Below are 56,120 nucleotides of genomic sequence, written 5' to 3' on the forward strand. Positions count from 1 at the left end.
CGGGGAGCCGACCGTGCCGGGGACCATGGAACGACCGCCCCGGCCGCCCGGCCAGAGCATCATGGGCGCGGGCCTGTGGCAGCGGGTGCTGCGCATCGCCGTCGTGCTCACCGCCGTCACGCTCGGCGTCGCCGTGTGGGCCTCGCTGACCGGGCGGCCGTGGCAGAGCATGGCGTTCTTCGCGCTCGGCGCGACCCAGCTCGGGGTGGCGCTGGGGACGCGCACCCGGCCGCGTTCCCTGGCCAATCCGATGCTGCTGGTCGCCGTGGCGGGCGCGCTCGTCCTGCAACTGGCCGGGATCTATCTCCCGCTACTGCGGGAACTGCTCGGCACGCGTCCGCTGGCGCCCGGCGATCTGCTGATCGTCCTGGCGCTGTCCGTCACGGGGTACGCCGCCGCCCGCCTCGACCGCATCCTGCACCCCTCACGTCTGTCATGACGTCGGTACGGGGAACGACGCGGCCAGGCTCTCGCCCCACTGCCTGGCCCGCTCCAGCTCCCCCGCCACCAGCGGCCCGGCGGCCTGCTGGGCGGTGTTGCCGTCCATCGACTCGTACACGACTGATGCCCTCATGACACGACTCCTTCCGTCTCGCCCCTACTGTCCTGCGGGCGGCGGCCCGGCGCCCGAGGAGGAAGTCCCACGGACCGGCGCCGTTGGTCCACAGCGCAACGCCCGCCCCGTGCTGCTGGGGGCGGGCGTGTCCCGTGCGCACTACTTCAGCCAGGCGTGGCGCCGCACGATCGGCAGGCCGCCGAGTCCGAGGGTGGTGCCGGCGCCGGCCATCGCCAGGCCGATCAGGACGATGGAGTAGACGATGTGGTCGTCCATGAAGGGGTTGTTGGCCAGGGGCAGCTCGGCCGCCCACATCAGGGCCAGCATGAACGTGCCGGCGAGGGCGGCGAGCCTGGTGGCGATGCCGAGGATCAGCGCCAGGCCGATGCCGAGCAGGCCGGCCATGAACAGCCAGTCCACCCACGCCTGTCCCGCTAACGCGGAGAAGAACCCGCCGAGCGCGTTCTCGCCGGTGCCCTTGAGGAACCCGGTCGTCGGGCTGCCGCCCGCGATCCAGGCCCGGTCCGACGGGGTGGCGAAGCCCCATCCGAACGTCTTGTCCAGGAACGCCCACAGGAAGATCCAGCCGATCGCGATCCGGGCGGCTGCCCAGACGTAGTCGACCGGACGGCGTCCCTCAGCGATGGTCGCGCCCGCCTGCCCGGCGGACCTGTCGATCGTGGCGGCCATGACGGCCCCTTTCCTCGGTGGTGTGTCTCGCGCTCTCATCACACCGGGAAGGGGCCCGTCCGAGGCAGTGCCGTACGGCCGTCGTACGAAGGACCTTGGTCCTGGGCCGGTCACGCAGGAAGCGTGCCGGCCTTCGGCCGCAGGAGGCCGGGGCGGTGGGCAGGCGGGCGCGGTGGGCCGGCGGCCGGCGCCGTCGCGTCAACGCTGACCGGCGATGGTGTCCAGCTCGGCCAGGTCCTCGGATGAGAGGGAGAGGGCGGCGCCGGTGATGTTCTCGCGCAGGTGGGTCACCGATGAGGTGCCGGGGATCAGGAGGATGTTCGGGGAGCGCTGGAGGAGCCAGGCCAGGGCCACGGACATCGGGGTCGATCCCAACCGCGAGGCGACGGCCGAGAGGGCTGAGGACTGGAGCGGGGTGAAGCCGCCCAAGGGGAAGAAGGGGACGTACGCGATGCCTTCTGCGGCGAGGCGGTCGATGAGCTTGTCGTCGTGGCGGTGGGCGAGGTTGTACAGATTCTGCACGCACACGATCGGCGCGATGCTCTGCGCCTCGGCGACCTGCTCCTCGGTGGCGTTGCTGACCCCGAGGTGGCGGATCAGGCCCTCCTGCTGGAGTTCGACCAGCGTTCCGTACGCCTCCGCGAGCGAGCCGGGCTGGGGGCCTTCGGCGTCGCCGAGACGGAGGTTGACCAGGTCGAGGACGTCGAGCCCCAGGGACGTGAGGTTGTCGTGGACCTGGCGGCGCAGGTCCTCGGGGCGCCGGGCGGGCGGCCAGCCGCCCTGCTCGTCGCGGGTCGCGCCCACCTTGGTCGCGAGGTGCAGCGACTCGGGGTAGGGGTGCAGGGCCTCGCGGATCAGTTCGTTGGTGATGCGCGGGCCGTAGGCGTCGCTGGTGTCGATGTGGGTGATGCCGTTGTCGGCCGCTTCCCGCAGGACGGCCAGGGCGCCCTCGCGGTCGGCGGGCGGGCCCATGACCCACGGGCCGGCCAGTTGCATGGCGCCGTACCCGAATCGGGTGACGGTCAGGTCTCCCAGGGTCCAGGTGCCGCCGGGAAGGGATGTGCTCATTGGGGTTCCTTTCGTTGTCGCTCTGCATCAGTATTGGGAAGCAACTTCCTTCCGGGAAGTAGGCACTCCGAAGTGCGTAACTCACCCACGGGCGAGAGGTGTGAGCGGTGGCGACGATGAAGGCGGCCCAGCAGCGGGCTCAGGCCAAGGTGGAGTACAACGCGTTCCTGGCGGGGTGTCCCAGCCGGCAACTGCTCGACCGCATCTCAGACAAGTGGGTCGTCCTGATCCTGTGCGCGCTGGGCGGCGGCGAGGAGGGGCCGAGAGCGATGCGGTACTCGGAGATCTCCCGGATGCTGGCCGGGGTCAGCCAGAAGATGCTGACCCAGACGCTGCGGTCGCTGGAGCGTGACGGGTTGCTGACCCGTACCGTGACGCCGACCGTCCCCGTCACCGTCTCCTACGAGCTGACCGGCCTCGGCCTTTCCCTCCACGACCTGACGCGCGGGCTCAGGAGCTGGGCGCAGACGCACATGAGCGAGGTCCTCGCGAACCGCGAGGACTACGACTCCAGGTGAGGGCCGCGAGCGCCGCCAGGGTGGCGGCCAGGATGAGGGCGGCCGTGAGCGACCGAGTGGCGAGCGGGCCCGCGATGGCCGCGCCCAGGGCGAAGCCGGTGATCTTCAGGCTGGCTCCGGTGGTGAAGATCTGGCTGCGCAGCCGCTCAGGGGCTTCGCGGTGGCGGATCGCGAACAGGGCGGTGAGCTGGGGGCCCTGGCCGATGCCGACCAGCAGCATGGCGGCGACGAGCACGGCCGCGTGATCGACGGCGGCCAGGGCGAAGGCGGCGGCCTGCAGCAGGGCGCTCGCCCAGACGACGGTGCCGGGGGAACGCGGCCGCCGGGCGAGTACGGCGTTGGCGGCCAGGGCTCCGGCGGCCGCGCACGACAGCAGCAGCGCCCCACGGTCGGCGTCGCCCAGCACCCGTAGGCCGAGCAGGGGAAGGCAACCCACCAGCATGCCTTCGGCCGTGCAGCAGATGACCGAGACCAGGGTCGCCCGGAACAACGGCCGGTTCGCGATCATGACCCGCGCTCCGGCGAGCAGGGAGCCCGCTTCCCGTGACGGTGGACGGGCGGGCAGTGTCCACGCGCTGGGCACCGCGAAGCCGATGAGCGCCACGGCGACCACCACGGCCGTCGGCGCTCCGAGCAGCTCGGCCACTCCCCCGGCCAGCGCGGGACCGGCCAGGCTCGCCACGCTGAAGGTCATCGCGTCGAACGCGTTGGCCCTGGGCAGCTTTGCGGGCGGCACCACGCGGGGCAGCTGGGCCGTCCAGCCGCCCGACAGCGCAGGACCCAGCAGCCCGGTGCACAGCGCGATCACCACGCTGATCGCGATCGGCAGATGCCCGAGTCCCATGAGGATCGCGCCGAGGCCCGCCGCGTACAGCGCAAGGGCGCAGGCCAGCAGCCGGCCCGGCCGCGCCGCCCGGTCGAGCAGCACCCCGAGCAGCGGGCCGCCGACCGCCGCCGCGGCGGTGATCCCCGCGAGCAGCGACGCGGCGTCGGTGGCCGAGCCGGTGACGGCGAATCCGGCCAGCATCAGGGCGGGCCCGGACATCTCGTCGCCTGCGCGGGCGGCCACCGCCCCGGCCAGGTAGGACCTGATGGAATACACCCGCGCGACCCTAGCGAGGTAACGCAAAACATAGCAATATGCGTTACATTGCCAGGATGTCGCACACCGACGACTGGTCCACCCGGCATTCCGTGCTGACCGTGGCCCGGCGCACCGCCGCCCTCCTCAACGCCCTCACCGACGACGCCTCCCCGGAGGCCATCGGCGAGGTGCTGCGCGCGTACGGCGAGCTGGACCCCATCGAGGTGACCGAGCAGGACGTCGCCGCCATGCGGACGGCCGCCGCCCTGCTACGCGACGTCTTCGCCGCCACCGACGCCGACGCCGCCGCCACGGCGCTCAACCGCCTCCTGCGCGAGCACACCGGCCCGCTGCGCCTGACCTCGCACGGCGGCGCCACACCCTGGCATCCGCACCTCGACCGCGACGACGACGGCCCCCTGGGCGAATGGTTCCTCACCTCGTCCTGCATGGCGCTGACCGTGCTCGTCTGGGACCGCCAGCGACCGCCCGGCAAGGTCTGCGCCGCGACCGGCTGCCGGAACGTGTTCATCGCCCAGGGCAGCGGCCAGGAACGCCACTACTGCTCCCGCCGCTGCGCCACCCGCGAACGGGTCAGGGCCCATCGGGCCGGACGCTAGGAGCGCCGCAGGTCGCAGGCGGCCCTGGCGTGCTCAGCCGCGACCTCGCCGTCCTCCAGGATCTCGACGCAGAACGCGGTGACGAGCGAGTTGCAGGCGTCGATCCTGGCCTGGGTCGTCGGGTAGCCGTGACTGTTGAGGTAGGCGAGGCAGTCCTGCGGCGACTGCGCCGAGGCGACGGCCGGCAGGGCGAAGATGGTCATGGCGAACAGCCCCACGACGAAGGCGGCTTTCTGCAGAGCACGCATCACGGATCGGGCCCCTTTCTGCGAACGGAGACTCGTCCGATTCTCAAACGGCGGCAGCGGCCGGACCAGGGCGCCGGCCGGACATTCACCGGGCACGCTCAGGCGGGCAGGGCGTCTCCGGGGAAGCCGTGGCAGGCGTGGACCTCGTACCGCATCATCCCGGCCCGCACGTAGGCCACCCGCCACATGCCCTCGTACTGGACTTCGACCCTAGCAGCTCAAGTTTCCTTAGGGAACTCCGAAAGCTAGACTGCCGCCATGCAGCGAACCCGCTTCAGCGAGATGGCGTGCTCCATCGCCCGCACCATGGACGTGATCGGCGAGCCCTGGTCGCCCCTGATCCTGCGCGACGTGTGGGCAGGGGTGCGCCGCTTCGACCACATCCAGGCCGACCTCGGCATCTCCCGCAAAGTCCTCACCGAACGCCTCCACCACCTGGTCGAGCAGGGCGTCCTCGAACGCCGCCCCTACGACGCCCGCCCCCGCTACGAGTACCACCTCACCGACAAGGGCGCCGACCTCGTCGAGATGCTCATGGTGATGGCGCGCTGGGGCGACCGCTGGCTCGCCGGTGAGGCAGGACCACCTGTGCTGTACCGCCACCACGCCTGCGGGCAGATCGCCCACGTCGAGCCGGCGTGCAGCCACTGCGGCCAGCCGATGCACGCCGGCGACGTCGACCTCCTGCCGGGCCCCGGCTCGGCAGCCGGGTGAGCGCCGTGGACGTGTACGAGGCCGTGGACAGCCGCCGTGCCGTGCGGGCGTTCAGCGATGAGCCCGTACCCGCAGACGTGCTCGAACGCGTGCTGACCGCCGCGACGCGGGCCCCGTCGAGCGGGAACCTCCAGCCGTGGCTCCTGTACGTCGTGACCGGCGAGCCCCTGGCCGAGCTGAAGAAGCGGGCGACGGCCAGGGCACTGGCGGGAGACCCGGGCGACGACCGGGACTATCCGATGTACCCGGCGGAGCTGACCTCGCCGTACCATGACCGCTTCGCCGCCGCTGCCGCCCAGCGGTATCAGTCGCTGGGCATCGAGCGTGACGACCCCGACCGGCCCATGAAGATCGCCGCCTTGAACTCCGAGGCGTTCGGAGCGCCGGTCGTGCTGTTCTGCTACCTCGACCGGGCGATGGGGCCGGGGCAGTGGGCGGACGCGGGGATGTACCTCCAGACGATCATGCTGTTACTGCGGGCGGAAGGGCTGCACAGCTGCCCTCAGGTGATGTGGACGATGTACCGCGAAACGGTCGGCCGCATCGTCGGAGCGGATGACACGCTCGCGCTCCTGTGCGGCGTGTCGGTGGGGTTCGAGCGGGAAGGCGTGCCGCCGCTGCGCACCGATCGTGCGGACATGTCGGAGACGGTGACCTTCGTCGGAGCGTGACTCAGGGTTCGCGCAGTGCCGCGTCGAGGAGGGAGTCCAAGGCGTTCTGCGAGGTCTGGAGCTGTTCGATGGTCGTGGCGATGCGGGTGCGTTCGCGGCGCAGGTCGTCGATGAAGGTCGGGCAGTGGGACGGCGTGATGAGCCCTTCGGATCCCTGGATGCAGTCCAGGACGCGGGCGATGACGGCGGTGGGAAGTCCGGCGGCGAGCAGGGCGCGAATGTGGCGGACGGCGGCGACGTCCGAGTCGCGGTACTCGCGGTAGCCGTTGCCCAGCCTGACCGGCCTGAGCAGGCCCTGCTCCTCGTAGTAGCGCAGCAGCCGCCTGTTGACCCCGGTCCTGGCGGCCAGGTCCCCGATCCGCATGCCTTGACCTTCACATCGATGTGAGCCCTTACCGTCCCGAGTATCGCCGAAGCAAGGAGGAGATCAGATGGCGGGGGTTGTGATCATCGGGGCGGGTCCCGGGATCGGGCAGGCGGTGGCGCGCAGGTTCGCCAGGGAGGGGATGCCGGTCGGGCTGATCGCCCGCAGCGACCACACGTTGCGGAGCGCGGCCGACGCGGTCGCCGGCGAGGTGGTGACGTGCCGGGCCGACAGCACCGACCAGGCCGGGCTGAGCGCCGCGCTCGACGAGGTGGCGCGGGCGCACGGCGTCCCCGATGCGCTGGTCTACAACGCCGCGATCATCCAGGCGGACGCGCCGGGTGAGCTGTCCGTACGCGGCCACATGGACGCCTGGGCGGTGAACGTCGTCGGCGCCCTCAACGCCGCCGCCCACGTGGCGCCCGCCATGGCGGCACGCGGCCACGGCACGATCCTCATCACCGGCGGCATGCCCGAGCCCAAACCGCAGTACGTGAGCCTCTCCCTGGGCAAGGCCGGCGTCCGCACCCTGGTCACGCTGCTCGACCAGGAGTACGGCCCGGCCGGCGTCCACGTCGCGAGCGTCACCGTGGCGGGCCCGGTCGCCCCTGGCACCGACTTCGACCCCGACGACATCGCCGAGCACTACTGGCGCCTGCACACGCAACCTCGCGGCCAGTGGACCCACGAGGCCCTGCACGCGGCGCCGTAAAACCGGAAACCGCTCCTGCGCGCCACGGACGCTTCCCAGGCCGTGCGCGACAGGTCCCTGATCTGCGTACGTAAGCGACTTTTCCCGAGATGTCATCAAATTTCGTGATCTTTGTGATATTCACGACGCGAGATCCAGCACTCCCAGAAGGGAAGCACTACGTGCGACTGATCACTCACGCGATCGCGCTGGCCATGGCCCTGACGGCGTTATGCGCGGCCCCCTCCACGGCAGCCACCACGGCCGTCACCACGGCCGTCACCACGGCCGCCGCCCCCGAGCTCATCGTCAACGGCACCTTCACCAGCGGCACCGCACCCTGGTGGAGCTCGGCCAACACCACGATGGGCACCGACGACGGCAGGCTACGGGTCGGCGTGACCGGCGGCACCGCCAACCCGTGGGACGCGATGGTGGCCCAGAACGACATCCCGCTGGCCCAGGGCAAGGCGTACACGCTGTTCTTCACCGCCTCCGCCGGCAGCGCCGTGAGCGCCGTCGCCACCGTGCAGCTCGGCGACGCCCCGTACACCAACACCCTCACCGCGCCGATCTCCCTCACCACCAGCGGCAAGCGCTTCAGCCTTCCCTTCACCTCGTCCCTGAGCACGACCGCCGGCCAGGTCACCTTCCAGCTCGGTGGCGGCGCCGCCCACACCTTCTTCCTCGACGACGTCTCCCTGACCGAGAGCGGCCAGTCCTCCGGCGGGCCGCTCGACCTGACGAACGGCTTCTACGTCGATCCCGAGTCCAACCCGGCCAAGTGGGTACGCGACAACCCCGGCGACTCCCGCGCCTCGCGCATCCAGTCGGCGATCGCGTCCAAGCCGATGGCCTTCTGGGTCGGCGGCTGGTTCGGCGACGTCAGCGCCACCGTGTCTTCCTACGTCGCCGCGGCCGACGCCGCCGACAGGCTGCCGGTCCTGGTGGCGTACAACATCCCCGGCCGCGACGCCTGCGGCGGCCACTCGGGTGGTGGCGCCGGGAGCGAGAGCGCGTACCGGGCGTGGATCTCCGCCTTCGCCTCCGCCGTCGGCGACCGTCCCGCCGTCGTCGTCATCGAGCCCGACTCCCTGGGCGACTTCGCCTGCATGGACGACGAGGACATCGCGGCGCGCAACCGCATGCTGACGTACGCGACCGGGCAGTTCCGCGACCACGCGCCCAACACGTGGGCCTACCTCGACGCGGGCAACGCAGGCTGGGTCGCCGCCGGCACCATGGCCCAGCGGCTGCAGAACGCGGGCGTGGGCAACATCCGCGGCTTCGCCGTCAACGTCTCGAACTACTACACGACCGCGCAGTCGGCGGCGTACGCGTCGGACGTCAACGCCGCCCTGGGCGGCGGCGCGAAGTGGGTGATCGACACCAGCCGCAACGGCAAGGGCTCCAACGGCGAGTGGTGCAACCCCGCCGGCCGCCGGCTCGGCACGCCCGCGCAGGTCGGCGGCGACGCCGGCACGGAACTGCTGCTGTGGGTGAAGGTCCCCGGCGACTCGGACGGCAACTGCGGCATCGCGCCCGGCACGCCGGCCGGGACGTTCAGCCCTGAGCTGGCCATCCGCCTCATCGACGGCTCATAGCCGGAAGGGGTCCGCCTGCCAGGCGTAGTGGCGGGGCAGGCGGACCCCGCTCAGGGGGACCACGCGATCCGGCGCGCCCAGCCACTTCCGGCATTCACCGGACGGCGGCCGATCCAGGACGAGCGTGCTGTAACCCTCTCTCCGCAGCTCGAAGCAGAGCGCCTCGCCCAGCCGGGCGAGCTGCCGGGGGCGACGGGGCCTGGCCATGCGGAGATAGCGCAGCTCACAGGCGTCAGGAGCGGGATGCCCGAGCACGGTGCCGACGACACCGATCAGCTCACTGTGATGATCCAGCCCGAGGACCACCAGGAGGCGCCGCTCCCCCGCCCCTGCGTCCTGGAAGATCTCCCTCCGCAGCTCGTCCACGCTGCGCGCGCCGGTCAGCGCGGTCACCAGCGGTTCGTCGTACGGCTCGTAGTCGCGGACGCGGTCCGCCTCTCCCAGCCGCAGGTCCAGGTACGCGTCGTGCGTGCAGGGCATCATGAACCCGTGCCGGCGCGTGCAGCCTGGGTCCCAGTGGTAGGCGTAGTGGATGAGCGAGGCGGCCAGGTCGGGGTGCGCACTCGCCCAGACGTCGTCGAAGGCATACGTGTGCTCGTAGACGGTGCCCTTCCGCAGGACGATCTGCACCAGGTGCTCTCCGAGGTGAATGACAGGCTCCCCCTCCGCGCGGCTGAGCCGTTCGAGTGCGGGCGCGATCCCATCCTCATCCGGCCCCACCAGCGCTCGGAGCTCAAGGAGATGCTGGGGCCAGGCATCGGGATCGTGCGGGGGCCGCCGCAGCGCCGCGGCTGCTCGGGGCAACCGCACGCCGGGGAGCACGTACGTCTCGTCCCAGCCCAGAGTGTCGTGCCGCGCGTTCAGGCTCGTGAAGAGCAGGTAGGTGGCACCTGCGTCCCCGGCAGGCGCGAGCTCCACGCAGGGAAAGGGCGGGACGAACGGCGCCGGCCCGGGAGCGGCGGCATCGGGCAGCGGCCACGATGGGTGGAGCGGGTAGGCCCACCGCTGCGGCTGCTCGGCGACGCGCGCGTCATCGACGAAGGAGAACGCCTCCTCCAGGTGGATGCCCATGCTCCTGATCCGGACGCTGTGGTCGTCGATGTGCAGCTCGTTGTCGGCGTATAACCGCATCCGGATCCGCCGACGCAGCTCGACCATGTCCTCGGGAGGCCCGTCGCCGCATTCCCGCAGCAGTTCCAGCTCGTAGGGCGCGGCCATCAGGTCGGCGTGCGCCCGCTCGAGTCCGTCCGGCTCCCACAACCCCTGAAACCATTCGAGCACCGTACGGCCGGGAACATGCCGGACGCGCTTGCCCAGCGGTCCGGCTTCCCAGTTGCGATGGATGAAGTACATCAGGGCTCCCGAGGAGATGGCGTCGTGGCGGCTGCCGCCGTGGATGGTGCGTTGTCCTAAGCCTGCCGTCCGAGGTGGGCCAGCAGGCGGGTGAGCAGCGGGGCCGTCGGGGGGACAGGGATCGCCGGGGCGAACTGGCCGGTGCGGCGCCGGGTGTCGCCGATGCCGGTTTCGGCGTGCTGCCAGACCATCCGCACCACGGTGTCGTCGGCGTGGTACGGCAGGTGGGCGCCCGTGGCGATGTCCCAGCCGTGGATCAGCGACTCCTGGAGGCTGATCGAGGCCAAGACGGCGCCGGGCACGGTGGTGCCCATGAAGGCGATGGGGCGCTCCAGGATGCCGGGGGTGGTGAAGGCCGCCACCGACCGGTCAGCAATCGCGCGGAAGGCGGCGGCGGGGTCGGCGCCGAGGTGGTCGGTGTCGGCCTGGCGCTGTTCGTCGAGTTCGGCCGGATCCGGTTGCTCTCCCTCGGCGAAGCGGGCGAGCAGGAGGAGGGCGCCGGCCAGGTGGTCGGCGGTCTGGCGCACGGTCCACTTCTCGCACCCGCCGGCGGCCTCCCACTGCTGCGGGCTGATCTGCTCCAGCACCCGGGCGACCTCAGAGTGGCTGCGCCTGAGCAGGCCGACGTGATCGGACGGGGCGGTGGTACGCGGTTCCATGGTGTCTTCTTCCGGTGCGGGTCGCGGAAGCGCGACCGTTCGCCCTGACAGATCCGGCGCGAGGCGCCGACTCATCGGTCGCGACGGATTCTCCGCTCCATGGGCAGCCCGAACCTACGGAACAGCTCCTGATCAGGGAACCCGACGATCTCCGCCACCCCTTGGGCGGTCAGGGACAGGACCATGATCCCGAAGCCGCGGCAGGCTCCGGCGTCGTCGGGAAGATAGGCCGCCAGCGCGGGCTGGCCGTTCGCGGCGACCTCGACCAGCTCGATGAGGTCCAGCCGCCCACCGGCCGGTCGCGTGGCGAAGAACTCCACCACCGCCGCCCGGCCGGCGAACTCGGCCGCTTCCGGCGGCATGCGCAGGATCACGTCATCGCGCAGGAGCGCGGCCAGGCCGTCGATGTCGCGCAGCTCCCAGGCGCGGACGAATCGCCGCAGCAGTCGCCGCTCGTAGTCGATCAGCGGCCGCGGCGGCCGGGTGTCATGAGCGCGCAGGGCCGCGCGGCCACGTTGCAGCGAGCTGTTGACCGCCGGGACGCTGAGGCCGAGCAGCTCGGCGACCTCGGCGGCGCTCCAGCTCAGCACCTCACGCAGGATGACCACGGCCCGCTGGGCGGGCGGCAGCAGTTGCAGCGCCGCGATGAACGCCAGCGCCACCGCCTCGCGCCGCTCGGCGATCAGGGCCGGGTCGAGCAGGGAGTCAGGACAGGGCTGCAGGTAGGTGATGTCGGCATGGACGGCCGGCAGCCGCTCGCGCCGCTCGGCGGCCCGCAGGCAGGCCATGGTGGCGATCCTGTGCAGCCAGTGGTGCAGCGGTGCCCGGCCCTCGTAGCCGGCCAGCCCGCGCCAGGCCCGCAGCAGCGTCTCCTGCGTCGCGTCGTCGGCCTGGTCGATCGAGCCGAGCATGCGGTAACAGTGCAGGTGCAGGGCACGCCGGTGCGGCGCGACCAAGGCGTCGAAGGCCGCGCGATCGCCGCCGCGGGCGGCGGCCAGCAGGTGCGCCTGGCCGGCGCCGGTGTCCTCGATCGTGCTCACGGTCGCGAGCCTAGCGACCGGGTCCGACACGAAGCGATGAGTACGCTGCCGCCCAGGTCCTGTTAGACCGTCTCCTCGGAGAGGCCGAGGCTCCCGGTCTCCGTGGTGGGGGCAGGAGACAGGCGGACGCGGACGATGGCGAGGCCCTCGACGGCGAGGACCTGCAGGCGCCAGCCGCCGGTGACGACGCTCTCCCCCGGAGCCGTGGGCACGTGGCCGAGCAGGGTCAGGACGAGGCCGGCGACGGTGGTGTAGTCGCCCTCCGGGCGTTCCTCCAGGTGCACGTCGATGTCGGGCAGGTCGTGCACGGGGAAGGCGCCGGGCACCACCACGCTGCCGTCGCTCTCGCGGACGGCTTCGAGGACGTCCCTGTCGGTCTCGTCGTAGATCTCGCCGACCACCTCCTCCAGGAGGTCTTCGAGCGTGACGATGCCGTCGATCGAGCCGCGCTCGTCCACGACGAGGGCGAACTGCTGGCGTTCGGTCTTGAAGCGGCGCAGTGCCTCGGCCACCGGCAGGCTGTCGGGCAGCAGGAGCGGCGGCTTGGCCGCGTCGGCGGCGGTGACGGCGTTCTCGTCGGTGAGCAGGTCGCGCAGGTTCACGATGCCGGTGACGTCATCGAAGCCGCGGGCGCCCACGACGGGAGCGCGGGAGTGGCCGGAGCCGGCCAGCAGGCGGCGGGCCTGCTCGACGGGGGTGCCGGCGTCGAGGGTGAAGACCTGGCGGCGGGAGACGAGCACCTCGCGCAGCACGCGTTCGCTGATCTCGACGGCGCCGGAGATGATCAGGCGCTGTTCGGGGGTGAAGCCGCGGTGGGTGGCGACCAGGTCGCGGATCTCTTCTGGGCTGATCTCCTCGCGGTGCCGGCGCGGGTCGGCGCCCATCAGCCGTACGGCGAGGTCGGTGGACTTGCCCAGCGCCCACACCACCGGCCTGGACACGGTGGAGATCGCGCTGAGCGGCCGGGCCGCCAGCATGGCCCAGCTCTCGGCGCGCTGCATGGCCACCCGCTTGGGCGCCAGCTCGCCGAAGACCAGGGTGAGGAACGTCAGCACGATCGTCACCAGCACGATGGCCACCGGGCCCGCGGCGTCGCCGAGGAAGCCCAGCAGCGGCACCAGCGGCTCCGACAGCGTGACCGCCGCCGTGGCGGAGGCGAGGAAGCCGGACAGGGTGATGACGAGCTGGATCGTGGCCATGAACCGGTTGGGGTCCCGAGCCAGCCGGACGAGGATCCGCCCGCCCTGGCCGCGCTGCTCCAGCCGGCGCAGCTGGCCATCGCGCAGCGAGATCAGCGCCAGCTCGCTACCGGCGAAGATCGCATTGACGATGATCAGTACCACGACCAGGCCCAGTTGAACCCAATAGCCGTCCACGGCAGACATACTCCTCGACATGAGAACCCGGCGGCGCGCCGGTGATGGGGGAAGCCGGCGAGCCGACGCTGCGGGGCCGGCGTGTGAGGCTGCGGGACGTCTCGTTCACGGCGATCGGGACGACGGCGTCTGGGCACGGCCCGCCTGCCGGATGGGCGCATGGGTGACGGGACGCCGGGCGGCGACCCGGCCTGCTCCTGCACTCTTCCACTGAAGAGCCGTCACTCCATTCGTTCATGATCCGTTCACACAGCTATGTGCATGAACGCGACATAGGTCACCAAAGTTCCCATAGCCACAGTGCTCGTTTGCGCGCGTGCACCATCGGGAAGCAACGCAATGCCGACGTGTCTCTGCGACCTGCCGCATCAATGTCAAGCAACCACCAGAAGGGCGGCGCAGCATGGAAGTCACCGGTATCATTTCGGCGCTCATCATCGGCCTGGTCATCGGCGTCATCGGGCGCCTGGTGGTGCCTGGGCGGCAGAACATCCCGATCTGGCTCACCATCGTGATCGGCATCGTCGCCGCCCTCATCGGCACGGCCATCGCCGCCGCGGTCGGCGTCGCCGACACCCGGGGGATCGACTGGATCGAGCTGGTCATCCAGGTCGTGCTGGCCGGGGTGGGCGTGGCGCTCGCCGCCGCCCTCTACGGCAAGCGCGGCACCACGTAGAAGACGAGCCGGGCCAGGCTCAAGGGCAAGGGCCTGGCCCGACGATCGTCATCTCGCCACGGGCGCGGCCTGGAGGACGGTCACGGAGAACGGCCGGTGGGTCTCGATCTCGACGTGGTGCAGAATCGGCGTCATGCCGCTGATGTAGGTGTAGAGGCGTTCGGCCTCGGGCCAGGGGTGGACGAGGGTCAGCAGGCCGCCGGGGGCGACGAGCTCGGTCAGCCGGGCCGAGGCGAGGCGCAGGCGTTCGCCGCGGCCCAGGTAGTAGAGGGTCTCCGCGCAGAAGACGAGGTCGAAGGCGCCGGGCGGGGTGTAGGAGATCAGGTCGGCGCAGGTGAACGTCAGGCGTTCGCGGGCGGGACGTGCGCGGGCCCGGTCGAGTGCGCGCTCGGAGACGTCCACGCCGGTGACCTCGGCGTCGGGATACCTCGTGGCCAGCATGTGCGTGAAGACGCCCTCGCTGCAGCCGACGTCGATGATGCGGTGATAGGGGCGGGCGGGCAGGAGACGTAACGTCGTGGCGTATTTGTGCTGCTCGTAGTCGTCGGTACGGAGCCGCCAGGGGTCGGGTGAGCGGTGCCACCAGTTGAAGTAGCGCCGCAGCAGCACCGCCTGTGATCGGGGCGGCAGCAGGGACACCGCCTTGAAGAGGGCTCGGTGGAGGAGGTCGGGAAGGGGCTGCCGGTCAGCCTCGGGCGGGCGCGGAAGCATGCTTCGAATCTAGGTGCGTGCCCGCTGATCGTCATGAGCCTCAGGTCGGAGTTGCGGTCTCGTACTCAGGAGGGAGGACCCCTGAGTATCAGGTTACAAGATTTGAAATCTGTCACCCATGGGCGTAGGTTGTGCCGCGTGGAGCAGAAGCGCACCCCGCTGGACGCGGACACGATCCTGGCGGCCACCGAGGAGATCCTGCGCCGCCACGGGCCGGACAAGGCGACGGTCGTGGACGTCGCCAGGGCGCTCGGGGTCAGCCACGCCGCCGTCTACAAGCACTTCGCCTCGAAGCAGGCACTGCGCGAGGCCGTGACCCGGCGCTGGCTCGACCGCAACCGCGACACCCTCGCCGCCATCGCCGCCGACCAGGGGATGCCGCCGGCGCGCCGGCTGCGTACGTGGCTGCACGCCGTCCTGGCACTGAAGCAGACCAAGATCCGCGAGGACCCCGAGTTGTTCGCCGCGTACGGGAACCTCGCCGCCGCCCACAGCACCGTCGCCACCGACCACGTCGCCGACCTCCTGGGCCAGCTGACGGCCATCATCACCGACGGCGCCCGCGACGGCGGCTTCCGCACGAGCGACGCGGAGTCCACCGCCCGCGCGGTCCTCCACGCCACCGCCAAGTTCCACCACCTCGCCCATGCCGCCGAATGGCGGGAGCCCGGCATCGACACCGAGCTCGACGAGGTGTGCACCCTGCTACTCGAAGGCCTCCAGCCGTAAGGAGTGACGCATCGCCATGGTGTACGCAATCGGAGCAACCCAGCTGGGCGGACCTGACACGCTCGTCGAGTTCGACCTGCCGCCGCAGCCCCTCGGCCCCGGCCAGGTCAGGATCCAGGTCACCAGCGCGGCGGTGAACCCGGCCGACGTCATGGCCCGGTCACTTCCGCGGCAGCACGGGGACGACTCGGTACGGGTGCCGGGCATGGACGTCGCCGGCACGATCACCGAGGTCGGCCCCGGCGTGGACCGGCCGCTGACGGCCGGGGACGCCGTCATGGGCATCGTGGTGCCCTCGGGCGAGCACGGCGGCTACCGGGCGGACCTGGTCCTGTCGGCACGGTCGGTGACGAAGATCCCGGCAGGGCTCTCGGACGCCGAGGCCGCCACCCTCCCCATGAACAGCCTCACCGCGCAGCACGCACTCGACACGCTGGCGCTCCCCGCCGGCGCGACGGTCGCCGTCACGGGCGCCGCCGGCATCCTCGGCGGGTACTTCGTCCAGCTCGCCAAGGAGGCCGGGCTGGTCGTCGTGGCCGACGCCGCCCCGCAGGACGAGGACTTCGTCCGCTCGTGCGGCGCCGACGAGGTGGTGCCGCGCGGGGACGCGTTCGTGACGGAGGTCCGCCGCCTCCACCCCGACGGCGTGGACGGGCTGCTCGACACCGCCGTCCTGGACGCCGCCGTGCTCCCGGCCGTCAAGGACGGCGGCACGCTGGTCACCGTACGCGGCTGGCCGGGCGACGGGACCGACCGCGTCCGCGTCGCCCCAGTCTTCGTCCTCAACTACGCCGAGGAGGCGGAGAAGCTGGACCGGCTCGCCGAAGTCGCCGGCCGGGGACGCCTCACCCTCCGCGTCGCCGCCCACCTGCCCGCCGCCCAGGCCGCCGAGGCCCACCGCGCGCTCGAACGGCCCGGCGTCCGCGGCCGCTACGTCCTGACGTTCGCCTGACCCGCGGCCACGTCTACCGGGGGTGTGCCGCGCGTATACCGCCGTTCAACCCGTCGATCTACCGGCACCGCAGCGTCAAGGTGAGCTACACCTGCTATGCCGGCCGGTGCAGGGTCACCAGCACCCTGTACGGCAAGTGGATCAACGGAGTCGGCAAGCCGATGTGACCCGCCCTCCGCCCTCTCCCGCCCTCTCCCGCCGGTTCGAGCGGGAGAGGGCGGACGGTCGCTCAGGCGGTCGCCGGGGCGGGGGCCGGTTCTTCGTCGGGGGTGTGCCACAGGCGGGTCGCCATCCACGCGACCCCCACCGCCGCCACCACCAGGCCGGTCAGGTAGACCGGGAGCGGCACCGCGTTCCGTAACGAGCCGGGGATCATTCCCGCCGCGTACAGCACGACGCCGATCACCGGCAGCGTCCCCGAACGCAGGGCGGCCACGCTGAAGGTCAGGACGCCTGCGAGCAGGACGATCGCTGTGATCATGAAGGCTTGTCCCGTGCTTCCCGCCAGCAGGCCGGCCACCGCGCCGCCGCTGAGGTAGGGGAAGACGAAGTGCAGGATGTACTCGATGGCGAAGGCGCCGGCCAGGCCGGCGCTGTTGAGCACGTACCCGATCAGGCCCAGCGTGCCCGACGCCGGACGGATGAGCAGGTAGAGGCCGGTGATCGCGAGCAGCCCCGCCAGCGCCGCGAACGGTGCGACGGCGTGCGTGAACGCTGTCTCCGGCACGATCCCGCCCCGCCGGGCGGAGTTGACCACGAGCAACACGGCGCAGAGGAACCCCGCCACCGCGGTGACCCGGTAGATGCGCATTTCGTCGGCCTTTCTCTCGACGGCTGTGATGCTCGTCATGATGCGCGCCGCACCGGGCCGTGCGGAGAGGGCGGCGGAAGCCGTAAGCAGCCCGAAAGAGGTTGCCCGAAAGAGGTTGTCTGTCGTCCGGGGCCTACGTCATTCGGTGTAGCGGGAGCGTCATCCACGGGCGGACGCCGTACGGGGGCGGAGTCGCGACGATGGGCGGTGAGTGCTGAAACCCTGAGGTGAGGCGAGATCATGGCACCGCGCATGCGTAAGACCCTGTTGGTCGTCCACATCGTCGCTTCCGTGGCGCTGGTCGGTGAGGTGTGGGGGCTGGTGGCCCTGAACACGGCCGCCACCTTGACCGATGACCTCGCGCTGGCGCACATGGCGTACCGGTTGATGCCGGTCATGGTGTTCGCGGGCGGCATCCCGCTGAGCCTCATCGCGTTGGCCAGCGGCATCGTGCTCGGCCTCGGCACCCATTGGGGGCTGATCCGGTACTACTGGGTGGCGATCAAGCTGGGCCTGCTCGTGGCCGTCGTGTGCGTGGGGATGTTCCTGTTCGACCCTGAGGGCATGGCGGCCGCCACGGAGGGGGCCAGGCAGGCGGTGACGTCGAGCCAGTGGGCCCAGGTCTGGGTGCTGGGGGCGCAGGTCGTCATGCTGCTGGTCTCGACGGCGCTGTCGGTGTTCAAGCCTCGCTGGAGGCTCCGGGCGCGATAGGTCGGACGGGCGCGACGGCTGCCTCCCTGGTCGCGATTTTTCGGATATGTCGGGTGGCGAGGAGGGGGACCGAGACGCCGATCAGGTTGCAGTACGCCACCGCGGTGTAGAAGCCGTCCGCGGTGCTCGTGGTCGTCGCGCCCACCGCGACGATCAGGGCGAAGTAGATCGCGTTGAGGATGATCGCGCGGAAGCCGCCGCCGGTCTCCTCCATGACGGTGAGCGAGGCGAGCACGGGGCCCTGGACGGCGTACGTGAGGGCCACGGCGCCCAGGTAGGCGCCCGCCTCCGCGGCCACCCCCGGGTCGCCGCCCAGCAGGTCGGCCAAGACGTCGTGGAGCGACGACACCAGCACGGCGATCACCACGTAGACCATGACGGTGACCTCGATGCCGCCGCGCATCGACGTACGGATGCGCCGCCATTCCCCGGCGCCGCGTCGCTGGTTGATGGTGATCGCCGTGGCGGTGCCCAGGGCCATGGCGGGCAGCAGCACGGCGTTCTGCAGGGCCGAGACGACGGTGAAGGCGGCGACGGCGTTCTGTCCGTAGGCGCCCAGGACGGCGATGACGGCGACGTTGTACGCGGAGATCACGAGGAAGGACAGGGCGATGGGCACGCCGATGCGGCGCAGGTCGGTGAGCACCTGGCCGCGCCAGATCCGTACGGCCCGCGGATGCCACAGCTCGGTGCGGCGCAGCAGGGCCAGGCCCATGGCCAGGCCGGTCACGGCTGCGATGGCTTCGGCGACGGGCACCGCCGCGATGCCGAGGCCGGGTCCGAGGGCGGCGACGAGGGCCACCCGCACGCTCGCCGTGCAGACGACCAGGGCGGTGGCTCGGCGTACGTACCCGTAGCCGCGCAGGCTGGAGGCGCACAGTTCCTGGCCGAGGATCAGCAGACCGGCGGCGCTGGTCCAGCGGAGGAACGAGGTGAACGTGTCCCGCAGCCCGGCGTCCACGTGGAGGAGGCCGGGCAGGGAGGGCACCGCGATCGTGAGGGCCAGGTAGAGGGCCGCGCCGAGCCCGAGCCATACCCGGGCCAGGCCGGCGGCGTTCGCCATGACGTCCTGAGGACGCCCGGCTCCCTTGGCGATCGCGGCGGCGACCTGGTTGCAGACGGCGAAGCCCACGCTCAGGGCGAGGACGATGAGGCTGACGGGCTGGTACAGAGAACGCACATAAATGGCCTCGCCGCCCATTCGCCCGAGAATGGCGACGATGCCGAGCTGGGACGCGAGATTGAGCGATCCGGCCACGAAGAGCGGAATGGCGAGGCCGGAAATTTCTCGCCATACCTCCTTTCTTGCCAACATTCGAACCCCCAGACGTTCATCGGCCTGTGGGACGGTAGCGACATTTATTGAGGAATGTCCAGCACGGCGAGGGCATCAATCTCGACGAGCAAGCCCGGAGGGAGCCGCACGCTGACGGTGGTGCGGGCGGGGAACGGGGCTTCGACGATCGACTCGTACGCCTCGTTCATCTCGGCCATGTGGGCGGGGTCGGTGAGGTGGACGCGGAGCATGACGACGTCCGCCCAGGTCGCGCCGCCCGCCTCCAGCACGGCGGCCACGTTGCGCAGGGCCTGGGCGGTCTGCTCGGCGACCGTGGCGCCGACGACCTCGCCCGTCTCCGGGTCGAGGGGAAGCTGGCCGGAGACCTGCAGGACGGGGCCCTTGCGGACGCCCTGCGACAGGGGTGCGGGCAGGGCGGGGGCGTTCTCGGTGGTGATGATCATGTCCAGATCTCGCGTTCTTCGGGGCGGGGGTCGTCGTGCTGGGTCCACTCGGTGTCGATGCGCATGGTCGCGCGGCGGCCGGTGTCGTACGGGGTCCAGCCGGGGTCGCCGGTCCTGGCGAAGCGGATCCAGGTCTCGTGGACGCGGGTCGCGAGGTCGGCGGGGGCCTGGCCGGGGCCGAGGAGGGCGTTGGGGCCGTTCAGCTCGGGCCGGTGCGCGAGGTCGAAGACGAAGGGCACCTCGACCGCGTGGGCGGCGCCGAGCTCCCCGTCCAGCGCCTTGGAGCGCCAGGCGAACTCGTACGCGTACGTACCGGAGCCCGGATGGGCCGCGTGCGCGGCGGCCAGCGCGCGGCTGCCCGCCCCGAACAGGGCGTCGCCCATGATGGCGGAGCGCAGCTCGGCATGCGACGCCCCGGGGCGGGACCTGCGGTAGGTCTCGACGAGGCGCTCGGGCGACGGGTGCGAGCGCGCCGCCGTCGCGTGGACGTCGGCGGCGGTCGAGGTCGCGTACGTGTCCACCGGCACCAGGTAGAGGTTGCCCTCCTCGGCGTTGGTGCCGACGAGCAGATCGACACCGGCGCCCGGCCCGGCGGCGACGGCCTCGGCGGGCTGCGTGTCCAGGACGAGGCTGAACGGGCTGAGCCCGATGAGCGGGTCGGTGCGGGTCTCGGTGCGCAGGTCGATGCCGGCGAGCTGGGAGGCGGCCTCGACCAGGCGTTCGTCGGGGATGCCGGCGAAGACGTCCACGTGGGGTTCGATGCCCAGGACGTCGGCCGCGGCCTTGGCGACGCGGGCGGCCTGCTCGGTGCTGAACGCGCCCAGGCCGCTGCCGCTCTGCACGATCGCCCGGCGGAACAGCCCGGCGGCCGAAGGGGCGGCGAGGACACCGCCGACGATGGTGGCGCCGGCCGACTGGCCGAAGAGGGTGACGTTGCCGGGGTCACCGCCGAAGGCGGCGATGTTCTGCCGGACCCAGCGCAGGGCGGCGACCACGTCGAGCAGGCCGCGGTTCGGGGGCGCGCCGGGGAGGTCGAGGAAGCCGGCGATGCCGAGCCGGTAGTTGAGCGTGACGAGGACGACGCCGTCGCGGGCGAACGCGGAGCCGTCGTACATCGGGGCTCGTGTGGACCCGGCGACGAACCCGCCGCCGTGCACGAACACCATCACCGGCAGCGCCTCTCCCCCGGCGGCGGGCGTGTTGACGGTGACGGTCAGATAGTCGTCCCCGCGGCTCCAACCGGCGCCGAAATAAGGGGACATGTCAACGTTTCCGAGTCGGCGTTCGGACTGCGGCGCGTTGGGGCCGGGCGTGGTGGCGTCGCGTACGCCGTCCCACGGCTCGTGCGGCCGCGGCGGCGCGAAGCGGCCGGCGCCTCGGGGCGGGGCGGCGTACGGGATGTTCATGAACGTGCGGGCGGCGCCCCGGAGCAGGCCGCGGACGGCTCCCTGCGCGGTGGTGACGACGAGGTTGCTCATGATGGTGCCTTTCAGACCTGCTCGGCGTACGGGGCCTCGGTGTACGGGGCCTCGGTGTACGGGGCGAAGGGCGCCCAGCCCTTGACGGCGAACTTGTCCCCCTCGCGGACCACCTCGGCGGCGCCATGGCCGCCCAGGTGGGCCGGGATGATCAGGGCGTTGGTGTCGGCCGCCCGGCCCAGCAACTCGCGGCGGGTGGCGACGGCCGCCGCGGGGTCCTCGCAGAAGCAGCTGTTGACGTCGGGCTCGTGGATCTGGAACGGGTTGTGCAGCAGGTCGCCGACGAACAGGGCCCGGTCGGAGCCGGACTCCAGGGTCAGCACCGACGAGCCGGGCGTGTGGCCGGGGGCGAGGTCGAGGCGCAGGTTGCGGTCGATGCGGTGGCTGCCGTCCCACAGCCGGGTCTGGCCCGCCTCGTGCACGGGGGCGACGCTGTCCTCGAACACGTTCTGGTTGCCCCGGCCGAGCCGCGCCTTGTGGTCGTTGGCCGGGTTCCAGAAGTCGAAGTCCGCCTTGGGCATCAGGTAGGTGGCGTTGGGGAACGTGGGCACCCAGGTCCGGCCGTCGAGGTAGGTGTTCCAGCCGACGTGGTCGATGTGCAGGTGGGTGTTGACGACGATGTCGACGTCCTCGGGACGGACTCCGGCGCGGGCGAGATTGTCGAGGAAGCTCGTGTTGAGGCGGTTCCAGACGGGCGCGTACGGGCGGTCCTTGTGGTTGCCGACGCCGGTGTCGACCAGGATGATCTTGCCCTCGCTGCGCAGCACCCAGGTCTGGATGGCCGAGTTGACGATGCGGGTCCGCGCGTCGAGGAAGTCCGGCGCCAGCCAGTCGCTGTGGGTCTGCCACGCCTCCTCTGAGCTTTCCGGGAAGAAGACCTCGGGTGTCATGTCGACGGGGCCGAAGTACTCCTGGACGCGGGTCAGGGTGACGTCGCCCAGGGTGATGGTGTCCATTGATGCGTCTCCAGTCCGGTGAATGTCGGGGGGCTCAGCCATCGTGCGGCGGCCGATCGTGGTCGCGGTATCCGTCACGTGACTGCAGTCGCGCGGCGAGGACGCCGCAGCAGGCGCCGAGCGCGGTCTCGTGGACGCGCAGGACGAGCACGTCCGCCGAGAACGTGTCGAGCAGCGCGAGCAGCATGCAGAGCATGCCGGTGATGAAGAACGTGACCGCCCAGTAGGCGTCCGGCGAGGTGAAGAACATGCCGAACATGCAGGCCAGCAGCAGGACGAGGAGCAGCGGGCCGTACGGCGCCGCGAGCGTGGCCAGGCCGTAACCGGCCGCCGCCCCGAGGACGGTGCCCACCAGCCGGCGCACGCTCTGCCGCAGGACCTCGCCGGTGCTCTCGGTGTTGATGAACACGACCCAGGTGGTCACGACGGCCCAGTACCAGTGGTCAGGGGACACCAGGTGGCCGCCGGCGATGGCCAGTGCGGAGGCGGCCGTCACCTGGAGGGCTTGCCGGCTCGCGGCGCGGGACGGCTCCGCCGGGTTCGGGACGCGTACGCCCGTGCACAGGACGGCGCAGAAGGCGACCACCACCGCCACGCTCAACTGCGGCACGTCGGCCGCGCGCGCCTCGGTGAACTGCGCGAGGAAGTAACCCATGAAGGCGAAGACGCCCGCGCCGTGCCCGATGGGGCCGTGAAGGCGGGCGTGCACGGCGGCGTAGATCAGTGGCAGGAACACCAGCGCGGCAGCGACCGGGTACGGCCCCGCCACGGCTCCGGCCGCCAGGGCGGCGAGGTAGAGCGGCGCTCCGAGCGCCAGGGTGCCGAGCCGGTCGACGGCCAGCGCGCTCGTCATCACGGTGAAGCCGCCGGCCAGCAGCGACGTGTCCGGCTGCCCCAGAGCGGTTAGGACGGTCAGTGTCGCGGCGGTGCCGAGGACGGCGCGCGTCGCGGCGCTCAGCCGAATTCGCGAATTGTTCGTCGTGCCCATTCCGGTGCTCCGATGGTTGCTTTTCAGCTCACCATCGTGGTTATTTCGAGCGCCGGCCGGTATCCGTCATCCGACTGCACACCGGAATAATCCCGGCGGCTTTTGTGTTGTAGCGCACAGTTTTCGAGATCGGCGTCCCCATTTCCTGGAGCATCAGTGCATCACCGCGGAGACCATTCGGCAGTGGGCCGGGAAAACGAAATCGCGGAAATTCTCCGGCGTTTGGAGTCCGGCCGGGTGCTGGTGCTCGCGGGCGATCCCGGCGCAGGGAAGAGCGCGCTGCTCGACGTCGCGGCCGGCCGAGCGGGCCGGGTGTTGCGCGCGGCCGGCAGCGAGTCCGAGGCGTTCCTGGGGTTCGCAGGGCTCCATCAGCTGCTCCGCCCGGTGCTGGGCGAGCTGGACGGCCTGCCGCCACGGCAGCGTTCCGCGCTCAGGGCCGTCCTCGGGCTGGACGACGGAGCCTACGATGGCATGCTCGTCGGCTCGGCGGTCCTCACCCTGGTCTCGAATCTGGCGCCGCTGCTCATCGTGGTCGACGACGCCCAGTGGATCGACCGCGCATCGCTGGACGTGCTGTCCTTCGTGGCCCGCCGCCTGGACGCCGAACCCGTCTCGCTGCTGCTGGGCGTCCGCTCCGCGGCGCCGCTGCCCGGCTTCGGCGGCGAACGCCTGGAGCTCGGCCCGCTGAGCGACGAGGCGGCGAACCGGCTGCTCGACCGCCAGCCGGCCCCGCCCACCGGCCGGCGTCGGGTGCGCATCCTCCAGGAGGCGGCCGGCAATCCCCTGGCCCTGATCGAGCTCGCCCGCGCGACCCCGCAACAAGGTGTCGAGGGCCCGCTGCCGGTCACCGAACGGCTGGAGCGGATCTACGCCGACCAGATCGAGTTTCTGCCTGAGGCGACCCGCCGCTCCCTGCTGCTGCTCGCCGCCGCCGACGCGACGGACGTACGGACGGCCTCGAAAGGGCTCCCCGAGGCCGACGACAAGGCGTGGACGCCCGCCGAGCAGGCCGGCCTCGTCCGCCAGGACGGCGCCCGCATCACCTTCCGCCACCCGCTCGTCCGCTCGGCCGTCTACCACGCGGCCTCCTTCGACGAGCGCAGGCAGGCGCACCTCGCGCTGGCGGAGCTGAGCGAGGAGCCCGACCGCCGGGCCTGGCACCTCGCCGCCGCGACCATCCGTCCCGACGCGGAGGTGTCGGACGCCCTGCGGCGGACGGCCGGCCGGGCGCGCCGGCGGGGCGGCTACGCGGCCGCTGCCGCCGCCCTCGAACGCGCCGCCGAGCTGAGCCCGCACCCGGCGGACCGGGCCGGGCTGCTGGCCGAGGCCGCCGCCACAGCGGTGTTCACCGGCCAGCTCGGCTGGGTGGAACGCCTGACCGCCGAGGTGGCCAGGCACAGCGACGACCCTGCGCTGATCGGCGACGCCTGGCTGGCCACCGGGCGGCTCATGGCCCTGCGCAGCAACCACGCGGCCGCGTTCGCGGTGCTGACCCGCGTCGCGGACGAGCACCCGTCCAGGGCCATGGACGCGCTGGCCGCGGCGGCGGTGGTCCGCTACTACTCGGGCGAGGAGTCGCAGCGGCAGCGGATCGAGCGCCTGCTCGCCGCCTCCCCCGACGCCGCCTCCCCCGACGCCGCCTCCCCCCACAGCGCCCTGCCCGCCAGCGGCCTGCCCGACAGCGGCCTGCGCGTCTGGGTGGAGGCCGTCTCCGACCCCCATGGCGCGGGTGCCCGGTTCGTCCCGGCGCTGTCAGGGCTCATCGCCGACGCCGCGGGCGACCCCGGCCGGCTGACCGCGCTCGCCATCGTGGCCTGGATCCTCGACCAGACCGCGCTGGCCGCCAGGACCTTCGACGAGGCGTACGACCGGTGGCAGGCCGACGGCGCGCTGCCGGCCGGGCTGGGCAGCGCCGTCGGCTGGGCGTACCTGGAGCAGGGCCGGTGGGCCGAGGCCCGTACGGTGGCCGCCGAGATCGCGGCGACGGCCACGACGGCCGGGCTCGACCATGCCGAGGCGTGCGTCCACGCGCTCGACGCGACGGTGCTCGCGCTGCGCGGCGACGCGGACGGCGCGCGGCGCGGCGCCGAGCGGGCGCTTGCCCTGGTCGATCCGCTGGAGAGCCGGTCGATCGCCGTGTCCGCGCGCCGGGCCCTGGGGTTCGCGGCGGTGGCCGAGGGCGACTACGAGACCGCGTACGCCCAGTTCCGCTCCGCCTTCACCGACGACGGCGAGCCCGTGCACTACCACGTCTCCTTCACGGTCCTGGCCGAACTCGCCGCGGCCGCCGTTCGCAGGGGGCGGCGGGAGGAGGCCGCCGGCCTGCTGGAACGCGCGGCTTCCCGTCCCGGCCTGTCGGTACGCGTCCGCGCGCTGCTCGACCGCGGCCGGGCCCTGCTCGCCGAGCCGGACCACGCGGAGCCGTACTTCCTGGCCGCGCTGGCGGACGACGCGGGCGAGCAGTGGCCGTTCGAGCGGGCGCAGACCCGGCTCGACTACGGCGAGTGGCTCAGGAGGCGGCGGCGCATCGCCGAGGCTCGTCCCCTGTTGACGGCAGCGCTGGAGACGTTCCGGCGGCTCGGCGCGCGGCCCTGGGCCGAGCGGGCGGAGGCGGAGCTGCGCGCCGCCGGCATCGAGGCCACCGGCGCCGTGGCGCCCACCGCTCTCACCGAGCTGAGCCCGCAGCAACAGCAGATCGTCCGGCTCGCCGCCCGCGGGCTGACGAACCGGGAGATCGGCGACAAGCTCTACCTCTCACCGCGCACGGTCGGCTCCCACCTCTACCGCGTGTTCCCCAAGCTGGGCATCACGGCCCGCGCCCAGCTCCGCGACGTCCTCGAGAGCACCTAGACGGTGATCACGATCTTGCCGCGCACGTGGCCGCGCTCGGCGTAGGTGTGCGCGTCCGCGATCTCGTCGATCGGGTACGTCCGCTCGATGCGCGGGGTGTAGCGGCCCTGCCGGCCGAGGTCGCTCGCTTCGGCGAGGAGCGCGGGGTCGTTGGCCGCGTTGGCCATGTGCACGCCGAGGCGCTGGGCGTTGGCGTGGTCGGCGACCGTCGAGACGCGCTCGGGGTCGCCCGCGATCGCGATGAGGTCGGGCAGCGAGCCGGAGGCGGCGGTGTCGAGCACGATGTCGATCCCGTTCGGGGCCAGGGTGGCGAGGCGGTCCGCGAGGCCGGCGCCGTACGTGGTGGGGACGGCTCCGAGCGAGGTGAGGAACGCGTGGTTGCGCTCGCCGGCGGTCCCGATGACGGTGGCGCCCCACGCCACGGCGATCTCGACGGCGGCGCTGCCCACGCCTCCTGCCGCGCCCTCGATGAGGAGGGTGCGGCCCTTCACGGGGCCGAGCGCGTTCAGGCCGTTCATCGCGGTCACGGCCGCCAGCCCGGCGCCGGCGGCCTGCTCGTCGGTCCACGTCTCGGGCGCGTGGGCCCAGGCCGACAGCACGGCCAGCTCCGCCGTCGCGCCGGTCACGCCGCCCAGCCCGAAGACCCGGTCGCCGATGCTCACCCCCTCCACGCCCTCGCCGATCTCGTCCACCACGCCGGCGGCGTCACGCCCGGGAACGGCGGGCAGGTCCACGGGGAGCACCTCGCGCACCGCCCCGGAACGCACCTTCCAGTCCACGGGGTTGACGCCGGCCGCCGCGACCCGGATGCGGACCTCGCCAGGCCCGGGGTGCGGGTCCGGCGCCTGCTCGACCACCAGGGTCTCCACACCGCCGTACTGGTGATAACGAACTGCGCGCATGACGTACTGCCTTTCACTGTGATCAGTGGGTCGATGTCCGCTTACGCTAAAACTTGACGTCAACGTCAGCTGCAAATCGAGCCAGGAAGGCCCCCCATGCGCACCCTGTACGTCGTCACCCATCCGGAGGCGACACACCACGTCGAGAAGGTCGTCGGCGGCTGGCACGACTCGCGGCTGACACCGGCCGGGCTCGACGCGGCGGCCTCGATCGCCGAGGCGTTACGCGCCCGCATCCCGGACGACGCCGAGGTGGAGCTGTTCTCCTCGGATCTGCTGCGCACCCGGCAGACGGCCGACGAGATCGCCGGCTTGTTCGGTGTGCGGGCCGTTCTGGATCCCAGGCTCAGGGAGAAGTCTTACGGGGAGGCGGGCGGCAGGCCGCAGGAGTGGCTGGACCAGCGCTTCATCCCGCCGCCCGCGGCCGGTGAACGGCTGCGTCACGACGAGGGCGTGGCCGGCGCCGAGACGAAGGCGATGCTGGCGCAGCGCGTGTACGCGGCCATGGACGAGATCGTGCAGCGTTCCTGCGAGCACCAGGTCGTCGTCACGCACGGCGGCTCGCTGACGTTCGTCGTGACGTCATGGATCAGGATGCCGATCGAGGCGGCCGGTTACGCGGCCTTCCCGGTGGCGTCCGGCAGCATCACCACGCTGCGCGAGGACGACCGCTATCATAACCGCGCGGTGGTCAGCCTGGGTGACATCCGGCATCTCGCACGGAAGAGGCGGTTCCTCGTTCTGCACGACTACGGCATGGGCGCGATGTGGTGGTGGATGCGGGCCCGGTCGGCCAGGGAGATCGTGGAGACGTTCGCGGAGGTCGAGGTGGCCCATGATGCCCAGGCTCCGGACGGAAACGTGCCGGAGGTCGACATCGACTCCCCCGCGCTGCCCGGCCGGCTCGACGAGTTGCGGGCGAAGCGGGACGCCCAGCGTGCCCGGCCCGGCTTCGGGGCGTTCGCGGGCCGGGACGTGGTCTATCTGCGGCGCCGCTGGGACGGCGAGGACGGCGTGCCAGCGGCGAACTATCTGATGGAGGTCGGCTCCGACGGCCGGCGGCTCCGCCAGGTGGAGCAGCGCGACGACGGAGCCGCCTTCCGAAGCGATCAGGACGACTGGGCGTTCAACCCGCCGGTCGTCGATCTCTTCGATCCCGAGCTGGTGGAGATGGAGATCCGCCGGGAGGACTTCGAGGCGGCGTGGGCGCGGGCGAAGAGCTGCGACGACTCGTCCCTCAGTTGAGCACGTGCTGGGGCAGCCGCCGGATGACCAGGGCGGCGGCGATGAGCCCGATGACCGAGAGGCCGGCGGCGGTCACGAACGGGTTCGCCGAGTGCAGGGCGGGGGCGAAGCCGATCCCCACGTAGACCGTCACTCCGGCGGCGCCGCCGAGCTGGTCCACGCCGCGCTGGATCCCTGAGGCGATCCCGGCGTCCTCGTCGGTCGCGCCGCTGACCGCAAGGTACTGCAGCCCGATGAGCCCGAAGCCCATCCCGGCGGCGATCAGCACCATCGCCGCGATCAGCCACGGCGCCCCGGCGCCGAGGACGGCGACCAGGGCGATCACGGCCATCGCGCCCGCGGTGCAGCCGAGGCCCGCCAGGACGCACACGCGCGCTCCCCACCTGCCGAGCAGTCGCGGGACGAGCAGGGAGGCCACGACCATGGCGACGCCCATGGACAGCATCGTGAGCCCGGCCTCCAGCGGGCCGACGCCGCGGACGTCCTGCAGGTAGAAGGTGAACAGCAGGAACGACGTGGACAGCGCGCCGCTGAGCAGCGTCGTGGCGATGTTCGCGGTGACCCTGGCGCGGTGGGCGAAGAAGCTCAGCGGCACGAGCGGATGCGGGGAGCGGGCCTCGACCCGTACGAACGCGGCACCGGCCAGGGCCGCGCCGGCCAGCGCCACCACGCTCACCCATGGGCTCGCGCCCGGCTCACCGGCCTGCACCACGCCATAGACGAACAGCAGCGGGCACGCCGTCAGCAGCAGCGCCCCCGGCAGGTCCAGGGGGCCGGGGCGGGTCACCGGCCGGTCGGATTCGACGAGGAGCAGTGCCGCCACGATCACGACCAGGATGACCGGCACCGAGATCAGGAACGTCCACCGCCACCCCAGGTGCGCGGTGATGACCCCCGACAGCACGAACCCGAGCACCAGCCCGCAGCTCGCGACGGCCGCCCACACGCTGAGCGCCCGTGACCTGCGCGGCCCCTCGGGGAACAGCAGGACGACGGTCGCCATCGCGGCCGGCAGCGCGACGGCCTCACCGGCGCCCTGCAGCAGCCGCGCCAGCACGAGGACGGGGAACGACGGGGCGAGCCCCGCCAGCAGGGACGCCGCGCCGAACAGGACGGTGCCGGACAGCAGCACGCGGCGGCGGCCCAGCAGGTCGGCCAGCCGGCCGCCGAGCATCAGCAGCCCGCCGCCGGCGATCGTGTAGCCGACCACGACCCAGGTCAGGGCGTGCCCGCCGGCGCCGAGGTCCGCGCCGATCGACGGGAGGGCGATGTTGACCACGGTCACGTCGACCGCGAGGAGGAACTGCAGCATGGACATCGCGCACAACACCAGCCATGCGCGCGTGGGGGAAGAGGAAGCCGGGCCGTGCCCGGGTGCGGAAAGCATCAAGCGCTCCGGTGCTCGAAGGTGAATCCGAGCAGCACGAAGGTGCCGCTCGGGACGGATCACGGAGCGACTGGACGTTCGCGAAGGGTCTGTGTGACGTGAACGCCCCGCCGCTAGCGGGACGTCCTGGTTACTGCCGCGCAGGCGGCCGAGCACGAAGCGGCTGACATGCCCTGCACCTTACCAGCCCCGTGTACCGAGGCCGGGCGCCCGGCCTCGGTGATGCACGGGGACGTGTCAGGCGCCGTCGGCCTGCTGGTCGTCCTGCTGGTCGTCCTGCTGGTCGTCCTGGGGGCGCTTCTCCTCGCCGGCGAAGCGTTCCCAGGCCGACTGGCGGGTGACGCCGAGTGCCGCGCCGATCCTGGCCCAGCTCACGCCGCGATCCCGGAGCTCGGCGACGCGGCGGCGGAGGCTGACGTCGACCTGGGTGCCGACGCGGTCGATCCTGGGCAGGGCGCGCAGGATCTCCTCGTCGGACATGTTCGCCCATTCCGGGAGCTCCGGTTGGGCGGGGCCGACGTCGGCGGCCAGGATCTGGTTGCAGGCGGCGACGCATTCGTCGCAGATGTAGATGCCGGGGCCGGCGATGATCTTCTTGACCTCGGCGGCCTCCTTCCCGCAGAAGGAGCAGGTGGGCAGGGGAACAGCGGGGCTCATAGGCCCTCCTTTGTCAGGGTGATCCTGACGCGAGTCTATAGCGTCAGGGCTGGCCTGACAACCCGGTCAACGGCTGATCGCCTGACCGGGGAGGGTCAGGCGGACGACGTCGCCGTACTCGGCCAGCAGGCGGGCCCTGCCGGTCGTGACGTCCAGCGCGTAGGCGTTCCTGCCCTTGGCGTGATCCCGGACCATGACCTCCGTGTCGCTGAGCCACACGGTGGGCGTAGGGCTGCCGGGCACGTCGGTCGTGGGCAGCTGCCGTACGGTCTCACCGGTCTTGGCGTCGAGGACGGTGAGCACCGGTTCCTTCCTCGGGGAACCGGTCATGTCGAGCGCCACCACCGTGCGGCCGTCCGGCGCGACCTCGCTGAACGAGACGAACGTGCCGTCGAAGCGCACCGGCTCGCCGCCGCCGGTCACGGGCATCAGCCACAGATCGGTCTTGACGTGGCGGACCAGCTCCAGCACTCCGTCCTTGATGGCGACCGGCTGGAAGCCGCGCGGCAGCATCGTGGGCTCGTCTGCCCGCATGTCGATGAGCACGCCGGTGTACTTGTCGAACTCCTCAGGGTCGTCGAAGACCAGGTAGCGGCCGTCGTCCGACACCAGCAGCATGGCGCCGAGCGGGATCTTCCTCTCCGGCACCTTGACCGGCGAGACCGTCTCGGCTCCGGTCTCCAGGTCGCGCACCACGTGGGCCTGCGCGTCACGGCTGTAGTAGGCCAGCATGCGGCCGTTCCTGCTGATCGCGATGGGCGCGTGCGCCTTGCCGGTGGTGCGGGTGAGGGCTCGCGGCAGGCGGTAGGTGGCGCCGTCGGCCGTCACCACCCGCCACTCCTCGTCGCCGCAGGGCGGCTGCTCGCACCTCGTCTCGTACGCGTGGCTGAGCGTCCCCACCGGCGCTTCGGGCAGGTCGGACACCACGTCGGCCTGTTCCACGCCCGGCGAGACCCGCACGGCGGGCACGGCGTTCACCTGCCAGGGCGTCGTCATGACCACGCCGCCGGCGCCCACGATCGCGGCGACCGCGACCGCGGACAGCGACGCCGCGACGATCCGCCTGCGCCGGTGGCGGGCGATGGCCGCCTCGGCCAGGTCCACCAAGGGTGCTTCTGCGGCGATGTCGTCCAGCGCCCGGTGCAGCCGCGTCATCGGATGACCTCCTCGATCTCGGGGTCGGACAGCAGGTGCGCCAGCTCGGGCGCGATCTCCCGCAGGCGGGCCAGGGCGCGGTGGGTCTGGCTCTTGACGTTGCCGATAGAGCAGCCGAGCACCTCGGCCGCCTGCGCCTCGGTCATGTCCTCCCAGAAGCGCAGCACGATCACCGCGCGCTGCTTGGGCCCGAGCCGGGCCAGCGCCTGGCGCAGCACGATGCGGTCGAGCGTGGCGTCGTCGTGGGAGACCCCGCCCTGGGGCACCTCGGCGCTCGGCAGTTCACGACGCGGCCGGCGCCTCCAGGACGTGTACTGGTTGACCAGCGACTTGCGGATGTACGCCTCAGGATTGCCGTCCCTGGCCAGCTTGCCCCATTTGCCCACGACCTTGGCGAGGACGCTCTGCAGCAGGTCCTCGGCCAGGTGGGCGTCTCCCGTGAGCAGGTACGCGGTCCGCATCAGCGCTTGCTGACGGACGAGCACGAACTCACGGAAGCCGTCGTGACGGTCCAATGTGATCTCCTCTCGCCCGTTCAGAACGCCACCCACGGGACGAAAGGTTGCACCCGGCTCGGAGATCGCTCAGCCGTCGCCCGCGCGCAGCACCTCACTCAGCCGCCGACGCCGCCGCACCGCCGCCTCGACGGGCACCACGACGGCGACGGCCACCACGAACGCCACCGCCACCGCGCCGATGCCCCACCACGGAGGTGCCGGGGCCGGACCGGCACCGGTGAGGAGGTGCAGGGAGAGCGACCCGAACGTCAGGTGGGCCAGCAGCACCCCGAGCAACGGGCCTCCGACGGCGGCGAGCATCGCAGGGGGCAGCAGCTCCCCCGCCGCAACCCATCGGGTCTCTCGGGACCGCAACCCGAGGGTCCGCAGCCGGGTGAGCGTCTGCCACCGTTCCGGCGCACTGGCCGCCGCACCCAGCGCGAGCCCCAGCAGCCCCAGGACCGGCAGCGTCACGCCCACCACCCAGGCCAGCCGCAACAGCCCCGCGGCCAGCGGCCCCGCCGCGGGGCCGCCTTCGACCGCGGCACCGAGGGTGGGCGCGGGGGCGAGGGTGAGCGCGTTCGAGGGGTCCGAGCCGAGGGCGGCTGCGAGGGTGAGGGTGTACGTGGTCAGGGCTGCGGCGGTGACGAGGGTCGCCAGCGGGAGGACGCGAGTCGAGGTCGCCGCTGCCCGGGCGGCTCCGAACACCGCCAGCGGGCGGCGGGAGCGCAGCAGCCGCTTGAGCGCGACGCGGGTGCCGAAGGGCAGGGCCCGTGCCAGCATGAGCGCGCCGGCGAGCGCGCACAGGGCGGGGGCGCTCGCGGGCAGCACTCCCCCGCCGGTCCCGCGCTGGTGCAGGGCGACGGCGGCGCCGATCGCGGCCAGCAGCACCCCGAGCTCCGCGGCGGCCCGCCGTAGCCGTGCGGTGTCGCGCATCCACCGCCGTGCGCTCCGGTTGGCGGGGACGCGGCGGTCGCGGGTGGCGCGGGCGGCGGTGAGCGTGCCGAACGCCGGTCCAGCGAGGACGGCGACGATCACCACCGGCGCGATCCACTCCCAGGAAACCCCGGATGCCCCGGCCCCGATCAGGCCGGCTCCCGGCGCGACTGCTCCGGCCGCTCCAGGCCCTGGCGCGCCGGCCCCGGACAGGGCGACCCCAGGCGTGATGACCGCGGCCAAGGTGAGTCCCACCGCCGCGGCGAGCAGCGCCGTCACGGCCGACTCCAGCAGCAGTTCGCCGCCGATCACCGGGAGGGACATCCCGCGCTGGCGGGCGGCGGCGAGGGGGCGGGCGCGGCGGCGTACCAGGAGGTCGGCGGCGAGGAGCAGGACCAGGGCGGCGACGGTGAGCAAGGTGACGAGCAGCAGGGACGCCTGCGCGAACGCGGCCTCGACCTGCGCGCTCACGTCCCGCAGCACCCCGTCGAGCCGGGTCTCCCACTTCAGCGAGCCGTCCCGCGCGCCGGAGGACCCGGAGGCCGCCTTGAGCGCGACCACCTTGGCGGCGACCGGCGGCACGACGTCCCAGGAGAGGCGGGCCGGGTCGGGGGTGAACCAGGCGGTGCGCCGCAGCTCGTCAGGTCCGAAGGCGAGACGGGCGTCGGGCAGGGATTCGCGGGACAGCAGCCCGGCGAAGCGGGTGCTTCCCCTGCCGTCCGCCCCGGCCACCGGCTTCAGCAGGGCGGGGGCCAGCCGCCAGGCGGGGTCGGCGCTGTCCGACGGCCGGAAGATGCCGCTGACCTGGACCTTCTTGACGTTCCCCTGGTCGTCGGCGAGCGGGATCTCGGCGCCGGGCCGGAGCTGGAGAGCGGCGGCGTCCGCCTCCGACAGGCCCACCTGCACCGGCCACGGCGGCGCGCCGTAAGGGACGGACGCCGTCTCTGAGCCGGTGGGCTCGGGCGGGCCGCCCGTGATCCAGGTGACGGCGGGGCCGCCCTCGCGCGAGAGGTAGGCGAGCTGGAACGTGCGCAGCACGCTGCCGTCGGTGATCTTGAGGGTGGGGCTGATGACAGTGGCGACGGGTGGGTGCACGGCCGCGCGCAGGCCGGGCCCGAGTTCCTCGGTGGCCCTGGCTCGGAAGTCGTCCACGCTCTCGGCGAGGCGCGGGTGCCGGATGCGGCTGGCGCTCGGCCCGCCGTCGTCCTCCATCCGGGAGTGGACCTGGAGGTCGCCGCCGTCCCTGCGGACGGCGTCCCGTACGGCGGCATCCGCGGTCGCGCTCAGCAGCGGCGGGATCGCGGCGGCCAGCACCGTGACCACGGCCACCACAAGGGCGGCCAGCAGCAACGGCCCGGCATCCGCGCGTGCGCGGCCGGCGACGCTGGGCCAGTGCGGTCCCGGGAGTCTCATGACGCCACCCACCACGCGTGCGCGCCGACGACGCCGGGCCCGTGGAGCTTCATGACGCCACCCGCAGGTGGGCGGCGTCGGCGCGACGGGCCTGGATGGCGACCACCATGCCGACCGCCAGGACGCAGGCGGTCAGCAGCCCGGCGAGCAGGGTGGACTCGGCGGCCCAGGGCCAGACGGGCAGGACTTCGGGGACGGGGGCCGCGCCGGTGTCGGAGCGGATCTGGAGGGGGGCGACGAGGTGGGTGGCGAGGGCGCCGACCGCCGCGCCCGCGGCGAGCAGGGGCAGCAGAATCCCGATGTGCTGGGCGAGCAGCACCCTGCGGATCTCGCGCCGCGTCAGCCCCAGCCCGCGCAGCCGCGCCACCTCGACCGCGCGGGCCCGCAGGTCGAACGTCACGTGCAGGATGATCCCGGCGAGCATCAGCAGGAGCGCGGCCGGGACGAGCAGCCGGAGCACGGCCGGCAGGCCCGCCCGGAGCGGTCCGCCGGTGAGCCGGGCGGTCTCGGACGCGCGCGTGGTGGCGCCGGGGGCGTCGGCGGTGGGGTGGCCGACCCACCAGGCGTCCACGGGCGCGTCGAAGTCGCCGCGCACGGCCAGGGCTCGGGTGAGGGCGTCGAAGTCGGCCAGCACGGCGGCGGCGCCCGGGGCGGACGGCACGGCGGGGAGCACGTCGGCCACACGGACCGGTACGGGGGTGAGGCCGACGGTGAGGTCGAGCCGGGACCCGGGACGCGCGCCCACCTCCCCGGCGAACCGGGCCGAGACGGCGACCGGCACCGGCCCTGGGGCGGGGAAGGCGGTGGCGACCAGGCTGGCGGCGTCGGGCGGGCCCTGGAGCGAGACGGTGGTGGTCATCCGCAGCTCGGAGCCCTTGGCGGTCACGGCAGGGTTGGCGAGTTGCCTGGGGATCGGGCCGGCCGAGGTCGCGGTCCACGGTCCTTGCGAGGCGTCGGAGCCCGCCACGGTGAGGGTCACGGCGACGCGGCTGTCCGCCGCGGAGGTCCCGTAGAGGGTGTGGCCGGTGCCGACGTTCCCGGTGTCGATCTCGAACGGCAGCGACACCGCGACCAGCCGGAGCCCATCGCCGCTCGCGCAGTCCGGCAGCGGGTGCGGCTTGCCGTCGAGCGGGATGGGCGGTCCCGTGCAGGGGGTGCGCAGGCCGGTCGGGTCCTGGAGCAGCAGCCGGGGCGTCGTGGTGAGCGGGGTCGTGCCGGTGGCGTTCCCGGTCAGGGAGAGCGCGGCTCCGGCCGGGACGGCGATGCCCGCCACCCGTGACGGCGGTGCGAGGGCGGCGCCGACGGCGCTCCAGGAGCGGCCGTCGTTCAGCCGGCCGCGCAGCAGCGCATCGGCGCGGGTGGCGTCCACGGCGACCAGCCTGGGCGGGTCGCCGGCGCCGCCGAGCCACTGGCCGACGGCGATGCCGCGGTCGGTGGCCGGGCTCACCTCTCCCCCGGTGGCCGTGCCGACCGCCGGGCCCTGGCCGACGGCGGGCGGGGCGGTGAGCGCGAGCGCGAGGTCGGTGCCGACGGCCAGGTCGGCCTGGTCCTGCTGGGAGCGCTGCCAGGTGGCGTCGAACCCGATCCCGTACGTGGCCGCCGCGCACCCCAGCCCGACCAGCAGCCCGGCCGCGACCGCCTGCGGCCTGCGAGCGGCCTCGAACGCGGCCAGCGGCACCAGCAGCCCGCGAGCCCGGCGGGCCAGCCGTTCCACGACGCGCAGGGCGGGCCACACCAGACGCAACGCCAGCGCGGATCCGGCGATGAGCAGCAGCGCGGGGGCGAGCACCCGTACGGCGTCGATGGGCGAGCCAGAACCGGCCGGCTGGTCGCGCAACTGCCACCAGCCGACGGCGGCGAGCGCCACGAGCAGCACGTCGGCGCCTGACCTGGCGAGCAGCTCCCGCCGCCGGCGCAGCGCCGTCGCGGGGGTGCGCAGGGACGGCACGACGAGCACCGCCGCCAGCGCCAGCGCGCCACCGGCGACGGACAGCACCTGGGCGGCGTTCACCCCGAACGGCGTGGCGAGCCCGGCCCCTGACATGGGGGCCAGCCGGGTCAGCGTGGCGTGCAGCGCGGAGGAGGCCGGGATCGCGACCGCGGTGGCGAGCACGGCGAGCGCGCCCGCCTCGGCGACCGCCGCCCCGGCGAGTTGCCCGCGGCCGACGCCGAGCGCGGACAGCAGCGTGGTCTCCTCGCCGCGCACGCCCGCGCTGAGCCGGCCGGCGAGGGCGAGGGCGGTCGCGGTCAGGACGAGCCCGATGGCGGCGACGGCGAGCACGGCGGCCGTGGTGACCCGCTGCTGGTCGTGGGCGGACAGCAGGGTCGCGGGCAGTTGGGAGGCGACGCGCTGGATGCGTACCCGGTCGCCGAGCGTCTGCCCCAGCCTGCGGTCGGCGGCGAGCACGGTCTGGATGACGGTGTCGAGGTCACGGACGTCGGGGGCGGACAGGTCGGGGTGGGCGGTGATCTCCAGCCGGTCGAGGGTGGAGCCGCCGGCGAGCAGGTCGTGGAGGTCGGCCAGGAACGGCCCGTACGCGTGCACCGGCTGCGCCGAGCGGCCGTCGCGGTAGGCGAGGTCGTAGCCGGCGGCGGCGAGCGGGTCGCGCTCCCAGCCGGCGCCGGGCAGCGGGCGGACGACGCCGACCACGCTGACCTCGATCCCCTCGTCGGGGTCGTCGGCAAGCTCCCTGCCGAGGCTGACCCGGCTGCCGACGGCCAGGCCGAGCCGCCGCGCGGTGCTCTCCAGGACGACGGCCTCCACCGGCGTGGCGCCCGCGCGCGGCAGGCGTCCCGTCACCGGCTGGGCGCGGGACCGCAGGTCCTCCACCGCCGACAGGTACGCGACCGCCTGCGTCCCCGTGCCGGGCAGCCATCGCATCACCGACGACGTGCGGGCGGCCGTCGTCGCCTGGAAGGGGGTGAGGGCCGAGGTCAGCGCGGCGCGGGTGTCGTCGGCGACGGATCTCGCGTGCTCGCCGCGTACGGTGACGGTGTAGGCGGTGACGTCGATCTGGTCGGCGGTGGCGCGCGCGGCGGCGGTCTCACGGGCCTGTTCGGCGGTACGGGTGAGCAGGAGCGCGCACACGCCCAGCAGCGTCGTGCCGACCACGGCCACGGCCAGGAGCGCGGCCAGCATCGGCCACTGCGCACGGGCCCGCCGCGCGACCAGCCTCAGCACGTGCGGCCCTCACCACTCACGAATCGCCCCGCCCATCGGAGGACGCCCGCCGATTCCCGTCAGGCGAGGAGCGCGCGTCGAGATCATCGTCGAGGTGGCCGTCGTTGATGTGGATCACCCGGTCGGCGAGGGCGAGCATCGTCGGGTCGTGGGTGGAGACCAGGGCGGTCACGCCCTCCGACTCCACCACCCCGCGCAGCAACGCCATCACCGACAGGCCGGTCTCGGCGTCGAGCTGGCCGGTGGGCTCGTCGGCGATGAGCAGGCGGGGTGAGGCGGCCAGGGCGCGGGCGATCGCCACCCGCTGCTGCTGCCCGCCGGACAGCTCGCCGGGCAGTTGCTCGGCGTGGTCGGCCAGCCCGACCAGGTCGAGCAGCAGCGCGACCCGCCGCTCGCGTTCCGCCGGGGAGACGCGGGCGAGCCGCAGCGGGGCGCCCACGTTCTCGGCGGCCGACAGCACCGGGATCAGGCCGAAGGTCTGGAAGACGTACGAGACCTTCTCCCGCCGCAGCAGCGCCAGGCCGTCCTCGTCGAGGGCGGTGACGTCGGTGCCGTCGACGTGGACCGTACCGGCGTCGGGGCGATCCAGCCCGCCGATGACGTTCAGGAGTGTGGTCTTGCCGGAGCCCGACCGCCCGACCAGGGCGGTCATGGTGCCGGGCGCGAGGTCGAACGTCACGTCCCGCAGCGCCTGCACGGCGGTCGCGCCGCTGCCGAAGCGGCGGTGCACGCCGCGCACGCTGACCAGCGGCCCGCCGCTCATGCGGGCCCGCCGCCGTCGGGACGGATCGCCACGTGATCCGACTCGAGCACCAGCCGGACCCGCCGGGTCAGCGCCAGCGCCTCCCGGTAGTCGCGCGGCACCTGCACCCGTCCCGCCCGGTCCATCACCGCGTACTCCTCGGCGATCACCTGCTGGGCGCCGTCGTCGTCGGTGGCGGTACGCCGCAGGACCTCGCTGCTCGTCCGCCCGTCGCGGATGGCCACCGTCCGCTCGACCTGCCCGCTGACCGCGGGGTCGTGGGTGACGATGACGACGGTGACGCCCAGCCGCCGGTTGACCTCCCGCAGCAGCGCGAACACGGCCGCCGACGTGGCGCTGTCCAGCTCCCCCGTCGGCTCGTCGGCCAGCAGCACCTTGGGCTCGTTGGCGAGGGCGACCGCGATGGCGACCCGCATCTGCTGCCCGCCGGACATCTGGCCGGGCCGCCGGTCGGCGCAGTCGGCGACGCCGAGCAGGCCGAGCAGTTCGGCGGCGCGTTCGCGGCGGACGCGGGCGGGGGTGCGGGCGGCCGTCATCGGCAGGTCGACCATCTGGCGCGCGGTCAGGTACGGGATGAGGTTGGCGGCGGTCTGCTGGCGCACGAAGCCCACGGTGTGCCGCCGGTAGCGGACGCGGTCGGCGCGCGACATGTCCAGCAGGTTCCACCGGTCGACCCGCACGCGCCCTGCGGTGGGCGCGTCCACGCCGGCCAGGATGGACAGCAGCGTCGACTTCCCCGACCCGGACGCGCCGACGACGGCCACCATCTCGCCGGCGTCCACGACCAGGTCGAGCCCCTGCAGCGCCTGCACCTCGACCGAGCCGGTCTGGTAGATGCGCACCAGGCTCTCGCAGGCGATCAGCGCGTCGCGTCCGAACTCGGGTGCCTTCGCGGGCGGCTCAGGCAGGGACAGGGGCGTGACGGCCATCGCCCTCCTCAGTCCCGGCAGTGATCTCGGGGCAAGACTCTATCCTCCGGGCGAACCGTGCCCAACCCCAGTTTCTCCGGGTGATCGGGCGTATTCCCTGCGTATTCCACGCTGCTGCCGGCGCGTGCGACGATCACGCCCGATGAGCCTCGGCCGGGAGAGCCGATCTCCGGCCGTCGAAGGAGAAGACATATGCATCTGCTGAAGAAGGTCACCGTCGGCGTCGCCGCCGCGGTGGCGAGCCTCGCCCTGGCCGCACCGGCCCACGCGGAGAGCTTCAAGCGCGACGTCGGTGACGGGATCATCCGCTACAACGACGCCACCAACGAGCTGTGCGTCCTCGCGGACAACGTCACCGGCACGGCCTGGGTGGAGGTGACGCTCACCCGTCCCGGCACGATCGGCTCGCCCGTCGTCATCAGGGACGACAACGTCAAGCACCCGGGCGCCGTCTGCGGGCTGCTCACCGGCTTCGACGGCGTCACGTTCAAGGCCTCGTACGAGAGCTACTGGAGCGGGCGCGGCACCATCCTGCGCGGCTCGTTCGAGTTCCGGTCCTGACGCGAGCGCGAGAGTTTTCCTCATGAACAAGCTGATGAAGACGGCCCTTGTGGCAGCGGTGGCAGTGAGCTCGACGATCGTCGGAGCGCTGCCGGCCCACGCGGCGAACCGCGACAACTGCCGCGGCAACGTCTCCTCCATCTACACGAGCGGCTCCGCCGTCGTCGCGTCGTACGTCATCGTCTGCGACCGGACGCAGAGCCACATCGTCGTCTCGGCGGACGTGACGCGCCAGGAGTACCCCTTGGCGAACCGGCGCGCCACGAAGACCTGCTACAACGCCGTCAGATGCTCGGTCCAGCCCCGCATCACCAACAAGACCGGCCGGCAGCTGTACTCCGGAGCGGTCTTCGGCGCGATCGCCAGGCGGGGCAGCTACATCGCGGGCTGCGGCTACGTCCAGGGCTTGCTGAGCGGCGGCCTGTCGCTGGACGCGCTCATGACGTGCAGGGCCAAGGACAAGTACCTGTAACAGGGCGCCCCGGCTCGCCGGGCCGGGCCGAAGGGGGCGGCCGCCGAACGTGACGCCGTCCCTGGTGCCCGGCTGCACCGCCGACGAGGCGCTCATCGCCTGGACTGCGCTGATGAGCGCGCTCGTCGCCGCGCCGCTGATCACCCGTTACGGGTCCAGCGCTGGTTGGCGCCGCCGTTGCAGGGCCAGATGGTGAGCTTGGTGCCGTTCGCCGTGGCGTGGCCGGGCACGTCCAGGCACTTGTTCGCGCCTACGGCGGTGATGGTGCCGTCGGCGTTCAGACGCCACTTCTGGTTGTTCTGGCCGTTGCAGCTCCAGGTGATGACCGCGGTGCCGTCGGCGGTGCCGCCGCCGTTGACGTCCAGGCACCGGTCGCCGTGCACCCGCAGCTCGCCCGCGCCGGTGGCGGTCCACTGCTGGTTCGCCTGGCCGTTGCAGTCCCAGAGCTGCACCTGACCGTCGCCGGCGTCCAGGCAGCGGCCGGATTCGACGCCGCGCAGCGTGCCCGTGTCCGAGGGCGTGCCGTCCCCCGTGCCGACACCCTGGCCGTTGAAGGTGATGGAGTCCAGGTCGAACGCGTTCGCGGACGGCGCCCTGAAGACGACGTGCAGGTTGCGCGTGCCGCCCGGGTCGGTGACGGACACCGCGGGCAGCGACACGTAGGTGTCCCAGCCACCGGTCGCCGGCACGGTCCTGGTGGCGACGAGGGGTCCTGTCGGCGAGCCGGCGCGCAGCTCGATGGAGGCTCCGGTGGCGGACGGCGCCGAGACGCGGAAGGTCACCGTGTCGATGCCGGACAGGTTGACCGGGGTGAAGGAGATCCAGTCGCCGTTGGAGATGTCGCCGATGCGCCTGCCGCCCTCGGCGCCGGACTGCTCGACGACGCGGACCCCGGACGAGCCGGTGAAGTGCTCGGCCTGCTTGTGCTTCGGTTGCAGGGTGAGGCCGGCGGTGCCCTTCAGGCCGCCGGAGTCGGTGTACTCGGCGGACAGGGCGTAGTAGACGTTCGCGGTCTCGTCGTGGCCGGAGGCCGTGGTCGTGACCGTCCCCGTGCACCCGGTGTACTGGCCGGTGTCGTGGGCGTGCTGGTCGTGGCCGAGCGCGGTGGTCACGGTGACCTCGTCACAGTCGGCGGCGCCGTCCTCGGCGTCGGTGGCGACGACCGTGTAGTCCACCTCGTCGCCGAAGTCGATGAACCCGCCGTCGGGCGGCGCCGAGAAGGCCACCTCGGGACGGGTGTTGCCGACGACGACGGGCACCGTGACGCTGCCGGTCCTGCCGCCCGTGTCGCGGACGGTGAGCCTGGCGGTGTAGGTGCCGTTGGCGGTGTAGGTGTGCGAAGGGTTGGCGGCGGCGGAGGTCGCGCCGTCACCGAAGTCCCAGGCGAAGGTGATGGCGTCGCCGTCGGGGTCGGACGAGCCGGCCGAGGAGAACGCGACGGTGAGCGGCGCGGTGCCCGAGTCGGGGCTGGCGCTCGCCTTGGCCAGGGGCGCGCGGTTTCCCGCCACGTAGTCGATGCGGTAGATGCTGTCGTCGGTGTTCGCGTGGCCGAAGCCGTTGCCCCAGTCGGCCATGTAGAGGGCGCCGTCGGGGCCGAACTTCATGTCGATCGGCGCGCGTGGCGCGATCTGCGCCACGAAGGGGCTGATCTTCAGGAGGTTTCCCGAGGAGTCGAGGCGGAGTTCCTTGACGAAGTTGCGGCTCCACTCGTAGAAGAACGGCGTCCCGTCGTAGTAGGCGGGGAACTTCCGCTCGGAGCCGGAGGCCGCGTCGTAGCGGTAGATGGGGCCGCCCATCGGGGCGGCGCCGCCGCAGCAGTCGATCTCGGGGAACTCCTCCGAGGCGTGGTAGTCGTACCACAGGGTCGCGGGCTTGGCGGCCGGGAGGTTGGTCAGGCCGGTGTTGTTGGGCGAGTTGTTGACGGGCGCCGAGCAGTTGAACGCCGGGCCCGAGGCGCCGGTGGCGAAGTTGTAGTCGCGGTACGCCAGGTTGGGGCCGACGCAGTACGGCCAGCCGTAGAAGCCGGGCTCTTTGATCAGGTTCCACTCGACGGTGCCCTCGGGGCCGCGGGCGGAGTTCGCGGCGCCCGCGTCGGGGCCGTAGTCGCCCACCGAGATCCAGCCGGTCTCCTTGTCGACCGAGAAGCGGAACGGGTTGCGGAAGCCCATCGCGTAGATCTCCGGCCGGGTCCTCGCGGTGCCGGGCGGGAACAGGTTGCCGGACGGGATCGTGTAGGTGCCGTCGGCCTCGGGGTGGATGCGCAGGATCTTGCCGCGCAGGTCGTCGGTGTTGGCCGAGGAGCGCTGGGCGTCGTAGTGCTCCCTGCCCTGCCGCTCGTCGATCGGGGCGTAGCCGCTGGAGCCGTTGGGGTTGGTGTCGTCGCCGGGGCCGATGTAGAGGTCGCCGTCCGGTCCGAAGGCGAGGTAGCCGCCGGTGTGGCCGGGCTCGTCGACGTTCCGGTACGCCGGAATCTCGATGATCTTCTTCTCGCTGGCCGGGTCGAGGGCGGTGCCGTTGAAGGTGAAGCGCGACACCCGGTTCACCTCGCCGCCGCTCGCGGGCGAGTAGTTGAGGTAGATCCAGCCGTTGTCGGCGAAGTCCGGGTCGAGCGCCAGCCCGATGCCGCCGTCCTCGCCGCCGTCGTAGACCGGCAGGGTGCCGATGACGCGCGTGCCGCCGCCGTTGGCGGGGATGAGGTTCACCTTGCCGGAGCGCGAGATGTAGAAGACGTCGCCGTCGGCGGCCACGTCCAGCTCCATGGGCTGGTCGGGCGCGCCGTCGAGGGTGACCTTCTGGTAGCGGGCCTCGACGGTGCCGCCGCAGTCGCCCGGCGCCGCGCCGGCCGCCCACTGCACGGCGCCCAGCAGGTGCTGCCGGAACAGCGGCTCGCTGTAGGAGGACGCCTGGTGGCCCATCGCGGTGGCGAACACCCGGCCGCCCTCCGGCTGGTGGCACCAGGAGATCGGGTGGTCGGCGCCCATTCTGCTCGACCCGGCGTCATAGGTGGTCTCGTCGGCGGTCACCAGCACGTGGACCGAGCCCCGCATGTTCGTGTCGAAGTTGTACCACTCCTCGGTGCGGGTCCACCGGTCGGGTAAGCCCTGGGTGGCGGGGTGGACCTGGTCGGCCACCTTGGCGGTGCCCTGCACGATCGACGAGTGCGCGGTCATGTGGGCGCCGGCCAGGACGACCTCGTCCCACCAGGGGAACTGCGCCTCGATGTTCATGTCGGTGGCGTTGTGGATCGCCACGACGCCGCGCCCGCCGCGTACGTACGACTGGAAGGCCTGGCGCTGGGCGTCGTTGTCCCACACCATGCCGTTGGTCTGGAACATGATCACCGCGTCGTAGGTGCTCATCGCCGCGCTGGTGAAGACGGAGGAGTCCTCGCTGTGGTCGAGCTTGAAGTCGTTGTCGGCCGCCAGCTGCTGGAACATCGCGACGCCGGCGGAGATGGAGTCGTGCCGGTAGGCGCCGCCCGCCGTCTCGGTGAACAGCAGCACCTTGAACGGGTCCGCGAGCGCGTGCGCGACGGGCGGTGACGACGACAGCAGCAGCAGTCCTGACAGGGCCGCGGCCAGGGCGGTGAGCAGGCGTGATCTTCGCATGGGAGAGCTCCTGAGGGGGTGGATGGTTCACAGCGCGCGCAGGTACGCCAGGCCGTCCACGGCCAGGGCGTCCTGGCTGCGCGCGAGCGGCCGCCAGATGGAGGCCGCGGTGGCGATGCTCCGGTTGTGCGCGGTGAACGACTCGATGACGAGCGGGCCCTGATAGCCCACCTGGCGCAGGGCCTGCGTGAAGCCGGGCCAGTCGAACCGGTCGGCGCCCGGCGTGCCGCGGTCGGTGCCGCACACCTGGACGTGCGCGAGGCGGTCGGCCGCGGCCAGGACGGCCAGGGCGGGGTCCTTCTCCTCGATGTTCAGGTGGTAGACGTCGAGTGCCAGGTGGCAGTCCTCCGGCAACGTCTCGAGCGCCTGCTCGACGGTGTTGACGAGGCTGGTCTCGTACCGGTTGAGCGGCTCGACCGCGAGTTTCACGCCGCGCCCGGCGGCGTGGTCCAGGACGGGGCGCAGGTTCTCGCGCAGCTCGGCGCCGGCCTTCCCGCGCTCGTACGGCGACAGCCGCCACGTGCGGCCGACCGACGCGTACGCCGGCCCCGCGACCACCGGCGACCCGACGGTCACCGCCACGTCGACGCAGTGCCGCAGGTAGTCCTGGGTGTCGCGGACGGTCCGCGGGGAGGCGGCCACGAGCTCGCGTCCCGGCGGCATGACCAGCACCACGGACGCGGCCAGCCCGTGCTCGGCCAGCACCGCGGCGGCCTTGTCCGGGTCCCAGTCGCCGGGCCGCTCGACGGGCAGCTCGATGACGTCGAAGCCCCACCGGGCGATGCGGGGGGCGAGCCTGGCCAGGTCGTCGTCGGTCAGCGGGGAGACCCAGACCCAGGTGTTCACTCCGATGGAGAACATGGCGTCCCTCTTCGTCGTCGTTCGCGGGGGGGAGCGGTCAGCTCCGCTTCCCGCCCCAGTCCTCCGGGAAGCCGGGCAGGTCCTCACAGCCGCACAGCGCGTAGTGCAGGGGCGGCATGCCGGGCTTGAGGTGGGCATTCAGGGTGTCGGCGGTGACCTTCGGCTGCGGCAGGTTCCACGTCTCGGGCACCTCCTGGCCCTTGAGGATCCTCAGCGCGGCGATGACGGGGGTGCGCCACTGGTAGGTGGGGTACGTGGGTGCGACGGCGGTGAGGCCGGCGTCCTTCCACTTCTGCAGGAAGTCCTGCTGGTCCTCGCCGCTGATCGGCGGCACCGGCACGCCGGCGTCCTCGAACGCCTCGATCGCGGCCACGGCCGTGGCGCCCGCGTCCATCCAGACGCCGTCGATGGTGCCGTGCCGCTGGATGTAGTCGCCGACGATGCTCTTGGTCTTGGCGGCGTCGCCGTCGGTGAACTCCACGCCCACCACCTGGACGCGGCTGTCGTCGAAGACCACCTTCGCCGCCGACCAGCGGGTCTCCAGCACGTCCACGCCGGGCAGGATGCGCAGCGCCAGCACCTTCCCGCCGGCCGGCACCTTCTCGGCGAGGAACTCGGCGGCGTCGGCGCCGAAGGCGTAGCCGCCGATGGGCTTGATGAACGTCACCGGGCAGCCGGTCCGCACGCCCCGGTCGAACACGATGACGGGCACCTTCTCGCAGGCGGCCGCCACGGCGGGGGTGAGCGTGGCGGTGGTGTTCGGCGAGACGATCAGCGCGTCGCAGCCCTTGTCCTGCAGCTCGGCGATGTCGGAGATCTGCTTGTCGTCCTTGCCCTCGGCGTCCAGCACGGTGAACGTCTCGATCTCGTCGTGCAGGCCCACCTCGGCCTGCATGGTCTTCCAGCCGACCTGGCGCCAGGGGTTGTCGACCGCCGCGTTGGAGAAGCACAGGTGGTAGGGCCCGTCCTTCTTGTACCGGGTCGTGTCGACCATCTTCGGGGCGATGGCCTGCTCCCACGGCTTGTCCGCGGGGCCCTCCGGCTCCTGGGAGCGCATGGCCAGCTGAGCGTCGAAGTCGGCCTGAACGAAGAACGCCGACTGCGCGCCCGTGCCTGAGCCCTGGGTGCTTTCGGCGGACGCCTCCGAGGTGGTGGTGGCGGCCGGCTTGTCGACGGTGCAGGCGGCGGTGCAGGCGACCGCGAGGGCGCCGGCCGCCATGAGCGCGGCGGCTGCGGCCTTAGGGCGCGGCATGTGCGTCTCCTCTTGACGGGAAGGGTTTCCTGGGGAGCCGGACGGCTCCTGCCGCGACCGCGGCGATGATGATGACGCCCTGCACGGTGGACTCCAGTGCCCCCGAGATCCCGTACAGGTTGAGCAGGGTGAACAGCGCCTCCAGCGTGCAGGCCCCGGCCATGGCGGCGACCACGGAGCCGCGCCCGCCGCCCAGCGCCACGCCGCCGAGCACGACCGCGGTGATGGCGGAGAACTCCAGCCCCTGCCCCACCTGCGCCGAGACCCCGGCGAACCCGCCGAGCAGGACGGCCGCGACCGCCGCCGACAGGCCGGAGAGCATGAACGCGTAGATCTTGACCCGGTCGACCCGGACGCCGGACAGCGCGGCGGCGCGCGCGTTGTCGCCGGTGGCCACCAGCGTCCTGCCGAAGCGGGCGCGCGTGAGCGCGATCGCCGCCGCGCCCGCGGCCAGCAGGATCAGCACCGACCACGGCACCGGCCCGAACCCGCCGCGGCCGAACGCGCGGAAGCCCTCCGACAGCGCGCCACGTGGCGCGCCGCCGGTCCAGAGGAAGACCGCCCCGCTGAGGACGAGCAGCATGCCGAGCGTCACAATGAACGACGGCACCCGCAGCTTGGTGGTGAGCAGGCCGTTGACCAGGCCGACGAGCAGCCCGGCGACGAGCAGCAGGGCGAGGACCGGCCAGGTGGCGGACTCCTCGCCGTCGATGAGCCGGGCGGCGATCACCACCTCGGCCGTCACCAGCGAGCCGACCGACAGGTCGAACTCACCGGAGACGATGACGAAGTACTGCCCCGCGGCGAGGATCACCAGCGGCGCGGCCCGCTTGAGCAACGCCAGGAACCCGGCCGGCTCCAGGAACAGCGGGTTGGCGACCGCGATCGCGACCAGCAGGGCCGCGAGGACGGTGAGGATGGGCAGCGCTCGTCTCATGTCACCCGCCTGGTGCCACGCCGGGCATAGACGGCCACCGCGACGACGATGACCGCGCCGCGGACCACGTCCTTGGCGAAGGAGTCGACTTCGAGCTGGTTGAACAGGGTGTCCAGGACGGCCAGCAGCAGCACCCCGCCGACCGTTCCCGCGACGCCGCCCCTGCCGCCGGCCAGCGCGGTCCCGCCGAGCACGACCGCGGCGATGGACTCCAGGTCGTACCCGCCGTCGGGGCCCACCGTGGGCGCTCCCGCCCCGAGCCTGGCGGCCAGCAGCAGGCCCGCGACGCCGGCGCAGAGCGAGCAGAGCACGTGGGTGATCACGATGACGCGGGACGTGCGGATCCCGGACAGCCGGGCGACGTCCTCGCCGCCGCCCACCGCGTAGATCCGGTGGCCCAGCCGGGTCCGCGCCAGCAGGACCCAGGCCGCCACCGCCACGCCCGCCCAGAGCATGGCCGAGACGGGGACGGGTCCGGCGCGCGCGTAGCCGAGGAGCTGGAACGACTCGGGCACCTCGCCGGCCGGGCCGTCGTACAGGTGGTCGACGACGCCCTTGATGATCAGGCCGACGCCGAGCGTGGCGATGAAGGCGTGCACCCGGAGCCGGGTGATGACCAGCCCGTTGACCAGCCCCACCAGCGCGCTGACGGCCAGCACGGCGGCGCAGGCCGCGACGACGTTGCCGCTCTGGCCCGCCATGACCTCCGCCGCGACCAGCGAGGTCAGGCTGATGAGGTACGCCACCGACAGGTCGAGCGAGCCGGCCAGGATCGCCAGCGTCTGCCCGATCGCCACGATGCCGAGGGCCGCGGAGCGCTGCTGGATGCCGACGACGCTCTCCAGGGTGAGGAACCGGCCGCCGTCGAGCGCGACGATGAGCCAGCCGGCCGCGAGCAGGGCGAACAGGGCGAGGAACACCACGCGCGCGGGATCGCGCAGGTGCCCGGCCAAACCGCCGCCGGTGCGGCCGGTGCGGGCGAGCAGGTCCATTCAGGCCACCTCGCCCGCGGCCAGGCGCATGACGGCCTCCTCGGAGGCACCGGCCGGCAGCGTGCCCGCGACGCGGCCGTCGCGCAGCACGACGATGCGGTCGCTCATGCCGATGAGCTCGGGCAGCTCGGACGAGATCATCATGATGGCCGTGCCGTCGCCGGCCAGGTCGCGCATGAGGTCGTGGATCGCGGCCTTGGCCCCGACGTCCACGCCCCGCGTCGGTTCGTCGAACAGCAGCACCCGTGGCGCCATCGTCAGCCACTTGACGAGCACGACCTTCTGCTGGTTGCCGCCGGACAGGTAGCGGACCTCCCGGTGCGGGGGCGGCAGGCGCACCCGGTCGAGCAGGCCGCTCATCAGGGTGCTGTTCCCGCCGCCGGTCGCGCGGGCGGCGAGCAGGACGTTGTCGCGTACGGACTGGCCCAGCGCGAGCCCCTCGGCCTTGCGGTCCTCGGTCACGAGCCCGATGCCGTGAGCCATGGCCTCGCGGACCGAGCGCGGGCGCGCGGGGCTCATCTCGCCCGTGGTGAACGGCTCCGCGCCGAAGATCGCCTTGGCCAGCTCCGTCCTGCCGGACCCCTGCAGGCCCGCGACGCCGACGATCTCCCCGGCGCGCAGCTCCAGATCGATGTCGCGCAGCTGGTGGTTGCCCGCCCCGCGCAGGCTGAGGCGTACCTCGCCGGCGCCCGCCGAGCGGGGCGGGTAGTAGGTGCCGAGGTCGCGGCCCACCATGAGGCGGATCAGCTCGTCACGGGTCACCTCGCCGGCGGGGACCGTGGTGACGCGGGCGCCGTCCTTGAGCACGGTGACCCGGTCGGCGAGGTCGAGCACCTCGCGTAATCGGTGGGAGATGTACATGACGGCGACGCCGCGCTCGCGCAGCCGCCGGATCAGCCGGTAGAGCAGCGCGACCTCGTGCTCGGCGAGCGCCGCGCTGGGCTCGTCCATGACGAGGAGCCGGGCGTGCACCGACAGCGCCTTGACGATCTCGACGATCTGCTGCTGGGCGACCGGCAGGCGCTTGACGGTGGCGCGGGGGCCGATCTGGGTTTCCCCCAGCTCGTCGAGGAGCGCGGCGGTGGCCCGCTCCATGGCGGCGCGGTCGACCAGGCCGCGCCTGACGGGCTCGCGGCCGAGGAACACGTTCTCGGCGACCGTGCGTTCTGGCAGCAGGTTGAACTCCTGGTGGATGATCGCGATGCCGGCGCGCTGCGCCTCCAGCGGGTGGGCGAAGGAGACGGGCCGGCCGTCGACCTCGATCACGCCCTCGTCCGGCGCGTGCACCCCGCAGATGATCTTCATGAGGGTGGACTTGCCCGCGCCGTTCTCGCCGACGACGGCGTGCACCTCGCCGGCCTTCGCCTCCAGGTCCACCCCGGACAGCACCCGCACGCCCAGGAAGCTCTTGCCGATGCCGCGCAGCCTCAGCACCGGGCCGCCTGCCTGGTCGTGCGGGTGGTGGATCGTGTCCTCATGCTCCTCCTGACGGGGACCCCGGATGGTGGCCTGGACCGCTTCAGGTGCGGGTCCAGCGCTGGTTGGTGCCGCCGTGGCAGGACCAGATGTGCACCTTGCTGCCGTTGGCGGTGCCGTAGCCGCTGACGTCCAGGCACTTGTTCGCTCCTACGGCGGTGATCGTGCCGTCGGCGTTCAGACGCCACTTCTGGTTGTTCTGGCCGTTGCAGCTCCAGGTGATGACCGCCGCGCCGTCGGCCGTGCTGCCGCCGTTGACGTCCAGGCACCGGTTGCCGTGCACCCGCAGCTCGCCCGCGGCAGTCGGGGTCCACTGCTGGTTCGCCTGGCCGTTGCAGTCCCAGATCTGCATCTGCGTGGCGCCGGCGTCCAGGCAGCGGTTCGAGCCCACGCCGCGCAGCGCGGTCGCGCCGCCCGGGGCGCCGGTCAGTTCCTTGATGCGGATGTCGCGGAAGGACACGACGTCGCCGGGGCCGTGGTTCTGGATGCCGATGTGGCCCTGCTGGAGCGAGCGGGCCGGGTCGGCGTTGGTGAAATCGTTGATCTTGGTGCCGTTGAGGAAGACCTGCAGCCGCTCGCCCTCGACCAGCAGCTCGTAGGTGTTCCATTGGCCCGGCGGGTTGAGCGCGGCGTCGCGGGCGGCGAGGTCGGCGGCCTGGAAGCCGTAGACGGCCCCGGTCGTCCTGTCGGCGGCGTCGGTCGCGTCGATCTGCACCTCGTACCCGGTGTCGAGCGCCGTGGCCGGGTCGGTGGTCGCCGGGAATCCGATGATGACGCCGGAGTTGGAGTCGCCGGTCAGCTTCCAGTCGAGCTTGAGCGAGTAGGAGCCGAACTCCTTGGTGTCGTACCACAGCATGCCCATGCCGCCCTCGGAGGTCAGCGTGGCGTTGCCGCTGGTGAAGGAGCCGGGGCCGGCCTGCGACCAGCCCGCGGTGGAGCCGTTGTAGAGGGCCGTGTAGCCGGTCTCGGGGCGGCAGTCGGCGTTGACGGCGCCGGCCGCGTACCGGATGCCGCCGAGCAGCAGCGCGCGGAAGTCCGGGTCGGCGTACGACTCCTGGGTGTGCCCGAGCCCGGTGTAGAACGCACGGCCGGACGCCTGCGTGCGGCACCACGTGATCGGGTGGTCGCCCATGCTGCCGCCGCTGTAGCTGCTCTCGTCGAGGCTCTGCAGCACCCGGACGTTCTGGCGGGGGTTGGTGCGGTAGTTGTACCACTCGTCGGTGCGGGTCCAGGCCGGCCCGAGGTGCGCGGTCGCGGCGTGCGCCCGGTCCTCGTTGCGGACGGTGGCCTGCTGGATCGCCGGGTGGCTGCTGAACCAGGCGCCCATCAGCTGCCCGTAGTAGGGCCAGTTGTACTCGGTGTCGGCCGCCGCGTGCACTCCGACGTAGCCGCCTCCGCCGTCCACGTACGCCTCGAAGGCGGCCTGCTGGCTGCTGTTGAGCACGTCGCCGGTGGTGCTGAGGAAGACGACCGCCTGGTACTGGGCCAGGTTGCCGGTGGTGAAGGCGGCGGAGTCCTCGGTGGCGTCCACGTCGAAGTCGCCCGCGCCGCCGAGGTCGCGGATGGCCTGGATGCCGGCGGGGATGGCGTCGTGCCGGAAGCCGGCCGTCTTGGAGAAGACCAGCACCTTGAAGGCGGCTGCCTCGGCCGGGACGGCGTGGACGGCCATCGCCGCCGCCGCGGTGATCGCCACCGCCGCGGCCGACAGGCGTTTCAGCAAGGGGATCGGTTGACGCAGCATGGGGGGTCCTTTCAGACGCGGGTCCAGCGCTGGTTGTTTCCTCCGCCGCAGGTCCAGATGCGCGCCTTGGTGCCGCCCGCGGTGGCGGCGACGTCCAGGCACTTGTTCGCTCCTACGGCGGTGATCGTGCCGTCGGCGTTCAGACGCCACTTCTGGTTGCTCTGGCCGTTGCAGTCCCAGATGATCACCGCGGTGCCGTCGGCCGTGCCGGCGCCGTTCACGTCCAGGCACTTCCCGCCGTAGACCCGCAGCTCGCCGCTGGAGGTAGCGGTCCACTGCTGGTTCGCCTGGCCGTTGCAGTCCCAGATCTGCACCGCAGCGCCGTTGGCCTGTGAGGCGCCGTCCACGTCCAGGCAGCGGTTCGAGCCCACGCCGCGCAACGCGCTCGTGCCGCCGGGGTCGCCGGAATCGCCGGTGGACAGGGTGAAGGCGTCCACGTCGAACAGGTAGCCCTGCCCTGTCGGGCCGCGGAAGACGAGGGAGAGCGTCGTGGTCCCGGCCGGCGCGCCGCTGAGCGCGGCCGAGACGTCGGTGAAGGTGTCCCAGCCGCCGGTGCTCGTCACGGTCGCGGTGCCGAGCAGCGTGCCCGTCGCCGAGCCGGCCCGCACCTCGATCCTGCCGCCCGCGCCCGCCGAGGACACGCGGGCGGTGAACCGCGTCGCGCCCGCGAGCTGGTACGGCTGGAAGGAGATCCAGTCGCCGTCGTCGATGAAGCCGGCCGTCACTCCGCCTTCCGCGGTGGCGTGCTCGGCCGTCTGGATGCCCTGGTGGGCGCCGAAGTGCTCCGCCTGGCGGTGCCGCGGCTGCAGGGTGCGGGCGCTGGTGGAGGTGAGGCCGCCGCCGTCGGTGTACGACGCCTCGAAGACGCCGTAGATGTTGGCCGCGGCGTCGTGCTCGCCGTCCACGGGCACCGCGATGGAGCCCGTGCAGCCGCTCGTGGAGGTGATCTGGTGCCGGTGGCTGTCGTGGCCGAGGAAGTAGGCGACGGTGACCTCGTCGCAGTCGATCGTGCCGTCCTCGGGGTCGCTGACGGTGACCTGGAAGGGCACGGTGTCGCCGAAGGAGAACAGCCGCCCGTCGGCCGGGGTGGTGAGGGTGACGGTGGGCGCGGTGTTGCCGACGGTCACGATCAGGCTCGCCGTGCCGGTCAGCCCCTGCGGGTCGCGGACCGTGAGCGTCACCGTGTAGGTGCCCTCCGTGGTGTAGGTCCTGGTCGGGTTCGCCGCCGTGGAGGTGGCGCCGTCGCCGAAGTCCCACGCGTACGTCAGCGCGCCGCCCTCCGGGTCGGAGCTGCCCGCGGAGGAGAAGGCCACCGTGAGCGGCGCCGGCCCTGACGTCTTGTCGGCGGACGCCTTGGCGATCGGGTTGCGGTCGGCGTCGCCGATGTACTCGATGCGGTAGAGGGCCTGGTTGTTGGCGCCGGTGCCGTAGTCGAGGACGTACAGGGCGCCGTCGGGGCCGAAGGCCATGTCCATGACCTGCGTCCCCGACCAGGGAAAGGCGGCGATCTCGCCGTACCCGCCGTCCTGCTCGACCTCGATCGCCTTGATCCAGCGGCGGCCGTACTCACCGGCGAAGAAGCGCCCGTCGAGCGAGGAGGGGAACTTGACGGCCGAGTTCAGATCGGGGTCGTAGCGGTAGACGGGGCCGCCCATGGGCGACTCCGCGCCGGAGCCGAACTCGGGCGGGCTGCCGGCGTCGCCCGCGTACCGGATCCAGGCGGGTTGCGCCGGGGGCAGCGTGGTCCGGCCGGTGTTGCGGAAGGAGTCGTTCGTCGGCCCGCCCGCGCAGTTGTACTTCGGGCCGGTGCTGTTGGTGGCGAAGTTCCACGCGTTGTAGGTCTCCGTGGTGGTGTTCGTGCCCGTGCAGTACGGCCATCCGTAGTTGCCCGGGCCGGTGACGCGGTTGAACTCCACCTGCCCGCTGGGCCCGCGGCTGGAGTTGGTGACGCCGGCGTCGGGCCCGTAGTCGCCGAGGTAGACGACGCCGGTCGCCTTGTCCACGCTCATCCTGAACGGGTTGCGGAAGCCCATCGCGTAGATCTCCGGCCGGGTGTTCGCGGTGCCCGGCGGGAACATGTTGCCGCCGGGGATGGTGTAGCTCCCGTCGGGCTGGGGTGTGATGCGCAGCAGCTTGCCGCGCAGGTCGTTGGTGTTGGCGGCGGAGCGCTGGGCGTCGTACTGCGGGTTGCGGTTGGTGCGCTCGTCCAGCGGGGAGTAGCCGCTCGACTCGAACGGGTTGGTGTCGTCCCCGGTGGTGAGGTAGAGGTTGCCGGCGGCGTCGAAGTCGATGTCGCCGCCCACGTGGCAGCACTGGCCGCGGTCGTTCGGCACCCGCAGGACCACCTTCTCGCTGCTCATGTCGAGGGTGTCGTCCGCGTTGAGGGTGAAGCGGGACAGGTGCAGCTCGCCCTTCCACTGGTCGAACTGGGACTGCGTGCCCGTGCTCGGCGCGTCGCCGCCGGGGGTGTTGAGCCGCGGCGAGTAGTAGAGCCAGATGTGCCGGTTGGAGGCGAAGCCGGGGTCGGCCGCGACGCCCTGCAGGCCCTCCTCGTCGTGGGTGTAGACGTTGAGCCGGCCGGCCACCTTCGTGGTGCCCGCGGCGTTGGTGACGCGTACCGTGCCGTCGCGTGCCGTGTGCACCACCGACCGGTTCGGCAGCACGGCCAGGGACATCGCCTCGCCCAGCTCGGAGCCGCCCGAGGCGAGGGACACCTGCTGGTAGTCGGAGGCCGGGATGTCGGCGGCGGCCGGGGTGGCGCCGAAGGTGAGCGCTGCGGGGGTGATGAGCGCCAGCGTGGTCAGCAGCGTGAGCCACGGGTGTCGGGACATGGTGTTCTCTCCTGCGGCACTTCGGGGGATGGTGTCAGGCGCGGGACCACTGCTGGTTGGTGCCGCCGTGGCAGGTCCAGATGTGCACCTTGCTGCCGTTGGCGGTGCCGTAGCCGCTGACGTCCAGGCACTTGTTCGCTCCTACGGCGGTGATCGTGCCGTCGGCGTTCAGACGCCACTTCTGGTTGTTCTGGCCGTTGCAGTCCCAGATGATCACCGCGGTGCCGTCGGCCGTGCCGGCGCCGTTCACGTCCAGGCATTTCCCGCCGTAGACCTGCAGCTCGCCGCTGGAGGTAGCGGTCCACTGCTGGTTGCTCTGGCCGTTGCAGTCCCAGATCTGCACCTGCGCGCCGTTCGTCTGCGAGGCGCCGTTGACGTCCAGGCAGCGGTTCGAGCCCACGCCGCGCAGCGCGGTCGCGTCGGCCGGGCCGTCCGAGCCTTCGGGGCCGGCGGCGGCGATCACGGCCTGGGCTCCGGACGGCCAGGCGCCGTTGGTGACGGTGACGTTGCTGTTCACCACGTTGCCGCGGTCGCCGTTGGTGACGTTGGTGCTGCCGTTGGTCGACCAGTTGCCGGTGACGGTGAAGTTGCCCATGTTCTCGCCGTACCAGTAGTTGGCGGTGGCCCAGGTGCCGGTGTCGGCCAGGACGTTGTTCCTGACCGTGTAGTACCGGGAGCCCTCGTCGAAGTAGATGCCGAACCAGCCGTTCGTCCGCCGGCAGTGGTTGCCGCTGATCACCGCGCCCGGGTTCCACGACAGCGTGTAGATGCAGCCGCCGTCGGTCATCTGCCGCATGACGTCGTGCACGTAGTTGCCGACGAGCCGGTTGCCCGATGCGGTGGTGGGCGTGGTGTAGCGGGGCTGGAAGTCGTACAGGCCGCGCTGGGCGTAGTGGTCGCTGCCGCCCGGCTCATTGGCGCCCCAGCCGTACCCGATCGACATGCCGGTGTAGGGCAGGTTGTAGACCTCGTTGTGGGAGACGTCGGTGCCGGTGACGTACGTGGTCAGGACCGAGACGATGCCCCGGTGGTCGAGGCCGAGGTCGTGGATGCGGTTGTGGCTGACGGTGATGTTCCTGTTGACCATCCGCTGGTCGCTCGGGTGGTGGGCGTCGGCGCGGACGCCGCCGGCCACGATGCCGCCGGCCGCGCTGTGGGCGATCTCCGACCGGGTGACCGTGATGTCGGAGGCGCCGAGGCCGACCCCGCTGGCGTGGGCGTTGGCGTCGTTGCCGATGCCGATGGCCGTCTGTCCCAGGTTGACGAAGCGCGAGCCGGTGAAGGTGATGGTGTTCGCGGCGGAGACCTGGACGGCGGCGGGCGACTGGAACCAGTGCGGCCGGGTCGCCTCGAACTCGCGGCAGCCCTGGTGGCAGGCGCTGAAGGCGGGCCGGTTCCAGTCGCCGGCGATGTAGGCGCCGGTCTGCTGGTCCACGTAGCCCTGGTCCCTGCCCGGTCCGAGCCAGCTCGTGCCGGTGAAGGTGATCCCGCTGAACGTGATGTGGTGCGCGGGCGCGCCGTAGGTGCCGCCGACGTGCACCAGCGACTGCAGCACCGGCAGCTCCACGCTCACCCCGGCCATGTCCTGCCCGGGGAGCGGGATGTAGGACAGGGCGCCGGTCGCGGGGTTCAGGTGCCACTCCCCCGGTGTGTCGAGGAACTCGTAGGCGTTGACCAGGTAGAGCGGGCCCGCCCGGTGCGGGCTGGTGAAGGTGTCGTAGCCGAAGTTGTTGTTGCTCCAGGCGGGCTGCCGCATCGTGATGAGGTTGCCGCTGATGCTCTGCACCGGGGCGTACCGGTCGGTGAACGAGCCGACGCTCTCCATCTCGACCCTGCCCGGGTCGGCGAGGTTGTTCAGGTAGCCGAGCGCGCTGCTGGTGAACCTCATCCCGGCGCTGCTCGCGGTGAAGTCGGAGCGGTTGACGGCGGTGCGGGCCCGGGTGGCGAGCGCCCCGTCCACGTACAGCTGCCGGGTGTCGCTGCCGGCGGCGACGGCGGCGCGCCAGATGTTCCTGCCGGGGTCGGCCAGTGTCCAGCCGGTGACCGGGCGGGCTCCGCTGATGACCGGGACGGCGCCCTCGGCGGCCTGCCACCTGACGGTGTGGCCGTTGGCGCCGGAGTCGGCGGCGGTCAGCCGGAGCGGCGCGGACAGCCGGTACACGCCGCCGGCCAGCTCCACGACGATGTCGCCTGACATGCCGGCGGTCCGCTCTCTGACCGCCTCCTGGGCCGCGGCCAGTGAGCACGGCTGGGCGGAGGTGCAGGCGGTGCCGGTGCCGGCGGGTGCGGCGTACAGGGTCGTGGTGTCGGCGAGCGCCGGAGGGGCGGGAGCGAGGAGGGCGAACGCCGCGATGAGGAGGCCGACCAGGGGGAGTCTCGGCGAGGGTAAGGGCACGGTTCGTTCCTTCGGGGGGTAGGGACGCCCACTCATTACCTGCGGATCTCGGTGACCCGTCAAGAAACTAA

The 56,120-nt window shown here is 72.4% G+C and carries 50 protein-coding genes (1 of these 50 cut by a window edge); 15 read left to right on the plus strand and 35 right to left on the minus strand.

The window, feature by feature from the left end:
* A protein-coding gene (locus ACFFR3_RS31710; protein WP_345408863.1) for a cation-translocating P-type ATPase crosses the window boundary here: on the plus strand, positions 1-439 show its 3' portion. It extends 2,093 nt beyond the left edge of the window; 439 of the gene's 2,532 nt are visible here — the last part of the coding sequence; the start codon falls outside the window, past its left edge; the stop codon is at positions 437-439.
* Here ACFFR3_RS31710 and ACFFR3_RS31715 read toward each other — a convergent pair.
* The 3 genes from ACFFR3_RS31715 to ACFFR3_RS31725 all read right to left on the minus strand — a co-directional run bounded on the left by ACFFR3_RS31715 (position 434) and on the right by ACFFR3_RS31725 (position 2,314).
* Positions 434-574, minus strand: coding sequence for a hypothetical protein (locus tag ACFFR3_RS31715; protein ID WP_345408865.1), 141 nt, complete (start codon positions 572-574; stop codon positions 434-436). The two genes, ACFFR3_RS31710 and ACFFR3_RS31715, sit on opposite strands and share 6 nt — an antisense overlap.
* Before the next feature lie 141 nt (positions 575-715).
* Positions 716-1,246 carry a DoxX family membrane protein gene (locus ACFFR3_RS31720; protein WP_379484331.1) on the minus strand — a complete coding sequence of 177 codons (531 nt, stop codon included), beginning with the start codon at positions 1,244-1,246 and terminating at the stop codon, positions 716-718.
* A gap of 198 nt (positions 1,247-1,444) precedes the next feature.
* Positions 1,445-2,314, minus strand: a complete 870-nt coding sequence (locus ACFFR3_RS31725; protein ID WP_345408867.1) for an aldo/keto reductase family oxidoreductase — start codon at positions 2,312-2,314, stop codon at positions 1,445-1,447.
* A 116-nt stretch (positions 2,315-2,430) separates the two neighbouring features.
* Here ACFFR3_RS31725 and ACFFR3_RS31730 point away from each other — a divergent pair, with 116 nt between their 5' ends.
* Complete coding sequence (locus ACFFR3_RS31730; protein WP_345409940.1) at positions 2,431-2,832, plus strand: winged helix-turn-helix transcriptional regulator; 402 nt, start codon at positions 2,431-2,433, stop codon at positions 2,830-2,832.
* Here the strand turns inward: ACFFR3_RS31730 and ACFFR3_RS31735 are convergent.
* Entirely contained in the window at positions 2,765-3,934 is a 1,170-nt protein-coding gene (locus ACFFR3_RS31735; RefSeq protein ID WP_379484332.1) for an MFS transporter, read from the minus strand. The two genes, ACFFR3_RS31730 and ACFFR3_RS31735, sit on opposite strands and share 68 nt — an antisense overlap.
* A 56-nt stretch (positions 3,935-3,990) precedes the next feature.
* Here ACFFR3_RS31735 and ACFFR3_RS31740 point away from each other — a divergent pair, with 56 nt between their 5' ends.
* Complete coding sequence (locus tag ACFFR3_RS31740) at positions 3,991-4,536, plus strand: CGNR zinc finger domain-containing protein (RefSeq protein WP_379484333.1); 546 nt, start codon at positions 3,991-3,993, stop codon at positions 4,534-4,536.
* Here ACFFR3_RS31740 and ACFFR3_RS31745 read toward each other — a convergent pair.
* Entirely contained in the window at positions 4,533-4,784 is a 252-nt protein-coding gene (locus ACFFR3_RS31745) for a hypothetical protein (protein WP_379484334.1), read from the minus strand. The two genes, ACFFR3_RS31740 and ACFFR3_RS31745, sit on opposite strands and share 4 nt — an antisense overlap.
* Before the next feature lie 258 nt (positions 4,785-5,042).
* On the opposite strand from ACFFR3_RS31745, the gene ACFFR3_RS31750 reads away from it, so the two are divergent.
* Both ACFFR3_RS31750 and ACFFR3_RS31755 read left to right on the plus strand, forming a co-directional pair.
* A complete protein-coding gene (locus ACFFR3_RS31750; RefSeq protein WP_345408879.1) occupies positions 5,043-5,498 on the plus strand; it encodes a winged helix-turn-helix transcriptional regulator in 456 nt (151 codons plus the stop codon).
* 5 nt (positions 5,499-5,503) lie between these two features.
* Positions 5,504-6,169 carry a nitroreductase gene (locus ACFFR3_RS31755; RefSeq protein ID WP_345408881.1) on the plus strand — a complete coding sequence of 222 codons (666 nt, stop codon included), beginning with the start codon at positions 5,504-5,506 and terminating at the stop codon, positions 6,167-6,169.
* Between the two features lies 1 nt (position 6,170).
* Here ACFFR3_RS31755 and ACFFR3_RS31760 read toward each other — a convergent pair whose 3' ends face one another.
* Positions 6,171-6,533 carry a MerR family transcriptional regulator gene (locus ACFFR3_RS31760; protein WP_345408882.1) on the minus strand — a complete coding sequence of 121 codons (363 nt, stop codon included), beginning with the start codon at positions 6,531-6,533 and terminating at the stop codon, positions 6,171-6,173.
* 67 nt (positions 6,534-6,600) lie between these two features.
* On the opposite strand from ACFFR3_RS31760, the gene ACFFR3_RS31765 reads away from it, so the two are divergent.
* The gene (locus tag ACFFR3_RS31765; protein ID WP_345408884.1) at positions 6,601-7,245 is read left to right on the plus strand and encodes an SDR family NAD(P)-dependent oxidoreductase; all 645 of its coding nucleotides are present in this window, start codon (positions 6,601-6,603) and stop codon (positions 7,243-7,245) included.
* A gap of 161 nt (positions 7,246-7,406) precedes the next feature.
* A complete protein-coding gene (locus ACFFR3_RS31770; RefSeq protein WP_379484335.1) occupies positions 7,407-8,828 on the plus strand; it encodes a glycoside hydrolase family 6 protein in 1,422 nt (473 codons plus the stop codon).
* Here ACFFR3_RS31770 and ACFFR3_RS31775 read toward each other — a convergent pair.
* The 4 genes from ACFFR3_RS31775 to ACFFR3_RS31790 all read right to left on the minus strand — a co-directional run bounded on the left by ACFFR3_RS31775 (position 8,823) and on the right by ACFFR3_RS31790 (position 13,256).
* The gene (locus ACFFR3_RS31775) at positions 8,823-10,181 is read right to left on the minus strand and encodes a hypothetical protein (protein WP_379484336.1); all 1,359 of its coding nucleotides are present in this window, start codon (positions 10,179-10,181) and stop codon (positions 8,823-8,825) included. The genes ACFFR3_RS31770 and ACFFR3_RS31775 overlap by 6 nt on opposite strands.
* A gap of 56 nt (positions 10,182-10,237) precedes the next feature.
* On the minus strand, positions 10,238-10,840 hold the full coding sequence (locus tag ACFFR3_RS31780) for a TIGR03086 family metal-binding protein (protein ID WP_345408890.1): 603 nt from the start codon (positions 10,838-10,840) through the stop codon (positions 10,238-10,240).
* A gap of 71 nt (positions 10,841-10,911) precedes the next feature.
* On the minus strand, positions 10,912-11,880 hold the full coding sequence (locus ACFFR3_RS31785; RefSeq protein WP_345408892.1) for an RNA polymerase subunit sigma-70: 969 nt from the start codon (positions 11,878-11,880) through the stop codon (positions 10,912-10,914).
* Between the two features lie 62 nt (positions 11,881-11,942).
* A complete protein-coding gene (locus ACFFR3_RS31790) occupies positions 11,943-13,256 on the minus strand; it encodes a hemolysin family protein (protein ID WP_379484337.1) in 1,314 nt (437 codons plus the stop codon).
* Positions 13,257-13,659: 403 nt separating this feature from the next.
* Here ACFFR3_RS31790 and ACFFR3_RS31795 point away from each other — a divergent pair, with 403 nt between their 5' ends.
* Positions 13,660-13,932 carry a GlsB/YeaQ/YmgE family stress response membrane protein gene (locus tag ACFFR3_RS31795; protein ID WP_364380694.1) on the plus strand — a complete coding sequence of 91 codons (273 nt, stop codon included), beginning with the start codon at positions 13,660-13,662 and terminating at the stop codon, positions 13,930-13,932.
* Positions 13,933-13,980: 48 nt separating this feature from the next.
* Here ACFFR3_RS31795 and ACFFR3_RS31800 read toward each other — a convergent pair whose 3' ends face one another.
* Positions 13,981-14,643, minus strand: coding sequence for a class I SAM-dependent methyltransferase (locus ACFFR3_RS31800; protein WP_364380697.1), 663 nt, complete (start codon positions 14,641-14,643; stop codon positions 13,981-13,983).
* Between the two features lie 138 nt (positions 14,644-14,781).
* Between ACFFR3_RS31800 and ACFFR3_RS31805 the strand changes: the two genes are divergently transcribed.
* Together ACFFR3_RS31805 and ACFFR3_RS31810 are read left to right on the plus strand one after the other, a co-directional pair.
* Positions 14,782-15,372: a TetR/AcrR family transcriptional regulator gene (locus tag ACFFR3_RS31805; RefSeq protein WP_345408900.1), complete on the plus strand. Its 591-nt coding sequence runs from the start codon at positions 14,782-14,784 to the stop codon at positions 15,370-15,372.
* Positions 15,373-15,388: 16 nt separating this feature from the next.
* Positions 15,389-16,324, plus strand: a complete 936-nt coding sequence (locus ACFFR3_RS31810; RefSeq protein WP_379484338.1) for an NADP-dependent oxidoreductase — start codon at positions 15,389-15,391, stop codon at positions 16,322-16,324.
* 229 nt (positions 16,325-16,553) lie between these two features.
* Here the strand turns inward: ACFFR3_RS31810 and ACFFR3_RS31815 are convergent, their stop codons facing one another.
* Positions 16,554-17,174, minus strand: a complete 621-nt coding sequence (locus tag ACFFR3_RS31815) for a hypothetical protein (RefSeq protein WP_379484339.1) — start codon at positions 17,172-17,174, stop codon at positions 16,554-16,556.
* A 213-nt stretch (positions 17,175-17,387) separates the two neighbouring features.
* Here ACFFR3_RS31815 and ACFFR3_RS31820 point away from each other — a divergent pair, with 213 nt between their 5' ends.
* Positions 17,388-17,846, plus strand: a complete 459-nt coding sequence (locus ACFFR3_RS31820) for a hypothetical protein (protein WP_379484340.1) — start codon at positions 17,388-17,390, stop codon at positions 17,844-17,846.
* Here ACFFR3_RS31820 and ACFFR3_RS31825 read toward each other — a convergent pair.
* The 5 genes from ACFFR3_RS31825 to ACFFR3_RS31845 all read right to left on the minus strand — a co-directional run bounded on the left by ACFFR3_RS31825 (position 17,815) and on the right by ACFFR3_RS31845 (position 23,008).
* The gene (locus tag ACFFR3_RS31825) at positions 17,815-19,104 is read right to left on the minus strand and encodes an MATE family efflux transporter (protein WP_379484341.1); all 1,290 of its coding nucleotides are present in this window, start codon (positions 19,102-19,104) and stop codon (positions 17,815-17,817) included. The two genes, ACFFR3_RS31820 and ACFFR3_RS31825, sit on opposite strands and share 32 nt — an antisense overlap.
* Before the next feature lie 101 nt (positions 19,105-19,205).
* Entirely contained in the window at positions 19,206-19,586 is a 381-nt protein-coding gene (locus tag ACFFR3_RS31830; protein ID WP_364380711.1) for a Rid family detoxifying hydrolase, read from the minus strand.
* On the minus strand, positions 19,583-21,064 hold the full coding sequence (locus ACFFR3_RS31835) for a carboxylesterase/lipase family protein (RefSeq protein WP_379484342.1): 1,482 nt from the start codon (positions 21,062-21,064) through the stop codon (positions 19,583-19,585). Before ACFFR3_RS31835 ends, ACFFR3_RS31830 begins: the two co-directional genes overlap by 4 nt.
* A gap of 11 nt (positions 21,065-21,075) precedes the next feature.
* Positions 21,076-22,020 carry an MBL fold metallo-hydrolase gene (locus tag ACFFR3_RS31840; protein WP_364380717.1) on the minus strand — a complete coding sequence of 315 codons (945 nt, stop codon included), beginning with the start codon at positions 22,018-22,020 and terminating at the stop codon, positions 21,076-21,078.
* 34 nt (positions 22,021-22,054) lie between these two features.
* A complete protein-coding gene (locus ACFFR3_RS31845) occupies positions 22,055-23,008 on the minus strand; it encodes an FUSC family protein (protein WP_345408910.1) in 954 nt (317 codons plus the stop codon).
* Positions 23,009-23,191: 183 nt separating this feature from the next.
* Here ACFFR3_RS31845 and ACFFR3_RS31850 point away from each other — a divergent pair, with 183 nt between their 5' ends.
* Positions 23,192-25,858 carry a helix-turn-helix transcriptional regulator gene (locus ACFFR3_RS31850; protein ID WP_379484343.1) on the plus strand — a complete coding sequence of 889 codons (2,667 nt, stop codon included), beginning with the start codon at positions 23,192-23,194 and terminating at the stop codon, positions 25,856-25,858.
* Here the strand turns inward: ACFFR3_RS31850 and ACFFR3_RS31855 are convergent.
* A complete protein-coding gene (locus ACFFR3_RS31855) occupies positions 25,855-26,760 on the minus strand; it encodes an NADP-dependent oxidoreductase (RefSeq protein ID WP_345408914.1) in 906 nt (301 codons plus the stop codon). The genes ACFFR3_RS31850 and ACFFR3_RS31855 overlap by 4 nt on opposite strands.
* 96 nt (positions 26,761-26,856) lie before the next feature.
* On the opposite strand from ACFFR3_RS31855, the gene ACFFR3_RS31860 reads away from it, so the two are divergent.
* Positions 26,857-28,005: a histidine phosphatase family protein gene (locus tag ACFFR3_RS31860; protein WP_345408916.1), complete on the plus strand. Its 1,149-nt coding sequence runs from the start codon at positions 26,857-26,859 to the stop codon at positions 28,003-28,005.
* Here the strand turns inward: ACFFR3_RS31860 and ACFFR3_RS31865 are convergent.
* The 8 genes from ACFFR3_RS31865 to ACFFR3_RS31900 all read right to left on the minus strand — a co-directional run bounded on the left by ACFFR3_RS31865 (position 27,998) and on the right by ACFFR3_RS31900 (position 38,923).
* The gene (locus ACFFR3_RS31865) at positions 27,998-29,323 is read right to left on the minus strand and encodes an MFS transporter (protein WP_379484344.1); all 1,326 of its coding nucleotides are present in this window, start codon (positions 29,321-29,323) and stop codon (positions 27,998-28,000) included. The genes ACFFR3_RS31860 and ACFFR3_RS31865 overlap by 8 nt on opposite strands.
* A 306-nt stretch (positions 29,324-29,629) precedes the next feature.
* Positions 29,630-30,049: a ClpX C4-type zinc finger protein gene (locus tag ACFFR3_RS31870; protein WP_379484345.1), complete on the minus strand. Its 420-nt coding sequence runs from the start codon at positions 30,047-30,049 to the stop codon at positions 29,630-29,632.
* Positions 30,050-30,115: 66 nt separating this feature from the next.
* Complete coding sequence (locus ACFFR3_RS31875; RefSeq protein WP_345408922.1) at positions 30,116-31,204, minus strand: TolB-like translocation protein; 1,089 nt, start codon at positions 31,202-31,204, stop codon at positions 30,116-30,118.
* Positions 31,201-31,719 carry a SigE family RNA polymerase sigma factor gene (locus ACFFR3_RS31880; RefSeq protein ID WP_345408923.1) on the minus strand — a complete coding sequence of 173 codons (519 nt, stop codon included), beginning with the start codon at positions 31,717-31,719 and terminating at the stop codon, positions 31,201-31,203. Before ACFFR3_RS31880 ends, ACFFR3_RS31875 begins: the two co-directional genes overlap by 4 nt.
* A gap of 69 nt (positions 31,720-31,788) precedes the next feature.
* The gene (locus ACFFR3_RS31885) at positions 31,789-34,050 is read right to left on the minus strand and encodes an FtsX-like permease family protein (protein WP_379484346.1); all 2,262 of its coding nucleotides are present in this window, start codon (positions 34,048-34,050) and stop codon (positions 31,789-31,791) included.
* 49 nt (positions 34,051-34,099) lie between these two features.
* On the minus strand, positions 34,100-37,231 hold the full coding sequence (locus ACFFR3_RS31890) for an FtsX-like permease family protein (RefSeq protein ID WP_379484347.1): 3,132 nt from the start codon (positions 37,229-37,231) through the stop codon (positions 34,100-34,102).
* A gap of 16 nt (positions 37,232-37,247) precedes the next feature.
* The gene (locus ACFFR3_RS31895) at positions 37,248-37,994 is read right to left on the minus strand and encodes an ABC transporter ATP-binding protein (RefSeq protein WP_345408937.1); all 747 of its coding nucleotides are present in this window, start codon (positions 37,992-37,994) and stop codon (positions 37,248-37,250) included.
* Complete coding sequence (locus ACFFR3_RS31900; protein ID WP_345408939.1) at positions 37,991-38,923, minus strand: ABC transporter ATP-binding protein; 933 nt, start codon at positions 38,921-38,923, stop codon at positions 37,991-37,993. The genes ACFFR3_RS31895 and ACFFR3_RS31900 overlap by 4 nt, the downstream gene beginning before the upstream one ends.
* Before the next feature lie 192 nt (positions 38,924-39,115).
* On the opposite strand from ACFFR3_RS31900, the gene ACFFR3_RS31905 reads away from it, so the two are divergent.
* Complete coding sequence (locus ACFFR3_RS31905; protein ID WP_345408941.1) at positions 39,116-39,484, plus strand: hypothetical protein; 369 nt, start codon at positions 39,116-39,118, stop codon at positions 39,482-39,484.
* Between the two features lie 22 nt (positions 39,485-39,506).
* Entirely contained in the window at positions 39,507-39,956 is a 450-nt protein-coding gene (locus ACFFR3_RS31910) for a hypothetical protein (protein ID WP_364380739.1), read from the plus strand.
* 140 nt (positions 39,957-40,096) lie between these two features.
* Here the strand turns inward: ACFFR3_RS31910 and ACFFR3_RS31915 are convergent, their stop codons facing one another.
* From ACFFR3_RS31915 to ACFFR3_RS31955, 9 genes are all read right to left on the minus strand, one after another.
* Positions 40,097-43,564 (minus strand): ThuA domain-containing protein, encoded by a 3,468-nt coding sequence (locus ACFFR3_RS31915; RefSeq protein WP_364380742.1) that lies wholly within the window; start codon positions 43,562-43,564, stop codon positions 40,097-40,099.
* Between the two features lie 27 nt (positions 43,565-43,591).
* Positions 43,592-44,425: a sugar phosphate isomerase/epimerase family protein gene (locus tag ACFFR3_RS31920; protein ID WP_364380745.1), complete on the minus strand. Its 834-nt coding sequence runs from the start codon at positions 44,423-44,425 to the stop codon at positions 43,592-43,594.
* A 37-nt stretch (positions 44,426-44,462) separates the two neighbouring features.
* Positions 44,463-45,677, minus strand: coding sequence for a substrate-binding domain-containing protein (locus tag ACFFR3_RS31925; protein ID WP_364380748.1), 1,215 nt, complete (start codon positions 45,675-45,677; stop codon positions 44,463-44,465).
* Positions 45,664-46,614, minus strand: a complete 951-nt coding sequence (locus ACFFR3_RS31930) for an ABC transporter permease (protein WP_364380751.1) — start codon at positions 46,612-46,614, stop codon at positions 45,664-45,666. The genes ACFFR3_RS31925 and ACFFR3_RS31930 overlap by 14 nt, the downstream gene beginning before the upstream one ends.
* Positions 46,611-47,606 (minus strand): ABC transporter permease, encoded by a 996-nt coding sequence (locus ACFFR3_RS31935; protein WP_345408947.1) that lies wholly within the window; start codon positions 47,604-47,606, stop codon positions 46,611-46,613. Before ACFFR3_RS31935 ends, ACFFR3_RS31930 begins: the two co-directional genes overlap by 4 nt.
* Positions 47,607-49,040: a sugar ABC transporter ATP-binding protein gene (locus tag ACFFR3_RS31940; protein WP_379484348.1), complete on the minus strand. Its 1,434-nt coding sequence runs from the start codon at positions 49,038-49,040 to the stop codon at positions 47,607-47,609. It abuts the gene before it with no gap.
* Positions 49,041-49,125: 85 nt separating this feature from the next.
* Positions 49,126-50,823 carry a ThuA domain-containing protein gene (locus ACFFR3_RS31945; RefSeq protein WP_345408949.1) on the minus strand — a complete coding sequence of 566 codons (1,698 nt, stop codon included), beginning with the start codon at positions 50,821-50,823 and terminating at the stop codon, positions 49,126-49,128.
* 11 nt (positions 50,824-50,834) lie between these two features.
* Complete coding sequence (locus ACFFR3_RS31950) at positions 50,835-53,654, minus strand: PQQ-dependent sugar dehydrogenase (protein WP_379484349.1); 2,820 nt, start codon at positions 53,652-53,654, stop codon at positions 50,835-50,837.
* Between the two features lie 34 nt (positions 53,655-53,688).
* A complete protein-coding gene (locus ACFFR3_RS31955; protein WP_345408954.1) occupies positions 53,689-56,049 on the minus strand; it encodes an RICIN domain-containing protein in 2,361 nt (786 codons plus the stop codon).
* Positions 56,050-56,120 lie beyond the last annotated feature (71 nt).

The organism is Nonomuraea salmonea (assembly GCF_042428605.1).
GTDB lineage: Bacteria > Actinomycetota > Actinomycetes > Streptosporangiales > Streptosporangiaceae > Nonomuraea > Nonomuraea salmonea.

Coding starts and splice junctions, on each gene's coding strand:
- ACFFR3_RS31865 (WP_379484344.1), bottom strand. CDS start 29,323: ATGTCCATGCTGCAGTTCCTCCTCGCGGTCGACGTGACCGTGGTCAAC.
- ACFFR3_RS31930 (WP_364380751.1), bottom strand. CDS start 46,614: ATGAGACGAGCGCTGCCCATCCTCACCGTCCTCGCGGCCCTGCTGGTC.
- ACFFR3_RS31725 (WP_345408867.1), bottom strand. CDS start 2,314: ATGAGCACATCCCTTCCCGGCGGCACCTGGACCCTGGGAGACCTGACC.
- ACFFR3_RS31905 (WP_345408941.1), top strand. CDS start 39,116: ATGCATCTGCTGAAGAAGGTCACCGTCGGCGTCGCCGCCGCGGTGGCG.
- ACFFR3_RS31885 (WP_379484346.1), bottom strand. CDS start 34,050: ATGAGACTCCCGGGACCGCACTGGCCCAGCGTCGCCGGCCGCGCACGC.
- ACFFR3_RS31950 (WP_379484349.1), bottom strand. CDS start 53,654: ATGTCCCGACACCCGTGGCTCACGCTGCTGACCACGCTGGCGCTCATC.
- ACFFR3_RS31895 (WP_345408937.1), bottom strand. CDS start 37,994: ATGAGCGGCGGGCCGCTGGTCAGCGTGCGCGGCGTGCACCGCCGCTTC.
- ACFFR3_RS31780 (WP_345408890.1), bottom strand. CDS start 10,840: ATGGAACCGCGTACCACCGCCCCGTCCGATCACGTCGGCCTGCTCAGG.
- ACFFR3_RS31720 (WP_379484331.1), bottom strand. CDS start 1,246: ATGGCCGCCACGATCGACAGGTCCGCCGGGCAGGCGGGCGCGACCATC.
- ACFFR3_RS31745 (WP_379484334.1), bottom strand. CDS start 4,784: ATGCGTGCTCTGCAGAAAGCCGCCTTCGTCGTGGGGCTGTTCGCCATG.
- ACFFR3_RS31855 (WP_345408914.1), bottom strand. CDS start 26,760: ATGCGCGCAGTTCGTTATCACCAGTACGGCGGTGTGGAGACCCTGGTG.
- ACFFR3_RS31820 (WP_379484340.1), top strand. CDS start 17,388: ATGCGTAAGACCCTGTTGGTCGTCCACATCGTCGCTTCCGTGGCGCTG.
- ACFFR3_RS31900 (WP_345408939.1), bottom strand. CDS start 38,923: ATGGCCGTCACGCCCCTGTCCCTGCCTGAGCCGCCCGCGAAGGCACCC.
- ACFFR3_RS31740 (WP_379484333.1), top strand. CDS start 3,991: ATGTCGCACACCGACGACTGGTCCACCCGGCATTCCGTGCTGACCGTG.
- ACFFR3_RS31910 (WP_364380739.1), top strand. CDS start 39,507: ATGAACAAGCTGATGAAGACGGCCCTTGTGGCAGCGGTGGCAGTGAGC.
- ACFFR3_RS31830 (WP_364380711.1), bottom strand. CDS start 19,586: ATGATCATCACCACCGAGAACGCCCCCGCCCTGCCCGCACCCCTGTCG.
- ACFFR3_RS31845 (WP_345408910.1), bottom strand. CDS start 23,008: ATGGGCACGACGAACAATTCGCGAATTCGGCTGAGCGCCGCGACGCGC.
- ACFFR3_RS31835 (WP_379484342.1), bottom strand. CDS start 21,064: ATGAGCAACCTCGTCGTCACCACCGCGCAGGGAGCCGTCCGCGGCCTG.
- ACFFR3_RS31760 (WP_345408882.1), bottom strand. CDS start 6,533: ATGCGGATCGGGGACCTGGCCGCCAGGACCGGGGTCAACAGGCGGCTG.
- ACFFR3_RS31730 (WP_345409940.1), top strand. CDS start 2,431: ATGAAGGCGGCCCAGCAGCGGGCTCAGGCCAAGGTGGAGTACAACGCG.
- ACFFR3_RS31920 (WP_364380745.1), bottom strand. CDS start 44,425: ATGTTCTCCATCGGAGTGAACACCTGGGTCTGGGTCTCCCCGCTGACC.
- ACFFR3_RS31840 (WP_364380717.1), bottom strand. CDS start 22,020: ATGGACACCATCACCCTGGGCGACGTCACCCTGACCCGCGTCCAGGAG.
- ACFFR3_RS31750 (WP_345408879.1), top strand. CDS start 5,043: ATGCAGCGAACCCGCTTCAGCGAGATGGCGTGCTCCATCGCCCGCACC.
- ACFFR3_RS31775 (WP_379484336.1), bottom strand. CDS start 10,181: ATGTACTTCATCCATCGCAACTGGGAAGCCGGACCGCTGGGCAAGCGC.
- ACFFR3_RS31715 (WP_345408865.1), bottom strand. CDS start 574: ATGAGGGCATCAGTCGTGTACGAGTCGATGGACGGCAACACCGCCCAG.
- ACFFR3_RS31935 (WP_345408947.1), bottom strand. CDS start 47,606: ATGGACCTGCTCGCCCGCACCGGCCGCACCGGCGGCGGTTTGGCCGGG.
- ACFFR3_RS31925 (WP_364380748.1), bottom strand. CDS start 45,677: ATGCCGCGCCCTAAGGCCGCAGCCGCCGCGCTCATGGCGGCCGGCGCC.
- ACFFR3_RS31870 (WP_379484345.1), bottom strand. CDS start 30,049: ATGAGCCCCGCTGTTCCCCTGCCCACCTGCTCCTTCTGCGGGAAGGAG.
- ACFFR3_RS31915 (WP_364380742.1), bottom strand. CDS start 43,564: ATGCGAAGATCACGCCTGCTCACCGCCCTGGCCGCGGCCCTGTCAGGA.
- ACFFR3_RS31860 (WP_345408916.1), top strand. CDS start 26,857: ATGCGCACCCTGTACGTCGTCACCCATCCGGAGGCGACACACCACGTC.
- ACFFR3_RS31800 (WP_364380697.1), bottom strand. CDS start 14,643: ATGCTTCCGCGCCCGCCCGAGGCTGACCGGCAGCCCCTTCCCGACCTC.
- ACFFR3_RS31815 (WP_379484339.1), bottom strand. CDS start 17,174: ATGACGAGCATCACAGCCGTCGAGAGAAAGGCCGACGAAATGCGCATC.
- ACFFR3_RS31875 (WP_345408922.1), bottom strand. CDS start 31,204: ATGACGCGGCTGCACCGGGCGCTGGACGACATCGCCGCAGAAGCACCC.
- ACFFR3_RS31765 (WP_345408884.1), top strand. CDS start 6,601: ATGGCGGGGGTTGTGATCATCGGGGCGGGTCCCGGGATCGGGCAGGCG.
- ACFFR3_RS31795 (WP_364380694.1), top strand. CDS start 13,660: ATGGAAGTCACCGGTATCATTTCGGCGCTCATCATCGGCCTGGTCATC.
- ACFFR3_RS31810 (WP_379484338.1), top strand. CDS start 15,389: ATGGTGTACGCAATCGGAGCAACCCAGCTGGGCGGACCTGACACGCTC.
- ACFFR3_RS31945 (WP_345408949.1), bottom strand. CDS start 50,823: ATGCTGCGTCAACCGATCCCCTTGCTGAAACGCCTGTCGGCCGCGGCG.